This is a genomic window from Streptomyces sp. NPDC048637, from assembly GCF_040650675.1.
Taxonomy (GTDB): Bacteria; Actinomycetota; Actinomycetes; order Streptomycetales; family Streptomycetaceae; genus Streptomyces.
In genome coordinates this window covers 111,812-168,319 of the sequence record NZ_JBEZHQ010000011.1, presented here as the reverse complement: position 1 = coordinate 168,319, position 56,508 = coordinate 111,812, and the positions used below count along the sequence as shown (strand labels likewise).

Genomic DNA, 56,508 nt, shown 5'->3' with positions numbered 1-56,508 from the left:
CCACTTTGAGGCTGATGACGATCGGGGGCTCGACAAGCCATACGTGTCATTGGTGGGGCCAGGGACGGTGGCGCGCGATCTGCGAAGAGATTGTCCGCGATGCTGTCGAAGCTGGTTTCACGCTGCCACAGCCGTACGACTGCCGTGGTTCTGATGCCTTGATCGACGACTTGGAACACCCGGACATGCAGTCCGATGCCGTGCTGGACTGGCTCATCGACATGCCCGAAGCCCCCGTTTCAGGGCCTCACGGATTGCGCCACCATCCAGCTACCCAGCCGCTCGTGCGCGAATACGATCCGTGGTGGGCAACGCCGGAGGGAGACTGACTCCGCAGCCGTCGGCAGTCCAGTGCCCCTACGAGCAGATCGAGCGTCTGCCTCCAGCAGGACCTGCTGGAGGCAGACGCTCGGGGAGTCCTTCGGTCAACTACTCGCCGAGTTCGAGCTTTACTTTCTAGATGTCGAAGTACAGGTGGGAAACTGCTCTGACCTGCAGTGACGTGCGTCTTGCGAGGAGGCCGGTGCACAAGCGGTGCACACGGCGGACTCCTCCGCATCCCGGAGGCCGGAAACCTCACCGCGCCGCTGGCTCGCTGGGCGGCAGCTCGTCCCGCGGCTGCGCTCTCCCAGCCGTGTGTAATGAGGCAGCGAGGATTCGGCAGACCTCGACTCGTTGCCCTTGGTCGCAGCCCGCTAGAAGTCGTTCCAGACGGCGAAGCACCGCCAGATCCCGTACGTAGCGTGCGACGACTCCCAGGACCATGCACGCCGGTACTACGAGCGCCATCCCGGACAGGGTCATGACTTGTAACCCTCCTTGATGGACTCCACGACATCCTCGGCGCTGCGGCCGTACAGACAAGACTCGTGGCGATTCAAGATCACAGTGCGATCGCCGAGATGAGCAGAGCGCCGTGAGATCAACTCGATCGCCTTCGCCCGGGGCACGTCGTCAGCGAAGCCCTGGGCCAAGAGGACCGCACTGAGCGCTTCGACGGTGTCGCCGCAGCACCACTCGATCACGAGATCGCCAGCGTGATGTGTGTAGCAGTTGGCGAATCCATGTGGCTCTGCAGTCCTGTTGACCACCCCGGGGAGGCGCAGAATTCGACTCAGCAGCAAATCGCGCACCCGCAGGTCGTCGATCCCTCGCGAGTCTGTCCACTCCTCAGCCTCCTGCTTTTCGTCGCGAGAGAGGCCACCGGGAACCCGTTTCCACAGAAGCACCTCGCCGTCGCGCGCGGACGGCAGACGGATGGGGCCACCATCCGCACGCGTTACGGTGACGTGAGCCGAGCTGGCCGCGTCATGAAGGTTCAACTGCCTTTCATTACCCCGAACGCGCAGGCCGACGACCCCGCGGACGCCACCGTAGAAGTGATCGAACCGCGGGAGGAGTTCACGGAGAACCTCGTCCGCCATGTCGGGCTCCAGGGTCAGCTTCACACTCTGGCTCTCCGGCTCTGCTTCTCGCACACCCAGAAGAGCACCATTGAGCTGACGATCCTTGAAGCTGCTGGCCAGTACGTGAGCCATGTGCGCTTCCAGACGGCGCTGACGTGGGTCGGGGGAATCTACGACCGAGGACCCGAGGTAGACATGGACCTGCTTCGCCAGTCTTGAAGCAGTCGCCTGTTTGAGCGACGTCTGGCGAACGATTTTCTTCGCCAGGCTGTTGGCATTGCGCGACTTGGACATACCTTGCCCCTTCCACTTGCCGCCCGGCGACGACAGGAGAGACAGGTCGGATGTCCTGATGCGTACTGACTGCCAACTGCGGGTGACTCTCAAGAGCCCACTGCTCGCTCCGGCGCCGGGACCGGATGTAGCGAGACGCACTGCCGCAGCAGCGCCGCATACAAGCTACACCAACGTCTTGCGCTTGAGTCAGCGATCGGATGGTTCGAGTGCCGGATAGAGCCGCCCCCGTGTCCTGTCACCGGCATGCGATGGCGCCTGATCTGGGTAGGCCAGCCGTAGCCCCTCACCGGGCATGACCTGTTCGCGAGGCCCCAGGAGGCAGAAGTGAACCGCGATTTAGAGATTCGGGCGTCGAAGATCTTCAAGAAGCAGCAAGGCGAGATCTTGTGGCCGTACGGACTTGCTACCCCGAATCGGCGACGCAGTGGGCTAAGCGAGGACCAGTACAAGGAGGCTGCTGCCCACGCGCGCGTGGCTCAACTGGTCATCGTCGAATGGGCCGAAGACCACGGTCTGCGTAGCAGCGAGAGTGGGTGCTGCCCACGATGGCTGTTGCGCAATGCCAGCGGGCAGTGCGAATCCGACGCGTGTGAGAACTACGGTTCTGGCCCCCGCAACGACGAGCGCTGGCTTGATCACACCATCTTCTGGCTCAAGGACGGACTGCCGGCCGCGATCACGTCCTCGCCGTATTCGGTGAGTGAGGATGACCGAAGCCGTATCGAGCAGTGGCAGGAGTCCGGCCTTGTGGCAGCGTTCGGTGGGCCAGGTTGGTACGGGTACGGCACAACGCAGATCGTCATCTGGCATCCCAAGCGCCTTGCCTCCGTGTACCTGGCAGAAGACGCCGACAGGCTCCTGAGGCACAGCAAGTAGTCAAAGCGACCGGGGTTTCCCAGCAGTAGCCCGCACGTTGCGAGACGACCTTGTGCGCTGGAGTCAGACCGCAGCCCGGTACCGCTGCCCGATTGCCTTGCGAGCCTTCTCAACGGCGCCCGAGACCCGGTGCACGTACCGGCGTAGCGTGAACGCCGGGTCCTCGTGGCCCAGGATGTCGGCGAGCGTATAGACGTCCACGCCTTCACTGATCGCCTCCGAGGCGAAGAGGTGCCGGAGGGCGTGCATCATCTTGTCGCGGCAGGCTTCCCACTTGCGGCCCTTGCCGGTCGGTTTGTCGTTCACCGCCTCGATGGCGCCGATCGCCTCAAGTCCCGCCTTCCAGAGGAAGTTGAAGTAGTTCTTGTTGAGCGCTTTGCGCTCGCGCGTGGTGAACATGAGGCGTACGGTGACCAGCTCGCCGTCCTTCTCCAGCCACGGCAGCATGACCTTGGCCGGGGGAAACTCCCGCATGTGCTCGCGCAGCAGTGCAGCCAAGTCCTCGTCGAGGGGGACGTAGCGGTCTTTCGGGTTGTCCTTGGTGCCACCCTTGGGCGGGGCGAAGACGAGCGTGCCGCGGTGATGCGTGATCTGGCGGCATATGCGGACAGTCTTGTCGCCCTCCGACCAGTCCACGTCGCCGGGCTGAAGCCGAAGATCTCACCCTGGCGCATCCCGATACCACGGCCACAGTCGACCGTGGCCTGGTACCGGTCGGGCAAGTGCTTGCGCAGATCGTCCGTCTGCTCCCAGGTGAGCGGCACTTCCTTGGCCGACTTCTTCGATCGCCTGGGCTTCACGCGCTTGACCGACCCGGTCTCGCACGGGTTCCTCGGGATCAGGTCGTCGTCCACCGCCATGGCGAGGATCGACGACAGGTGGGTGAAGATCAGGCCGACGGTGGTCTCGTCGAGCACCTGTAGCCGGCGCTTGATCCAGGTCTGGATCGTCGATGCCTTGACCTGTCGCAGCCTGAGACCCCCCAAAGGCTCGATGATGTGGTTGCGGACGCGAGATTCGTATTGGTGGTATGTCCGGGGGTTGTCGAACGTCTGGTTCGCCAGCCACTGCGCGGCGATGCTCTTGAGCAGCGTGTCGCCCTTCTTCGGGGCGATGTACGTACCGTCGTCGACGGCCCCCAGCATCCGCGCGTCTATGGAGGACCCTACGTCCTCACGCGCTTCGAGCGCATCCGCCAAGGAGGAAGCCCGCCCCAAGGTTGTCTGGCCGCCCGTGGCAGTCCCCGGACAGGGGACGGTCCCGGGCAACGGGGACCGAGCCGAGTCGCGGTCCCCTCGCCAGGGGATCGGCGATGGTCTCCACAGCGGGGACGGTCCCCTCGGTCCGGATGCCGGGGACCGGTCCCGTCGTGCAGGGACCGGGGACCAGCCGCACCAGCGTGTTGCTCCGCTGCCATCGAAGGGCGGGCCCTCGCCCCACGACCAAGCACGGGCCACGGAGCGGACATCCGGTGACGAGGAAGAGATGAACGCCAGCGGCACGCGGACCGGACCAACGGATGTGGGCCATTCCGGTCCGGGCGAACCAGTGCCGCCCCCGAAGGCGGACGATGAGCCTGGTCCCGGTCCCCTGGTCCCCGCTGTGGGGACCGGTCCCCAGGGCGTGGGGACGGAACCAGGGGACCGTGCGGCAGGGGCCCTTGGTCCCCAACGAGCTGCGGCGACCGACGGTCCCGTGGGGACCGAGCAGGTACGGAGCGGGACTGTGGTCCCGGATGACGGTTCGGGGACCGGGGACCGCGGGGGCTCCGGCACCGAGGCGACCAATGACGGAACCGTGCTGCTGGATGAGCTGCAGGCGGCGATCGGCCGGTACGTAGTGCTGCCGAGTGAGGAGGCCCTGACGGCGGTCACCTTGTGGGTAGCGGCCTCTCATATCCAGCCCGCCCTTCAGCACGCGCCGCGTCTGGCGGTGGTGGGGCCGACCAAGGGGTGTGGCAAGTCCCGTGTCCTGGATGTGCTCCACGAGACCGTGTCCCAGCCGATGATGACGGTGAACACCTCACCGGCGGTGGTCTTCCGCGTCATAGGCAAGAACCCGCCGACGCTGCTGGTGGACGAGGCCGACACCATCTTCGGTCCCAAGGCGGGCGAGAAGGAGGATCTGCGCGGCCTGTTGAACGCCGGGCATCAGCGCAATCGGCCGGCCTGGCGCATCTCCGGACCGGAGCACAAGCCGACGGCGTTTCCCACCTTCGCCATGGCCGCGTTGGCCGGGATCGGCGATCTGCCTGACACGATCATGGACAGGGCGGTTGTGCTTCGCATGCAGAAGCGCAAGCCGGGTGAGCGGATCACTCCGTTCCGCTCGCGGTACTCCGTGCCTGAACTGCACGCGGTGCGTGACCGGTTGGCCGCGTGGCTGGCGCCGCTGCGTGGCACGGCTGCCGGTCTGGTGCCGAAGATGCCGGTTGAGGACCGGGCTGCGGACACCTGGGAGCCGCTGGTCATCGTCGCCGACCTGGCCGGCGGCCACTGGCCCACCAGCGCCCGCGCCGCCTGCTTGGCGATGACTCGGCACGAGGCGGTCCAGGACGAGCAGACGACCCTGAAGACGCGACTGCTGCGTGATATCCGCCGCATCTTCGAACGGGAGGGCAACAAGGAAGCCCTGCGCTCGCAGGATCTGCTGGCCGTACTCCTGGCAGACGCTGAGTCTCCGTGGCCGGACTACGGCACCAAGGGGCTGACCGCCTTCCACCTGTCGGCGCTGCTGCGGGACTTCGGCATCCGCCCGGCGAACTATCGCTTCGAGCAGGGCCGTCAGGCCAAGGCGTACGTCCGCAATCAGTTTCTCGACGCCTGGGCCCGCTATTGCCCCGACCCCGCCCAGCCGGCCCCCACAGCCGGGCACGAGTTCACGCCCGTACGTCCAGCACAAGGCAAGCCGCCCGTCCCTCCGACCGGCTCGCTGCCCGTCGGCCCGCCCGGCGGCACTGTAGGCCCCAAGCCCGCTCGCTGATCCACCCAACCCCTGGGTCCGTTTCAGTCCGTCCCGTCCGTCCCCGCGCAGGTCAGCGCGGGGACGGACTTCCCCTCCGGGACGGAGTTCTCCGTACCTGCGGCCGAGTCCGTACCCGCCCTGACCAGCCACGGGACGGATGCGACGGACGTGACGAGGCCCTGCCCATATGCCACCGGAGCACCACCATGCACGACAACAACGCGGACGACGCCCTCTCCCGCCCTCGCAGGAGACTGTTCAGGCTGGCCCGCCGAACAGCAGCAAGCTGGAGCGAACGAGCCTCTAACGAGGCTTCGTCCGCGCTTGCCCCCGCCCCAGGGGTGGCGGAGGAAGAGGCCGGGCGCCAGCGGGCGCCCGAGCCTGAGGAGGGGACGACCGAGCCCAGCACCGCACCCGTCGCCGACTGCGTCGCCCCGTGCCCCGAGCAGCCTGCCGATACGACGCATTCCGATGAGCAGCCTTCATGGCGCGAGCCCACCGCCCCGGCGCTGCCCGCGCTGATGAACCGCAAGCGCACCACCGAGAAGCGCGACCAGGAAAAGACCATCCGCTTCACCCTGACCGCGGTTCGCATCATCGCCGAGGAGGCCGAGCGGCGCGGCCAGAAGTTCGCCGGGTTCGTGGGCGACGCCGCACTCGCTGTCGCCCTTGGCAAGGCAGGCATCGTCGGCAGTCCGGAGGACGACCCCATGCGCCCGCTGATCGAGGCCGTCGAGGCTCACACCGTCGCGCTGAACCGCATCGGCAGCAACCTCAATCAGATAACCGGAGCCATCCACCGAGGAACCGTTCCCGAGCAGGCGGAGGCCGTGCTCGCTCGCGTCGAGCAGACGGCTGAGAGTAGTTACCGGCTGATCGACCAGCTCCTGGCGGAGGGGACCGGCCATGGTGCCTGATGTCTCCACCGGTTCTAGCACCCTCGGCCTGATCAACTACCTCTTCGGCCCAGGGCGGCGGGACGAGCACACTGACCCGCACATCGTTGCTGCCTGGGACATGGCCGGCGCCCCGGACCCCGGCCGCGAGCACGAGGCCACCTACAGCCAGCTCGCCAGGCGCCTGGACCACCACGTCGATTTGCGCAGCCGCGAGTTGGGCGGCCACAAACCGCCGCAGCACGTGTGGCACTGCCCGGTACGCACCGCCCCCGGCGACCGCTACCTCAGCGACCACGAGTGGGCAGAAGTCGCTCGCCGCATAGTGTCGGCCACCGGTATCGCGCCCGAGGGCGACGAGAAGGCGTGCCGCTGGATCGCCGTACGGCACGCGGACGACCACATCCACATCCTTGCCACTACCGTCCGCGCCGACGGTCGGCGCCCCCGCACCCACCGCGACGGCCAGCGGGCACAGAAGGAGTGCCGCAAGATCGAGGTCGAATTCGGCCTGCGCCGCCTGAAGTCCGGCGACCTCACCGCACCGCCCACACCGACTGGCGCCGAGCGCGCCAAGGCCGAGCGCCAAGGCGAAGACGTCACCGCGCGGGAGTGGCTGCGCGAGCAGGCGTATGCCGTCGCTGCCGCCGTACGCAGCGTTGACGACTACTTCACCGTTCTCACGACACTTGGCATCCAGGTCAAGCAGCGTATTGGCCCCGAGTCAGGCGAAGTGACCGGCTACAGCCTGGCCGCTCCCGGCGACACTGCCCAAGGCAAGCCGGTCTGGTACGGCGGCTCCAAACTCGCCCCCGACCTGTCCTTCAATCGCCTGCGTGAACGCCTCCCCACCCAGGACGCAACCGACCGCCCGCAGTACATCGAGGACCCCCACTTGCCATGGCGCCGTGCCGAGGGCGCCGTGCGCACAGCCCACATCGTCCTCGACTTGGGCGACGACGATGTGGCCCAAGGCCACCTGGATGCCTTCGGCGACGTCCTCCACAACTTGGCCCGCGCTACACATGGTCCGCACCGGGCCGAACTACAGGCAGCAGCAATGGCGTTCAACCGCGCCCGCCGCTCTGCGATCCGGGCCGACCACCAGGCCGCCGCCTCTCTGAGGGGCGCTGCAAAGGAACTCGCCTACGCCACACATCAACCGGGCGGGCTCGGCATCGCCCTCATCTTCGCGGCCCTCCACCTGGCCCGTGCCGCCACCAACTGGCACGCACAGCGCGGCCACCAGCAGCAGGCCGCCGCAGCTGAACAGGCACTCCTCCACCTGCGGACCGGCTACCAGCAGGCCAGCGAGCCGGTCCTGGCAGACCTCTCCCGCCGAGCCCCAGGCCAGCAGACCGTCGGCCGATTCGAGTCCACCGTGCGCAAGGCAATCCCCGACCACGCCGACCAGATCCTGGCTGATCCTGTCTGGCCCGCCCTCGCCACGACGCTTGCGCGTGCCGAGACCGCCGGCCACAATCCTCGCCAACTCCTGAGCGAGGTTGCCGCCGAGCGTGAACTCGACACCGCGGATTCACCGGCACAGGTCCTGGTGTGGCGCATCACCGCACAGCCGAACAAGCGCCTGCAAGCAACACGCAGGCGAAGCACCATGGCCACGCCCATCGTGTCCGCGCCTCAGCCTGCATCCACGGCAGTGCGCGAGCAGAGCGCCGATCGCAGCCAACGCCAAGCGCGTGGCGGACCACGCCATGGTCGGTGATACGGGAGCAGTGACCGGGCCTACTTCAGACCTGCCCGTGCCTGACCGCAGACAGCGCCGCCACGAGTGCGTCCAGGTCTCCGGTGCAGACGATGACTTCTTCATCGTCGGCCGGGAGGTCGAAGCGGGCGAAGAAGTCATCGAGGGCTTCGGGGGTGACGGTGAGGGCGTTGGCGTCCTCGCGCTGGTTGCGCTCGGCGAGACGTCTCAGCAGCTCTTCCCGGTCGGCAGGGAGGTAGACCACGACCGGGTGGCCGCCCGCTTCGCGGGCGGCCTGACGCCAGGCGTCGCGTTCTGGGAGCCGCCATAGCCCGTGGTCCAGGACGACGTCGTGCCCCGCCTCCAGCTCCTTGATGAACTGTGCCCGGGTCGCCTCGACCACGGGCCGTTCGCGCTCGAAGTAGGTGTGCTCGGGGTAGTCCACGCCGTATCGGCCGTGGAGGCGGTGCACCTCCTCGTCCACGGACAGCCGCGTGTAGCCGTGGTCGGCCAGGGCCTGGGCGACGGTGGTCTTCCCGGAGCCGGTGATGCCGGCCAGGAGAACGGCGAGGGGCACGCGGTCATCCCTTCCGCGAGGAGCTTTCCGTGGGCGCCCTCATTGTCTCCGATCCTGGCCGGTGCGCGATGTGCGGTCGCCAGGCCGTGACGATGCCGCGGGCCTCGCTGGGCCAGTTGAACGGCATGCGATCCAGGCTCACCCGGCGGAAGGCGAACCGCGGATCGCTGGTGTTGATCACGCCGCCGTGCCGGCCGACGTGCGACAGGAGGCGGCCGGCCTCGTCGCGCACGGCCGGGGTCTGTTCCTGCCAAGTGCCGGTCGCGAAGTGCTTGACCCGGCGGCGGAGGTCGTCCAGGACGCCCGAGCGCCACTTGAAGTGGTGAACCGCGCAGATGCGGTCGGCATCCGGACGCTGTCCGGGAGCCCTGTGGTTGCCGCCCGCCACGGTGACATCGTGGCGGGCGAGCACGATCTTGCGCGGGTCTCCGTGCAGGAGCCGGTGCGTGAGGTGCCCGCCGAGGGGATAGGCGAGGTCCAGTCCGCCTTCGGGCTTCCAGCCGGTCAGGCGTCCGCTCGCAGCGACCCGGTCGAGCATCAGGCCGCCCACCACTCGGTGCCCAGAGCTCTCGGCCTGGGCAATCACCTCACTCAGCGGGGCGGGGTACTGCTGGAACTCGTCAGCGTCGGCGAGCAGGTGCCATCCCGGGCCCGCCCGGTGCCGCAGGGCTTCTCTGAGCTGGGTGTTGGTGTGCTCGTGCCACGGGCCGGTGCTGGTGCCGGTGGGGACGATGCCCAGTTCGCGGCTGGCGGCCTGGAGCTCGTGCCGCTGCTGGACGGGCACGTGCTCGGGGAAGTGGAAGGCGATCAGGAACCGCTCGACGCCCAGCCACCGGTAGTGGCGTACCCAGGCCGCCAGCAGCGGGGGTTCCACGGGGCCGACGACGGCGATCAGCGCGGGAGGGGTGCTCAGCATCAGGACTCCTTCGTACGTAGTGAGGCGAAGGTGAGGGTGAGGAAGTCGGCTTGCCGGGCGGCCGAGCGCATGCCCAGCAGGGCGGGAGCGACGGGGGCGGGCAGCGGAGGCGGTTGCCGGATGACGGTATGCAGGGCGTTGGCGAGGGAGGCCGGGTCGCCGGCCGGGAACGTCAGGGCCCAGGGCTGGCTGCGAAGGCGGGCGGTGAGGGCGGGGTCGTGGTCGGAGACGATGAGGGGAACCCCGAGGCGGGCGGCATCCATGACGAGCCCGGACTCCTTGCCGGTCCCGGGGCGGCGGGTGACGAGGGCGGCGTCGGCGGCGGCGTACACGAGCCGCAGTACGGCTTCGCTGACCGGTCCGGGCACGGTGTGCACACGCAGGGCGGGCTTGGCCCGCCACCGCTGGACGAGAGCTTCGTCGAGCGGGAAACCGGTGACCACCAGGTGCAGGGGCTCCTTGAGCCGGGACAGGGCGGCGTCGATGACGGCGATGTCCTTGTAGGGCCACCAGCCGCCCACCAGGCACACCGCGGCCTCGGCGGAGGGGATTCCGAACGCGGCACGGCCGCCCTCGCGTTCGCCTGCGGTCAGGCGATGGCCGTCGTCGACCGCGTAGCCGCCGACCACGGCGGGCAGGCGGGGGAAGGCTGCGGCGAACTGGTCGGCGACGGCCTGTGTCGGATACACCGCGATCACCCGCCCTTCGCTCCGGCGGGCGAGCCGACCGAGCAGCCGCACGACGGCGTCCTCGTCGGTGACCGCCTCGTGGACGAACCGCAGGTGCGGCTGGTCGCCCAGGAGGGCGGCGGCTCCGTGCAGAGCCTCGCTCGCGGTCAGGATCACCACCGCGTCGGCGCGGGACTCCAGCCGGCGCGCGATCCGCAACGCCGCCCCTTCAGTGAGGCAGCGGGCGATGAGGGTGACCTGGTGCGGCAACCGCCGCATCCGGTGGGGCCAGCGGCGCGACCGGAACAATCGCTGTCCGGCCGCGGAGATACTGGCTGCCAGCCGGGAGGCGGCCAGCAGGACGCGCGCCTGGTGCCCGGACGGTCCGGTAACCAACCGGGCCCCCGCCTCACGCAGGGCGCCGACCGTCTCGGGGGCAATCCCGTGCGGGGCGATGACCAGGCTGCCGGGTCGGACCTTGGCGAGGGCCACCAGCGTGCGCTGGTGATGCCCGCCCAGGCGGTTCGCGTACGGCTCGATGAGCACGAGTGGGGCGGTCATCCAGCCACCGCCTGGTCTCCGTGGGTGGCGGTGAACCTTGCCTGCAGCCAAGCAGGGTCGTTGAGATGGCCGAACCGCTGCGGGGCGCGGGCGGCTGCGCGGGCAAAAGCGACGCCTTCCCGGGCCCCGGCGGCCGCGTAGGCGGCGAACTCGCCGCTGTGACTGGTCGTCCACGCCTCTAGCCGCCGGCGGGCGTCGTCGTCAGCCATCCCGTACTCGCTTCCGCGAGCGAGCATCGCGCACTCGCGGAAGCCTGCCTTCCACGCGTGGAAGGGGCTCTGGTTGAACCTCGTGATCCCCGCAGTCTGCTGGGCGAACTCGATGCGGCCGGGCAGGGCGGCGAGCACGTCCACGGCCTCGCCCATCGCGCGCAGGGCACTGCGGCGAATCAGCTTCAATCCGCCGTAGCCGTAGGTCAGACCGTTGACCGGGTTGACCGCGCGCCACACCCGCATCGACGCGCCCTCGTCCAGCGGCTCCACCGACGCGGGGTCGAAGCCGGCGTCGATGGCGAAGTCCCCGTCGGCGAGGAAGAACTGCTCGTGGTCGACGATCTCGGCACACAGACGGTAGGCCCGACGCATCCCGTGTACGCCGTGAAGGCGCTTGACCGCGCCGCCGAGCGTGCGCTGAAGCCGGGAGTGCAGAGAGGCGGCCATCGGTTCGTCGTACGAGAGGAGAACCGTGTCGAAGCTGTTCACGAGACGGCCTCCAGGTAGCGGGCCGCGATCAGGGCGGGGGTGAAGTCGGCGGTGGAGGCGTGAGCCCGCTTGGCGTGCACGGCATGGAATTCGGCGTCCGTGGCGAGCCGTTTGGCCAAGGCGACGGCCTCGGCCGGAGTGGTGAAGCACAGCTCGGGGTCGATGTGCTCGGCGAGCCAGCCAAGGCGAGGCGAGATGACCGGAAGGCCCATGCCCTGGCAGTCGATCACGCTCATCGACCAGGGGCAGCCCGGACGGAACGGGGCGATGCCGAAGTGCGCGCCGGCCAGCAGGTCCTTGTATCGGACGCGGTCGCCCCGGTCGGAGACGACCTGCACGTGCGGTAGGGCGGCGAGTTGGGCACGCATCTTCTCGGGGCTGTCGTCCAGGCCCTTGCGCTCCGCCCGGCGCTGGCCGAACAGGTCCATGACCCGCAGCCTGACCGTGCCGGACGCGGCCAGGTCGCGGGCCAGGTCCACGAACTGTCCGGTGCCGTAGTGCGCGTACAGCCGGTGGTTGTAGACACCGATCGCCCCGGTGCCGGAGGCGGGCCGCGGGGTGGCGGGATCGCGTACCAGACGCTCGTCACGCGGGGCGGGCACCACTCGCAGCTTCTCGCCGAGGTCCAGCGTGGTCCGGGCAGCTGCCGCCGACACCCAGGACGCAGCCGTGGGGGAGTGGACCAGCACCCGGTCACAGGCGGCCAGCCCGGCGGCGAAGGCCAGCAGCACCGATCGCCCAAGCGCCGCGTCGTTCAGGGACGGGTCGAGCTGGAGCCGGCCGCCGCCCGTGAAGGAGAACGGCAGGTAGTGGCAGTAGCCGGCCAGCAGGGCGTTGGATCCGGCCTCCAGTAAGGCCGTGCGGATTGCCGGGGCCTCCTCGATCTGATTGGCCACGACCACGTCGGGCTCCTCCGCCCGGATCAGTGCCACCAACTCGTCGATGTCCGCGGAGAAGCGGGCCCGGTACTTCGTTCCCGGCACCTTCGTCCGGTGGAATCCGCAGCGTGCATCCCCGGCCGGAGCCGGGGCCGCGACGGTCACCTCGGCGCCGGCATCCGCCAGAGCCGGAGCAAGCAGATCCGCGAAGATCCATCCCGAGTCGGCCGAAAGCCGGTCGGGGTTGGAGATGTTCAGCAGGTACAGCAAGCGCATGGTGCTTCGCCTCCCTCATCTGCCCGGAGGGTCGATCCGGGCCAGTAAGGGAAGGAAAGCGGCGACGCAGACCGTGACGGGATGATGAACTTGGATCACTCACGGTTCATTCATGCTCACCAACGATGACGCGGGGCTTCGATGGAAGCGCAAGGCGAGGAGATCACCGCCGAGCAGGCGGCCGAGGACTACGCGGCCGAGGTGGCGCGCTGGCGGGAAGTACGCGGCATGTCCAAGAGGGCGTTGGCGCTGGCCATGGGCTTCGACCCGTCCTACGTCAGCCACGTGGAGTCGGGCCGCCACAAGCCCAGCGAGGAGTTCTCGCGTCTCGCCGACGAGGCCCTGAACGCCGGGAAGGCGATCTGGAGACGCTGGTGCGACTACGAGCAGGCAAAGGCCCGTTCCCGTCGGCCGGCGGCGGCTCCGCCCGCCCAGCGAGGGCCCGACCAGCCGTATGCGACCGGATCGGCCCTCGTCGTCGAACACGACGCGGCACGGCTGCAGTACGACGGCACCTCGTACCGGCTGACCATGCGCCGGCGGCTGCGGAACACAGGCGAGGAGCCGGTGACCCGCTACCTGATCCGTATCTCCGTGGACCGCTACCCCGGCGACCCCGAGCAGTCGAACGCGCACTACCGAGTCCATCCGCTGACCTGGGACGAACTCGACCTCACCGCCACCTGCCGCGGCGAGGCGATGCGGTGGCAGGCCAAACACGACCGTGACGCCTTCAAGGAGGTGTGGCTGTTGTTCGACAACGAACACGGTCGCTTCCCCCTCTACCCCGGCGAGTCCGTGTGGATCGAGTACGCCTACACCGTCGGCGACGACAAATGGGGCAACTGGTTCCAGCGAGCCGTGCGCCTGCCCACCGAACAACTCGAAGTCCAGCTCGCCTTCCCTGCCGCCCTCGACCCCGTCGTGTGGGGCACAGAGACCTCCATGACCGCCGAAGCCTCCCCGCTGCGAACCCCTCCCGTCCGCAGCGACGACGGTGAACTACGGCAATTCACGTGGATCACGACTACACCGGCCCTGCACGCTCGGTACCGTCTGGAGTGGCGGTTTCGGGCACGGACCGAACGCAACTCAGATCAAGGGGAGTTCAGGTGATTGACGTGCGGCCCAGCCAGCAGATGCGAGACCTCGGCGTCGTCCAACACGGTGCCGGCATCCTCACCGAACCGGCCCGAGCCTTCGACCTGCCCGCCGAACGCGACGAGGCAGAACGCATCACAGACGAGCTCTTCGCCGCCATGGAACGGATCGGCCAGGTCCACCCCTTCGCCAAGGGCATGGGCATCGCGGCCCCGCAGATCGGTATCGCACGCGCAGCTGCGATCGTCCAACCGCCCGGTGGCGGTCCCGCCACCATCCTGCTCAACCCGCGTGTCACCGCCCGCTCCGGTCAGACGGATGAGCAATACGAGGGTTGCCTGAGCTTCTTCGACGTCCGAGGCCTCGTCCCCCGCCCACTGGAGATCACGGTGGAGGCCACCGCCCTGACCGGCGAGACCACGACCACCCTCTACGAACGCGGCCTCGCCCGTCTCATCCATCACGAGATCGACCACCTCGACGGGTTGCTGTACACCGCTCGCATGCGGACTGAGGTCGAGCCGATCCCTGTGGAGGAGTACCGGCAGACCGGCAGAGCCTGGGCTTATGACAGTAACTCTCGACCGGAAGCGTAATGGCAGGTAGGGAAGTTACTCGTATGCCTGACCCCTGCCTCGCCACTCAGTGAAGGGACACCTGCCCGTGAATTCTTCGGGATCGACAGGTAATGCACGGACCACAGGGCCGGTGCCGACCAGCGTCATTCGAGCGGCTATTGCCGTGTGTCGTGACGCATTGCATTGGCGTGACGATCTACGCACAATCTTCCACGCCGCAGGTGTTTCTCGCCAGCTATACAGTCGATACGACCAACCCGGCATCAGCAAGGCCAGGATCTCTCGCGCCATTTTCGATGAACTCCACGAGCAAGGCGCCGCCGGGCACACCATTCAGCGCAAAATCATCGAAGAGCTTTGCGGCATGCGAAAGCCGCAGGCGGACGCCCCTGATCAGAAAGCTGGCGCCGAAGCTCTCGCTGAACTGAAGCAGGTGGCACAGGAGCAAAGGGTTCTTGTCGACCCGGATCGGGCGGCAGCTACTGCCCGCCAAGCCGCTGAGAAGAGGCGCCTCCAGTCGCTCCAAGAACGCCAGGCAACAATTGGTGAGTTGCGGCTCGAATTTTTGAAACTCGTCCAGCAAGACGCTAGTCAATCTGCACAGCGACGCGGCTACGACCTGGAGAAACAGTTTGCTCGACTCTTCCGGGCCTATGACTTGGATTATCGCCCATCCTATCGCATAGCTCATGAGTAAATCGATGGGTCGTTCCACTTTCGGGGATTTACGTACCTCGTCGAAGCGCGATGGCGGACTGCTCAGCCAGACCTAGGAGATTTGCTTGATTTCAAGGGGAAAGTCGACGGCAAGCTCGACAGTACTCGGGGTGCATTTGTATCCATGGCTGGCTACGACCCCGACGTCCTGGACCACTTCGTGCGCAACGCCCGGGGGAGCCGAAACAACATCATCATGTTCACTGGGCAGGATGTGTCGCAATTGTTCGAGGGTCGCATCGGGCTACTCGATGCGCTAACCAAGAAGGTCGACGCAGCCGAGCAAGAAGGTCGTGCCCTGTGTGAACTCTGACGGAGCGACGCCCTTGCTGCCCGTCAACGGCACGCTTAGGGGACGATGGATAGGCTGCGCTTCGCGAGAGGCGTCGTGTGCCGACCATCGCCATCGAAGGTGGTAAGGGTGAGCCCGAACAGAAGCCGATTCATCTCCTCATTGGTGAGCCCGACCTCGGCCGCGACGGACGCAGGACGGACACCCTTCGAACGCAGCGCAGTGAAGACCTTCGTCAACACCTGGGACGTTTCGCGCTGTCCCATGCCCTGCGGCTCATCCGACCGGTACCCCAAGCGGCTCAGCTCGGCGCATGTAGACCGGTACTGCCAGTCGGAGAGCAGGCCCAGGTCGTGCATGCGATAGGTCAGGGCCATGGCCGAGACGTTCCAGATCTGCTTGCCGTGAAGGATCTGGTCGACGTGTGCACCCGACGGCATGTGTCCGAGAACGCTCGCACGCGGCATCAGGAACGCGGAGGCGAAGTCGTTTGCTTGCCGTTCCGCCTCGGGCCCAGAGCAGGCATGCTCGCTGCCATGCATGACGAGATGGCCCAGTTCGTGTGCTGCGTCGAAGCGTCCCCGCTCGGCTGACTTGAGCGTGTTGAGGAACACGAACGGAACACCGTCACGCCATACCGCGAATGCGTCGACCTCGGCGTGGTCGGGATCCAGCGAGAACACGCGAACCCCGTGTGCCTCCAGAAGGTGCACCATGTTAGGAGCTGGCGCCTCTCCCAGCCCCCAGCGGGTGCGGACCATGCCAGCGGCTGTCTCTGGATCGGGCTTGCCTAGCGAGGGCACATTTGCTGCTGGAAGGCGGAACCTCTCGTCGATCCAGTCGTACAGCATCGCGCCCAGAGTGCCGGCGGCGCGAGCCGCTTCGAGGGCTCTCGCCGACGTCTTGCTGCGTGCCCGCCAGGAGATGCCTTCGGCGGGAAGCTCGTCAAGTGCAGGGCCCTCGAAGAAGGTGGCGGGGAAAGCCAGTGCAGAGGCGATCTTGTCGAGGCTGTCGGGGCGTGGTGCGGTGCGTCCTGTCTCGTAGTTCGACAGGCTCTGCAGTGACACCCCGACCCGGTCCGACAGTTCAGCGAGGGTAAGACCCCTGCGCTTGCGGGCCAATGTGATACGGGAGGGGGTCACCATGTGGGGCTGCCTCAGTTATTGGTGGTGCACGGTGGGGCGACAGGGTTCGCCGCCCCACCAATGGGCGTCAGCGGAAGTCGACGGGAATGTCGATCTCTCCAGGCCCATCATCGTTCACAGGTTCGATTCCGTCCATTACCAGGGCTGGGAGCATGATTCGTTTGCCCCATTCGGTCACGAAGCCGCTCTCGAACCTCTTCGGCTGCGACAGCTCGCAGTCGATCCGCACTGCGTCGCGGATCTTTGTGCGGTACGACAGCAGGAACCATGTCTTCAAGGCGCAGGCTTCTTCTTCGCTTAATGCGACCCCGTCAGGACCGGCACCGGCTACGAACAGAGCCGTCTGTACGTTCGGGGTCCCGTCGCCGGCATTGGCCCGAGTGATCATGTCGGTAGCGGGCCCGCGCCGGCGTGCGTTCCTTGGAAGCAAGCTTGCATGTCCCGCGGCGGCGTCGCCGACCATCACACCCATCGCGATCGACCTGTCTGCATTGCAGACAAGTTCGAGGTGACCATGAACGAGCCGAGCCCATCCCTCCTGCTCGATGTGCAGCTCGCGGATAGTCCGCACGTGCGCCTCGTAGGCCCGTCGGCCCGCTGTTCCGGTTGGGTCGTTGGGGACGGCGGTGCGCCTTGCCGCCTCGCCTGCGCGCAGAACGTCGTGCAGGAACTCCAACCTGGTCCCCATGCCGCCCAACTGGGCCCGCACGTCATCGTGTTCGGGGGACGGCATTACGAGGGGCAGGGCCAAGGGGGCCTCCGAGAGTCGACAGTAGACTTATAAAGACTCTACCTCAAATGAGGTTCGAGATTTATAAGGATCGCCGAGGCCCGAAGGCGGCATGCGGCCGCAATGTGCGCGCTCTCCGCAGCGCAGCCAGGCTACGAGCAGTCCGCAAGGCGCCCGATCAAGGCCGTCGCCCTCCGTGGCCAGCCGTCACCAAAAGGCCGAGTCGGCGACTTGCGGCACTCATCGCCGCAGGTCGCCGAGCAGCCCGTTACTAGGAGACGAAGAAGGCTGCGGTCGTGCACAGAGTCTGGAGAAGTCAGTGAGGGCCGCTACCCCGGCTCTGGGGTAGCGGCCCTCACTATCGATTCTGACGCCAAGTCAGAGAATCGGCCGGGCGGCGCACACGCGGTGCACAAGGGGGTGGAAAGCAAGTAGTGACGGTGAGAACTACTGAGCAGAGTTCTCGCAGGTCACGGCATGTTTCCAGGGCTTCCGCCCAGGTCGGCCGGTCATGCTCTTTAGATGTCGAAGTAAAGCTCGAACTCGTGCGGGTGCGGGCGCAGCTGGATCGGGGCGATTTCGTTGGTGCGCTTGTAGTCGATCCAGGTCTCGATCAGGTCGGAGGTGAAGACGCCGCCCTGCTGGAGGTACTCGTTGTCGGCCTCGAGGGCGTCGAGGACGGCCGGGAGGGAGGTCGGGACCTGGGGGACGCCCGCGTGCTCCTCGGGGGCGAGCTCGTAGAGGTCCTTGTCGATCGGCTCGGCCGGCTCGATCTTGTTCTTGACGCCGTCCAGGCCTGCGAGGAGGAGGGCGGAGAAGGCGAGGTACGGGTTCGACGACGGGTCCGGGGCGCGGAACTCGACGCGCTTGGCCTTCGGGTTCGAGCCCGTGATCGGGATACGCATGGCCGCGGAGCGGTTGCGCTGCGAGTAGACCAGGTTGACCGGGGCCTCGAAGCCGGGGACCAGGCGGTGGTAGGAGTTCACCGTCGGGTTGGTGAAGGCCAGCAGCGACGGGGCGTGCTTGAGGATGCCGCCGATGTAGTAGCGGGCGGTGTCCGAGAGGCCCGCGTAGCCCTGCTCGTCGTAGAAGAGGGGGCTGCCGCCCTGCCACAGCGACTGGTGGACGTGCATGCCGGAGCCGTTGTCGCCGAAGATCGGCTTGGGCATGAAGGTCGCGGTCTTGCCGTTGCGCCAGGCGACGTTCTTCACGATGTACTTGAAGAGCATCAGGTCGTCGGCGGCGGCGAGCAGCGTGTTGAACTTGTAGTTGATCTCCGCCTGGCCGGCCGTGCCGACCTCGTGGTGCTGGCGCTCGACCTGGAGGCCGGCCGCGTCCAGCTCCAGGGAGATCTCGGCGCGCAGGTCGGCGAAGTGGTCGACCGGCGGGGCCGGGAAGTAGCCGCCCTTGTACCGGACCTTGTAGCCGCGGTTGTTCTCCTCCGAGCCGGTGTTCCAGGCGCCGGCCTCGGAGTCGATGTGGTAGAAGGACTGGTTCGCGCCGGTCTCGAAGCGCACGCTGTCGAAGACGTAGAACTCGGCCTCGGGACCGAAGAACGCGGTGTCCGCGATGCCGGTGGAGGCGAGGTAGGCCTCGGCCTTCTTGGCGATGTTGCGCGGGTCACGGCTGTACTGCTCGCCCGTGATCGGGTCGTGGATGAAGAAGTTGATGTTGACGGTCTTGTCGCGGCGGAACGGGTCCACGCGAGCCGTCGACAGGTCCGCGCGCAGCGCCATGTCGGACTCGTGGATGGCCTGGAAGCCGCGGATCGAGGAGCCGTCGAAGGCGAGTTCCTCGGCCGGGTCGAACGCCTTTGCCGGGATGGTGAAGTGCTGCATCACACCGGGCAGGTCGCAGAACCTGACGTCGACGAACTTCACGTCCTCGTCCGCGATGAACTTCTTGGCCTCGTCGGCGTTCTGGAACATCCAACTCCTCCTAGCCCGGTCACCGGTCGGCGGACGCGGGATTGCTACTCGGAACGCGACCATGTGCGGTGGCGCGTTGCCCGACCATAGGCAGGCGGGATTTCCCAAGCATGACCCATTTGTTTCGCCGAGGTTAACCGGCGCCGGCCGCCTTTACCTCCCAGTGTGCGCCAAAGAGGGGCGTTCCGGGCGGCGGCTGCCGCCGTCCCGGCCGGTGGCCCGCCGAGCCGTCCTGCCCCCTCCCGGACCGCGCCTCCCGGGCCGCCCCTCGTGCCCGGTCCGTGCGGCCCGCCGCCCCGCCCCGACCGGCCCTCCGCGAAGGGAACGTATGCGGTCGCAGTACCGTGGTCGGGTGGACAACAGGCGAGCAATCGGATCGTGGATCTCCGGGCCCCGCGCGGCAGCCGAGGACATGGGTGTCGAGTTCGGATACCGCGGGCAGCAGCTCGGGCTGCCGGAGGAGGGGCCGGGCTCGATCGCCCGCCCCGGGCGGCGCTTCGCCGCGCTCTTCATCGACTGGGCGCTGTGCCTGCTCATCGCGTACGGCCTGCTCAGCGGCGGTAAGGCGCAGGCGGCGAGCAACTGGGCGCTGGTGGTCTTCGCGGTGCTCAGCGTGCTGACGGTCGGCACGGTCGGCTTCACACCGGGCAAGCGGCTGCTGGGCCTGCGGGTGATCTCCGAGGACGGTGGCCGGATCTCGCTGCCGCGGGTCGTGCTGCGCACGGTGCTGCTCGTGGTGGTCATTCCGGCGGTGGTGTGGGACCGGGACGGGCGCGGGCTGCACGATCGCCTCACCCGCGCCGTACAGGTCCGTCTGTGAGCGGTAGGACGCCGTAGCCCTCGGGGAAGAGCGCTGTAGCCGTCCGGGAAGAGCTGAGGGCGGGCCGGCGGGTCGGCGGGCCGACGACCCCGTGCCGTGCCCGTGGCCGTACACCCGTACAGCCGTACTCCCGTAGCCCTGGGTACCCCCGTAGAGCCCTATGGGCGCCCCGCCTGAGCGGCCCCCGGTCGCGCAGCCCTCGCGTCAGCGGTCGCGCACCCTCGTCGCCTTCCCCCCCCGCGAGCCGCCCGCCGACCGCATACGAAACGCCCCGGAGCCCAAGGGCCCGGGGCGTCGTCGTGCGGTCAGGTCGGTCCGGCGGCCGGTGGGGGCGCGGCCGGCCGGCGGTCAGCGCATCTTGCCGCCGCCCTTGGGCATCCGCATGCCCTTCGGCATCGGGCCCTTCGGGACCGGCATGTTGCTCATCAGGTCGCCCAGCGCCTTGAGCCGGTCGTTGACGGCCGTCACCTGCGCGCCGGGCAGCACCCGCGGCAGCTTCAGCAGCGTCGTACGGAGCTTCTTCAGCGGCACCTGGTCCTCGCCGTCGCCCACCACGATGTCGTGGACGGGGGCGTCGGCGACGGTGCGCGCCATCCGCTTCTTCTCGGCGGCCAGCAGACCGCGGAGACGGTTCGGGTTGCCCTCGCCCACCAGCACGATGCCGGCCTTGCCGACGGCACGGTGGACCACGTCCTGGCTGCGGTTCATGGCCACCGCGGGGGTGACCGTCCAGCCGCGGCCGACGTTCTCCAGCACGGCGGCCGCCGCACCGGGCTGGCCTTCCATCTGCCCGAAGGCAGCTCGCTCGGCGCGCCGTCCGAAGACGATCGCCATCGCGAGGAAGGCCAGGACGAAGCCCAGGATCCCTGCGTAGATGGGGTGGCCGATCGCGAAGCCGATGGCAAGGAGAACGCCGAATACGACGATGCCTACACCAGCGACGACTAGACCGACCTTGGAGTCGACCCGACGGGTCATCTTGTAGGTCAGGGCGATCTGCTTCAGCCGCCCGGTGTTCTCAGCGCCGGCAGCGCCGTCTGAGTTTGCCTTCCTCGCCATACAGCGAAGTTTACGTGGCGTGCGGGCGCCGGGTCGCCGCGGCCTCCAGTACGTACTCGGCCTCGTGGCGGTCCTTGGCGCGGCGGCGGTCCTCCAGGACGGACGTCCAGGCGTTACGGCGGGCGGTGCGCTGCCCGCCACGCATCAGGACGGCCTCGACGGCACGCAGGGCGCCGGTGACCGAGGGGAGCGGGAGGGCGGGGGCGGCGGGTGTGGCGCGGAGCGGCGCGGCCTGCATGGTGGTGACTCCCTCTGATCTGTTCGGAGAAGCAGGGGTAGGTGCGGGAGCGGTGCGTGCATCCATCGTCACGGACAGGTGTTACCAACGGATGACCTGCCGGTCAAACACCGATGAAACGTTGACGCGGCCCCACGCCCCCCGTCCTGGGGGAGTGCGGGCCGCGTCCTCAGCATGTGCCACGTTTCACAAGAAGGCGCGCCGGGAGCGTCAAACCGCCTGACTGGCCGTCTCGGCCTCGCGCCGCTCCATGGCCTGCTGGTAAAGGCGGCCGGCGCGGTAGGAGGAGCGGACCAGCGGGCCGGACATGACACCCGCATAGCCGATCTCCTCGGCCTCTTCCTTGAGCTCCACGAACTCGGCGGGCTTGACCCAGCGGTCGATGGGGTGGTGGCGCACGGTCGGGCGCAGGTATTGGGTGATCGTGATCAGCTCGCAGCCCGCGTCGTGGAGGTCCTGCAGCGCCTGGCTGATCTCCTCGCGCTCCTCGCCCATGCCCAGGATGAGGTTCGACTTGGTGACCAGACCGGCCTCGCGGGACTTGGAGATGACCTCCAGCGAGCGCTCGTAGCGGAAGCCGGGGCGGATCCGCTTGAAGATCCGCGGCACCGTCTCGACGTTGTGGGCCAGCACCTCCGGGCGGGAGGAGAAGACCTCGGCGAGCTGCTCGGGGACCGCATTGAAGTCGGGGATCAGCAGCTCGACGCCGGTGTCGGGCATCGCCGCGTGGATCTGCCGGACCGTCTCGGCGTAGAGCCAGGCGCCGCCGTCCTCCAGGTCGTCGCGCGCGACGCCGGTGATCGTGGCGTACTTCAGGCCCATGGTCTGCACGGACTCGGCGACCCGGCGCGGCTCGTCGCGGTCCAGCTCCTGCGGCTTGCCGGTGTCGATCTGACAGAAGTCGCAGCGGCGGGTGCACTGGTCACCGCCGATGAGGAACGTGGCCTCGCGGTCCTCCCAGCATTCAAAGATGTTGGGACAGCCCGCCTCCTGGCAGACCGTGTGCAGACCCTCGCTCTTGACCAGGCCCTGGAGGTGGTTGTACTCGGGACCCATTTTGGCCCGGGTCTTGATCCACTCGGGCTTGCGCTCGATGGGGGTCTGGCTGTTCCGGACCTCCAGGCGCAACATCTTGCGTCCGTCGGGTGCGACTGCGGACACGACCGGCTCCCTACGACTTCGTTTCTTCGGCGTACACCAGGGTACGCCCGTTGATTCGCACGTCTTTACGTGCGGTGCAACCCCGTATGGAGGGGGCGCATTCCCGGAGGTCTCCGGGGAGCATGGTCGGCGGCCGTCCGGTCAGACCGCGCGGGGGAGCAGCTCGGCGCCCTCCAGGACGTCCCGCAGATGCTTCTCGGCGACGGGCAGCACCTCGGCGATGGTGACCTCGCGGCCCAGCTCGTTGGCCAGCGAGGCGACGCCGGCGTCCCGGATGCCGCACGGCACGATCTTGTCGAACGAGGTGTTGTCGGGGTTCACGTTGAGCGCGAAGCCGTGCATCGTGACGCCCTTGGCGACGCGGATGCCGATCGCGGCGAGCTTGCGGTCCTCACGGCGCTGGCCGGCGTTGGACGGCGCGTACTCCGGACCGTTCAGCCGCGGATCGAACAGCTCGTCCGTGACCCGCGGGTCGAAGTCGAGGTTCAGCCCGCCCAGGGCCGCCCGCTCCTCGACCGGGTCGCCCAGCACCCACACCCCGCTGCGGCCCTCCACCCGGGTGCCCGTGACGCCGAACTCGGCGCAGACCCGGATCAGTGCCTCTTCGAGGCGGCGGACATGGGCCACGACGTCAACCGGGCGCGGCAGCTTCTGGATGGGGTAGCCCACCAGCTGGCCGGGCCCGTGCCAGGTGATCTTCCCGCCGCGGTCCACGTCGACGACCGGGGTCCCGTCCAGGGGCCGCTCGTCGTCGGACGTACGCCGCCCCGCGGTGTAGACGGGCAGGTGCTCCAGCAGCAGACAGGTGTCGGGTACCTCGTCGACGAACCGGGCGGCGTGCACCCGGCGCTGCTCCTGCCAGGCCGATTCGTATTCCACGGCCTCGGCGCCGAAGCCCAGATGCACAAAGCGCAGCCCCTCGGGTGCGGGGGTCTCCCCCCGAGAGATCGCAGTCACGGCAGCTCCTCTTCGAACCTTTGTTGCACTTTGCTGCAACGTTGATGCCACTTCGCGCCCATGCCACTGTACGGCCGCCGCCCCCGGTCCCCGCAGGCGGCCGGTGTCGCGGTCGGTACATCCCTGCTCACACGATCGGATGAACGCGGGTCACAGGCCGCAATTGGGCCGCCGAAGGCCGTTACATTCACGCCGTTCCACAAGGGCGCTGAGCATGCCGGACAGGGTCCGCCGAACCCGGCAGTGCGGCCCGGAAGGCAGGAGACCGGTAAAGCTGATGACGGAACGACCCCCGCACCACACGCCCAACCGCCAGCTCGCCGCGCTCATCGCCGAGGCCGGATTCTCCAATGCCGGGCTGGCCAGACGCGTCGATCAGCTGGGTATCGAGCACGGCCTCGACCTCCGTTACGACAAGACGTCGGTGACCCGCTGGCTGCGCGGCCAGCAGCCCAGAGGCACCACCCCCGCGCTCATCGCGGAGGTGTTCACCCGCCGGCTGGGACGCCGGCTGTCCGCCCAGGACCTCGGTCTGGACGCCTGCGCGCCGGTGTACGCAGGGCTGGAATTCGCCGCGACCCCCAGTGAGGCCGTGGACATCGTCAGCGGCCTGTGGCGCAAGGACTCCGGCAGCCACGCCGAGCTCCGCAAGATCGCTTTCACCCCGGCCGGGCTCGTGGTGCCCAGCCGGGACTGGCTGATCGGCCGCGCCGACGAACGCGTCGCCCGTGGTGAGGCCCACCCCGAGGGGGCGGGCCGGGTGCCCGTGCAGGGCCGGGTCACGGTGCCGCGACAGCGCCGCAACGACCGGGTCGACCGCACCCAGGGCTCCCGGGTCACCTCCGGCGACATCGCGGCGCTGCGCTCGGTCGGCGAGCTGTTCCGGGCACTGGACCACGCCTACGGCGGCGGCCATGCCCGGCAGGCCCTGGTGCGCTATCTGGAGCACGAGGCCGAGCCGATGCTGCGCGGCACCTACGGCGAGGCCACCGGCCGCCGGCTGTTCGCCGCCGCCGCCGATCTGACCCGGCTGGCGGGCTGGACCTCGTACGACATCGCGGCCCACGGCCTGGCGCAGCGGTACTTCGTCCAGGCCCTGCGGCTGGCCCAGGCCGCCGGCGACCGCGCGTACGGGTCCTACGTCCTGGTGACGATGAGCCGGCAGGCCGTCTATCTGGGGCACGGCAGGGAGGCCGTCCAGCTGGCGCGCGTCGCCCAGCAGGGCATCGGCAGCAGCGCGCCGCCCACGGTGCAGGCACTGCTGCACTCCGCTGAGGCCCGCGGCCATGGCGTCCTGGGAGAGGTCCGGGCCTGTACGGCGGCGCTGGCCCGCGCCGAGCGGGCGCTGGAGAGCGTCCGCCCCGGCGACGACACCCCGTACTGGGCGCGCTTCTTCGACGAGGCGCAACTGGCCGACGAACTGGCGCACTGCCACCGCGATCTCCAGCAGTACCGCGCGGCCTCCCAGCACGCCGAACGCTCCCTCCAGCTGCGCGCGGCCGGCTTCGCCCGCAGCCGGCTCTTCTGCCGGGTGGTGCTGGCGACGGCGCGGCTGGGCCTGGGGGAGCTGGAGCAGGCCTGCACGCTGGGTGCCGAGGCGGCGCTCCAGGCCTCCGAGATGCGGTCCGTACGGGCCCATGAGTACGTCCGGGAGTTCGAGCGCCGCCTGGAGCCGTACCGGGACGCGGCGGCGGTCCGGGGGTACCGGGAACGGGTGGCGGCGCTGGGGTGACCCCCGGGCCCGGCCCCGGCGGTCAGGCCGCCGTGGGCAAGGTGTCCGGTTCCGTCGTGAGGCCGGGCAGACCGAAGTCCTGGAGGACGGCGCGGGCCGCGCGCCGTCCCGAGTTCAGGGCGCCCTGGAGCGTGCTGGTGTCGCGGTGGTCGCCGCACACATAGAGACCGGCGAGCACCCGCACCGTGCGCTCCGGGTCGTACGGGGCGGGCATCGCCGGGACCGCGTACGGGGTGTGATGGGCGGTCAGCAGCTGCCGGTCCTCGGTGTGCGCGCCGTAGATCCGGTCGAGCTGGGGCCGGACCGTCCGGTCGAGCACGGACAGCGGCAGCGCCGCCGCGGCGCCGAGCACGGCCGTGGTGATCAGGGTCCGGCCCGGCGGTGTACGGGACGGGTCGATCGCGCCGGCGACGTAGGTGTAGGCGACCGGGCCGTCCGTCGGCAGGATCAGCGTCGTGTCGCGGAGCGCCGCGCCGCGGCCTCCGGGGGCCACCGCCGCGGTGTGGTGCAGGACGGTCACCGGGTGGAAGGCGGGCACCCGCAGCCCCGGCAGCAGCTCGGCCGCCTCGCGTGCGCCGGTCGCCACCAGGACCGCCCGGCACGGGACATGGCCGTGCTCCGCGGTGCTGACGCCGGTGGTGGAAACGGCGGTGACCTGCACGGACGTACGGACCGTGCCGGGTGGCAGGGCGGCGGCGAGCAGTTCGGGGACGGCCGCGGCGCCGCCGGCCGGCAGCCACAACCGGCCCTCCGCGTAGGCGCGCAGCGCCGCCGCGGCACCCCGGCTGGAGCCGCGGAGCTGCGGATCGCACAGCAGCGCGCCCAGCAGGGGCCGCAGCACCGGGTCATGGGGGCGCGGCGGGAAGGCGGGGCGGCCCGCCAGGGCGTCGCGGATCGGGCGGTCGGCGGCCGGGGCGTGGGTGGTGGAGGCGGGCGGAGCGACGGAGGTGACGCCGGCGCGGCGGTCTGTACTGCGATCGGCGCGGCGGTTCGTCACGCGATCGGCACGGCGGTTCGTACTGCGATCGGCGCGGCGGTCCGTGTCCTGTTCGGTCCGCCGGTCGGTGAGACGGCCCGCCTGACGGTCCGTCCGGCGCTCCGTACGACGGTCTGCGCGCGAGAGCGTGCGTGCCGCGGCGAGTGCGCCCCTGGTGCTCCGGGGTGCGCTGATGCGCTGCGCCCGTTGGCCGTTGTGGAGGCTCAGACCGGGGGCGAACGGACGCAGCGTCAGATCGCCGAGCCCCGGCGTACGGCGCAGCTCGGCCGCGGAGACGGCCAGCGGCCGCCCGCAGCGGTCCAGCCGGAAGCCGTCGAGATGGTCGGTGGCGGACCGGCCGCCGATCCGTGGCGCGGCCTCCAGGACGGTGACCGACACCCCTACGCCGGTCAGATGGCGGGCGGCGGCGAGTCCGGCCGGGCCGGCTCCCACGATGACGACGTCCACGGCCGATGCGGTGCGCAGCACTTGCCCCTCCCGAGGTCGGTCCCAAATGGCGGCACCGAGTGTCATGCCCGGTACAGCTGCGAGAGATGCCGAGTGGTGTGTGTGAGGTGAGGCGACGATAGGGAAGGGGCGGCCCGTGCGACAGGGGCGGCCGGGGGCGCGCCGGAGCGCCCTTGGCCAAACTGCCGTGGCAGCCGGGACGGCCTCGCCGCCCGGAAGGCTAGGCGGCGGCCCGGACCGCTTCCATGATGCGGGGATGGCGGAAGGAGAACCCGGAATCCAGCAGCCGCTGCGGGACGACCCGCTGGCTGCCCAGCACATCACCGGCGAACTCGCCGAGGGCGATCCGCAGCACCGGCGCCGGAACGGAGAACAGCGTGGGGCGGTTCAGCACCCGGCCCATCACGGCGGTGACCTCGCGGTTGGTGACCGGTTCCGGGGCCGTGAGGTTGACCGGCCCGGTCAGGTCCTCGGTGTCGAGGAGATGGCGGAGCGCCGCGATGTGGTCGTCCAGGGAGATGAAGCTCCAGTACTGGCTGCCGTCGCCGAGCCGCCCGCCCAGGCCGAGCCGGAAGACCGGGAAGAGCCGGCCCCAGGCGCCGCCCGAGCGCGCCACGACCAGACCGGTGCGGGCGAAGACGGTACGGATCCCCGCGTCCAGGGCCGGCTTCGCGGCGTCCTCCCAGGCCGCACAGACCTCCGGCAGGAACCCGTGGCCGGCCGGCGCGCTCTCGTCCGTACGCCGGTCGCCGGTGTCGCCGTAGTAGCCGATCGCGCTGCCGCACACGAAGACCCGCGGCGGGGTGTCCATGGCGGCGAGGGCCGAGGCGAGGGCCCGGGTGCCCAGCACCCGGCTGTCGCGGATCTCCTGCTTGTAGGCGGCCGTCCAGCGGTGGTCGCCGACCCCGGCGCCGGCCAGATGGACCACCGCGTCGCAGCCGGCCAGCCCGGCCGTGTCGACCTCCTGGCGCCTGGGGTCCCAGCGCACTTCGCCGGCGGCCGTGGGCGCACGCCGTACGAGCCGGACGACGTCATGGCCTCCCTCCGGGCCGTCGGCCCGGGAGGTGCCGCCCGTGCGCAGGGACCGGACGAGCGCCGTGCCGATGAGTCCGGTCGAGCCGGTGATCGCGATCCGCATGGAGCCATACTGCCCGCAGCGGCGGGCCGGTGGCGGCATCCGGGGCCCGCATGCCGCGCCCCTTGGCTGTCAGACGCCCTATGGCTTGAAGCGGTCCCAGAGGCTCGGGAAGCGCTCCGTCATGGTCTGGTCGTCGTCGAAGTCGAGGTAGGTGCCGAGCGGTTCGCGGGGCGGCGGAGGCAGTTCCAGGTCCGGCATCACCCCGCCGGTCAGCTGCTCGTACGCCTCGTCGGCCGCGTAGCCCAGTTCCTCGGCGTCGCCGTCCACCGCTTCGTCGAAGTCGTCCACCAGCTCGGCGAGCTGGTCCGGGTCGTGCAGCGCGCCCTCGAAGACCTCCCGGCCCTGGCCGATCAGCCAGCAGCGGAAGTAGTCGAAGGCGTCATCGCTGGCGCCGCCCAGCATCACGGAGGCGGCGGCCCACAGATCCCAGGAGTACGCCCGGTTGTAGCGGGCCTCGAAGTGGCGGGCGAAGTCCACAACGGCGTCCGGGTCGAGCCCGAGCAGCCGCTCGACCAGTGCGTCGGCCTGCTCCTCGGGGTCGCCCTCAGCGGCCTCGCGGGAACCGTCGATCAGCTCCCAGAACTCCGTCTCGTCCATCACCGCTCCAGCATCTGCCCTGCCGGCGCCCGCCGCATGCGGACTCCCCCGGATGCGAGGGGGTCGTTATCCGGAATGGTGACGGGCTGTCCGGGAGGGTGACGGGGTGTTCGGATTGCGGCTCGCGCACCCCGGTCGGTGATCCGTCTTGTGACCGTCCCAAGAATCACTCGTTGGACGGCGTGCAACGGCAAACGACCGCATATCCCCCATTTCGCGAAGGGCTGTTCCAGGCCATGCCCATGGACGAACGCACCCGGGCCGACGTCGAACGGGCCGAGGCGGCCATCGTCGAGCACTATCCACGGCTCGTCCGCCTCACCTACCTCGTACTGCCCCCGTCGATGGGCCGCCACCGCCGGGTCCTGACCGCACACGGTCTGGTCCAGCGCGCGCTGCCCCGGACCCGGCTGCGCCGCCCCGACGGCGGGCTGCCGGCCCAGCGCGGCCCGGCCCCCGAGTCCGGCTACGACCTGGTGCGGCAGCGGGCCCTGCGGCTGGCGCTGGCGCACGAGGGGCAGCCGGGCCGGGGACTGCCGGTCCTGCCCCTGGTCTGGGGGCTGCGGCTCTTCCCGCGGGCCGGCGGCGCCGATGAACTGGCCCTGGACCAGGCGCTGTCCGCCGTCCCGGCACCGGTGCGGGCCGTCCTCGGGCTGTGGCATCTGGAAGGCCTGGACGAGGACGCCGCGCGCGCCGTGCTGGCGCGGGCCGGAGCGGCGGACCCGGACGCGGCGCAGCGGGCGGCCGCGCAGCTGGAACGCGAAACCGGGACCGGTGCGGCGCCCCTGCTGAGCTCGGGGGAGTTCGACCCGTGCATGGTGCAGACCCGGCCGACGGATCTGCTGCGCCGCCGGCAGCGGATGCGGGTGGTGGCCGTGGTGGCGGCCGTGTTCGCGGCGGGCGCGGCGGTGGCCGGGGCCTGGCCCGGCACCGCGGACCGGGCGGGGCGCGCCGAGACCGTCGCACAGCAGGCGCTGGACCCGGGCCGGCTGCTGCGTACCCCCAACGAGCAGTGGGCGGACACCTCCCGGATCGACTTCACCGCCTGGCCCACCCGTGGCCGGCAGGCCGGTGACCGCAAGCTGCTGGCGCGGGCGCTGCAGGTCTGGGCGGCGCCGCCCCCGGACGCCCGGATCAGGGCGGCCGGGGGCACCTCCACCCGGCCGCCCGACCATCCGCCGCAGCTGCTGTACGCGGGCCTGATCGACGCCGTCATGGTGGTGGTTTTCCACGACGGGGAGCGCCTGGTCCGCTACGCCGAGCCCGAAGACGCGACGCCCACACTGCACTTCGCCCGGGTCGACGACGCGGATCTGACGACCGGCGCCGCCCTGGTGATCGGGCGCGGCAACGGCTGGATGCGCTATCTGCTCGCGCCGTGGATCTCCGAGGTCATGACCCGCGATCTGCTGATGCCGGCCGCCCCGCCGCACGGGCTGCATGTCGCCCCCGACGGTGTCACCGACCGGATCCCGGCACCGCCCGCGGCGGGCCCCGGCTGCGGGCGCTGGCCGGTGGCCCAGTTCCGGCCCTCGACACGGATCGTGGCGCCCGGCCGGAACACCGCCTTCCTGGTGGCCGACCTCAATGAACTCGCCCCCGTCCACCTCACCGCCGGACCCCCGCCGTCCGGCGGCGCACCGGGCGAGGCGGCCGGTGCGCCGGCGCTGCGGAGCTGGGCCCGTACGGCCTGCTCGCTCGGGTCGCTGCGGGACGCCGGCGTACGGTCCGTCAACACCTGGGAGTTCGCCCGGCAGCGGCTCCCCGAGGACGGCGGCAGCGCCACCTGGGTGTGCACCCGCGCCGACACCTGGCGCGGGCCCGGCAGCGTGACCCTGCAGTTCGTGCCGCCCGCCGCGGGCCCGGCCGACCCCGGGCGGACCGCCGGACGGGCCAGGAACACCGCCGCCTGCGGCCGCTTCGGGCCCGATGTGGTGGGGGACGTCCACTGGCAGGCGAAGTCCGGCACGTGGTACCTGCTCGCGGCCGGCAGCCAGGAGGTCGGCGGACTCGACGCCACGGGCGGCGTCCGCGCCACCGCCGAGGAGAGCACACTCGCCGCACCGGCAAGGCCGGACGCCCCGGCGGAGGTCGTCGGGCGGCTGCGGAGCGGGGGGAGCGTTCGGGCGCTGCAGCCGTAGCCGGTGGACGGATTGCCGTGCGGCGCGCGCTGAATCCGGACAGAAGGTGTCGGGTATCGCTGTCAGGGTCGCCGTACAGAAGCAAGGCACCTGACAGCGAGGAGTGGCGTACGTGACCGGACAGAAAGAACTGGCGGGACGGGTGGCGCTGGTCGCCGGGGCGACCCGGGGCGCCGGCCGGGCGATGGCGGTGGAGCTGGGCCGGGCCGGTGCCCTGGTCTATGTGACGGGGCGGACGACCCGGGAGCGGACCAGCGAGGTCGGCCGCCCCACGGAGACGATCGAACAGACCGCTGAGCTGGTGTCCGCGGCGGGCGGCACCGGTATCGCCGTACCGACCGACCATCTCGATCCCGCGCAGGTCAAGGCGCTGACCGAGCGCATCGACCGGGAGCAGGGACGGCTGGACGTGCTGGTCAACAGCGTCTGGGGCGGTGACCGGCTGATCGAGTTCAACACCAAGCTGTGGGACCTCGATCTGGAGAACGGGCTGCGGATGTTCCGCCTCGGCATCGACACCCACATCATCACCAGCCATTACGCACTGCCGCTGGTGATCCGGCGGCCCGGCGGCCTGGTCGTCGAAGTCACCGACGGCACCGACGCCTTCAACCGCACCTACCGCGAGAACCTCTGCTTCGACCTCACCAAGAACGCCCCGCACCGCATCGCCTTCGGCCTCGCCGCCGAGCTGAAGGACCACGGCGGCACGGCGGTCTCGCTCACCCCCGGCTTCCTGCGGTCCGAGGAGATGCTGGACCACTTCGGGGTGACGGAGGAGACCTGGCGCGACGCGGTGGCCCAGGAACCGCACTTCGCCATCGCCGAGTCGCCGGCCCTGATTGCCCGCGGCGTCCGCGCGCTGGCCGCCGACCCGGACAAGGCGCGCTGGAGCGGCCGGTCGCTTTCCAGCGGCGGGCTGGCGAAGGAGTACGACTTCACCGATACCGATGGTTCCCGGCCCGATGCCTTCGGCTACTTCGAGGACGTGGTCTTCGGCGGGAAGGAGGGGAGCGCGGCGGACTACCGCTAGGCGAGTCCCTGCGGGGCGTGCCGGCGTCTTGGGCCCTTGGGGCCCTGCGTGTTCCGCGACGCGGGATGTGCCGAGAGGCGCCGTCCGTCGTCCGCGGCCGCGTCGTGGCTGGTCGCGCAGTTCCCCGCGCCCCTTTGGGGCGCAGCCGCACCGGACTTCAGCGAGGCCGCTCAGCCGTCCCCCGGGTCATGTGTACAGCGTGGCCGTCCGGCGGGCGGCCGCGGCGAAGCGTGCACGCAACCCGGGGGGCGCGAGTATCTCGCCCTCCGGGCCGAGCCCCAGCAGCTGGGCGTAGGCGACGTCGCCGGACTCCACGGCGAGGGTGACCGTCAGCCGGCCCTGCTCGTCGGGGCCGCCCGTGGTCTGCGCTTGTGCGATCGCCTCACGGGCCGCCGTGCGTTCGGTGACGTACGGCAGCTGGTGGACGCCGCGCGCGGAGAGCCGCAGCACCACCTCCTCACGCAGGATCGACCGGGCGAACTGGGCCGCCCGCTCCGCCCAGAACGCCGGGAGGTCGAAGGACGCATCGCGGATGAACCGCTCCCCGGCGCCCTCGGCTCCGGCGGCCCGGTCGCATTCCGCGAGCGCCACGGCCGTGAACCGGTCGACCCGGTAGACGCGGTAGTCCCCCTCCGTCCGCGCCGCCAGATACCAGACCCCCGCCTTCAGCACGAGGCCGTACGGCTCCAACTCCCGCTCCACCTCGGTGTCCTTGCGGAGGTAGCGGGCGGTGATCCGGTGGTCGTCCCAGACCGCGTCGGCGATCGCGGGCAACAGGGTGGGGGTCTCGGGCTCCTGGTACCAGGCGGGGGCGTCGAGGTGGAAGCGCTGGGCGACGCCCGTCGCGGCGTCCCGCAGCTCGGGCAGCAGGGCGGCGGAGACCTTCAGCCGAGCGGCGGACGCGGCATCCGCGAGCCCCATCTCGCGCAGGGCGGAGGGCACCCCGGACAGGAAGAGCGCCTCCGCCTCGCTGCGGCCGAGGCCGGTGAGGCGGGTGCGGTAGCCGCCTATGAGGCGGTAGCCGCCCGCCCGGCCACGGTCCGCGTAAACGGGCACCCCCGCCTCGGAGAGGGAGAGGACGTCCCGGGCGACCGTACGCTCGGAAACCTCCAACTCCCGCGCCAGCTCGGCCCCCGTCATCGACGGCCGCGCCTGGAGCAGCAACACCATCTTGATCAGCCGCGCAGCACGCATGTCCCCATCATGCCGGGGGCCACTGACAATGGCCGGGGTGGTGAGGGGGGGCTGGGTTTTTGCGGGTTTCGTGCACTTCGTGGGGGCCGGTGGGGGCTGGGGCCTTGTGGGTCTCGTGCGTTTCGCTGGGGGTGGGGGGTGGGGTTTTGCGGGTTTCGTACGTTTCGCGGGGGTTGGGGTTTTGCGGGGTTGGTGGTTGCCGCGGGGGTTGGAGGGGACGCACCGGTACCCTCCCCCAGCCTTCGGCCGGGAGGTGCCCCCACGGCGCGGGCGACGCGGCTCCGTGCGATTGATTGCCCCGGCGTTCGCTCCAGTCCTGCGGGCGGGCACCGGTACATCCCCTCCAACCGTCCAGCGTTGCCGACTGCCGCCCGGTGACACTGCCCGTCACGGCTCACACCTCGCCCGCGCCGAAGGTGCGGGTGGCCCGGCCAGGTCCCTGCCAAGGGGTGCCGAACGGGGGTCGTGGCGGTGATCGGTACGGCGGGATAGTCGCCCACGTACGGAGGTCGGAGGGGATGCCCGGTGAGCCGCCCGCAGGACCCGGAGCGAACAACGGGGTGATGAACCTCTGGGACCCGCGTCGCCCGCGCCGAGGACGGGTTACCGGGTGTCCCCTCCGACCCGCCACCCACCACGCGTACGCGCACCGGCGCCAGCCCACGGCAAACCCGCACTCCACAGGAAAACGAGGAGCCGCTCGTGTCCCACCAGGAAAGTGCACCCACCGGATCACTCACCGCACCCACTCCTACCTCCGCCCCCACCTCCGCCCCCACCCTCACCGAGCCGCAGAAAGCCCTGGTCAACGGCACGGTCCGTGAGGTCTACGTCCCCCCGCTGGCCCCGCCCATACGCAGTGGCTCGCTCGGGGACCTCCCCTTCCTCAACGCCCACGAGGCCCCCGGCGATCTCGTGCTCGCCCGTAAGCAACCCACCGGCATCTGGCGCGACATCACCGCCGCGGAGTTCGCCGCCGAGGTACGCGCCGTCGCCAAGGGCCTGATCGCGTACGGCCTCCGCCCCGGCGACCGGCTCGCGATCATGGCCCGTACGACCTACGAGTGGACCCTTGTCGACTTCGCCGCCTGGGCGGCCGGCCTGGTCACCGTCCCCCTCTACCCCACGTCCTCCGCCCACCAGGCGCAGTGGATCCTGCACGACTCCGGCGCCCGTGCCTGCGTCGTGGAGGGCGTCGACGAGACCCGCCTGATCAGCGGCATCCGCACCGGCCTCCCCGCCCTCGACCACCTCTGGCAGTTCAACACCGGCGCCGTCTCCCAACTCATCTCGGCGGGGCGCGATGTGCCGGACGAGGCGGTCGACCAGCGCCGTGCCGCCACTGGCCCGTACGCCCTCGCCACCCTCATCTACACCTCCGGCACCACCGGCCGTCCCAAGGGCTGCGCCCTCACCCACGCCAACTTCTTCGCCGAGGTCGACAACTCCGTCGAGCTGCTGCACCCGGTCTTCAAGTCGGTCAGTGAGGAGCCCGCCGCCACCCTCCTCTTCCTCCCGCTCTCCCATGTCTTCGGCCGGATGGTCGCCGTCGGCTGTCTGCGCGCCCGCGTCCGCCTCGGCCACGCCCCCAGCATCCGGACCGACGATCTGCTCGCCGACCTGGCCGGCTTCCGGCCGACGTTCCTGCTGGCCATCCCGTATGTCCTGGAGAAGGTCTTCAACACCGGACGGGCCACCGCGGAGAAGATGGGCCGTGCCGCCTCCTTCGACCGCGCGGTCCGCATCGCCCGTTCCTACGGCGAGGCCGTCGAGGCCAAGGAGCACGGGACGGGCCCGGGCCCCGGCGTTGCACTCAAGGGCGCCCGCAAGCTCTACGACCCCCTCGTCTACCGCCGTATCCGCGCCGCCCTCGGCGGCAAGGTCCGCCACGTACTCTGCGGCGGTTCACCTCTCGGCCGCCGCCTCGCCGCCTTCTACGCCGGCGCCGGCATCGAGATCTTCGAGGGCTACGGCCTGACGGAGACGACCGCCGCCACCACCGTCACCCCGCCCCTCAAGCCCCGTATTGGCACGGTCGGCTGGCCACTCCCCGGCACCGCCGTACGCATCGCCGACGACGGCGAGATCCTGATCCACGGCGACCACGTCTTCTCCGGCTACTGGGACGCGGCCCTCGGTGCGGCCCGCCCCGTCACCGACCAGGGCTGGTTCGCGACCGGTGACCTCGGAGCTCTCGACCCGGACGGCTACCTCACCATCACCGGCCGCAAGAAGGAGATCATCGTGACGACGGGCGGCAAGAACGTCGCCCCGGCCCCGCTGGAGGACCGTCTCCGCTCGCATCCCCTCGTCGGCCAGTGCATGGTCATCGGCGACAGCCGCCCTTACCTCACTGCGCTGATCACCCTGGAGCCGGACGGTCTCGCACACTGGCGCCAGATGCACAAGAAGCAGGACCTGCCGCCCGGGCAACTCGTCCGCGACGAGCGCCTGCTGGCCGACCTCCAGCGCGCCGTCGACGACGCCAACGAACTGGTTTCCCGTGCCGAATCCATCCGCCGCTTCGCCGTCCTCCCGGTGGACTTCACCGCGGAAACCGGGCATCTCACCCCGTCCCTGAAACTCCGCCGTGCCGCGGTCGCCCGCGATTTCGCCAAAGACATAGCGGCCCTCTACGAAAGCAGATGACCCCCGGTCTGGAGCAAAAGCCTTCGACGCGTCAAACTGGAACCCCGTGTCACCTCTGTGGGGGAGGTGGCACGGGGTCTGACCTGCAATGCCGTGGCGCTGCATCTGGCTGACTTCACACCGGACGTTCTTGGGGTTCGCCCGCGCCACCGCACCCTGCCAAGAGGCCGTCAAGGACAGCCGCTACGGGGCGAGTTGTCCGGGCATGACTGAGCTTGACCGAGCAGGACCGGGCACGACTGAGTGCAACCGAGCGCGGCCGAGTGGGATAGACCGGGGGAGCGGGGCCGACGGCCCGTGGTGTCGGAGGCGCCCGCCTACCAGGTGGATGCGGCACTCAGGACCGACGGCCTTCGTGTCCGCCCGACCCCCGACCGCCCGACCGCCCGCCCCGCCATGCGGGGCCTCTCACCGCGGTGGCAGCGCCACAGCCGTCTGCATGTCGCAGGTGTTGCACCAGAACGCCCAGCCGTTGGCGTCGACGGACCGCGACCCGCAGGCAAGACACGGATCGCCCACAAAACTCGCGGCGACCCAGGAGCCCGCCGTCGCCGCGCGCCGTCCGGCGGCCGCGCACTCGTCGGCGTAGCAGGGAATGCATAACCCGCCCTGTTGGCCGGGCAGTTTCATCGACCGTATCCCGCAGGTGGAACAGGGCAGTTTGCCGACGTCCTGCGCGTCCAGGCCGACCGGCTTACCGCTCCCACCGAAGGCCACCATGCCTGCCTTTGCCTCCTCTACGCCAGGACGGTTCCGGTGCCACCGCAACCGGAACACTGCGTGGTGACCGCATCGCCCATCGGCGTCTCCCACTCCACGGTGCCGCTGCCGCCACAGTCGGGGCAGGGCTTCTGTGGGGGCATGTCCTCGCTCATCTTGCCCAAGATAGGCCGCTCCATGTTGTCATGTGAGCACTTTCCGTGATCGCTTCGGTACGCAGTTGCCCGGGGCGCCAGCCGCACCTGCCTCTTGCGAGCCCGGCCGCTTCCCGAGCCGGGCGAGGGTGAGGCGCTTCCGGGGGTTCCTGGAGCGGGCTGCTCGCTCGCCGTGGGGAGGGCCGACCGCCTGCCGTTTCTGATGGCGGCTGTGGAGGGGGACGGATGCCTTGGCCGTGCCGGGTGTGGCCTTTCGGCCGAACGGGGTCGTAAGCCTGCCCGGATTTCCTCCCCCGGCAGGATCGCCTCGGTCCGCGTCAGGTCACCCGTGGGCCGGGGCGGTCATTCGCGGGTGGGGGGAATTCCGGATTGCGTGTGGCATTCGGGTGTGTCATGTGCCGGACGGCGGGAATTCATGCGGCCGCCATTCGTGGCGGTGCCGGTGTCGGCGGACAAAAGGCAGGAGCCCCGCTCGCCACCGAAGTGGCGGAGCGAGGCTCCTTGGGTACTGCTTAGGGGCGACCTGGAAAGAATTCCGGGCCGGGCAACTTAGACCGGCGTAACGTTCTCCGCCTGCGGACCCTTCGGGCCCTGCGTGACGTCGAAGTTCACCTGCTGGTTCTCCTCCAGGGAGCGGAAGCCAGAGGCGTTGATCGCCGAGTAGTGGACGAAGACATCCGGGCCGCCGCCGTCCTGGGCGATGAAGCCGAAGCCCTTTTCAGCGTTGAACCACTTGACGGTTCCGGTAGCCATAAGCCCTCCTTGGGCCAAAGGGTTGCCCTGCTCCAGAACCTGCAAAGAAGTCTGAAACTACAAGAGCCTGCGGGGTCACATGCTCCGCAGGCTCTGTACTGCAAGGGAAACCAAACTGCAACTTGCGCTGAGCGTAGCATGTGCTGCTCCTGAGGCGGAAGAGCCAAAGATCACGTTTAACCAACCGCACTAACGTCCATAAGGTGACCCGCCGCTCTGCCCCAAGGGGGACAGGTCTAGCCTCCGCATGTGGACAATTCAACCTTCGGAGACGCACCCGCGGGAGCCGACGCCGGCCGCCGTCGCAGCCGGCCGCGAGTGGGCCACATCCAGTTCCTGAACTGCCTGCCCCTTTACTGGGGCCTTGCCCGTACGGGCACCCTGCTCGATCTGGACCTCAGCAAGGACACGCCGGAGAAGCTCAGTGAGCAGCTGATCCGCGGGGATCTCGACATCGCGCCGGTCACGCTCGTGGAATTCCTGCGCGCCGCCGACGACCTCGTCGCCTTCCCCGACCTCGCCGTCGGCTGTGACGGCCCGGTCATGTCCTGCGTGATCGTCTCGCAGAAGCCGCTGGACCAGCTGGACGGTGGCCGGGTCGCGCTCGGTTCGACCTCGCGGACGTCCGTACGGCTGGCCCAGCTGCTGCTGGCCGAGAAGATCGGGGTGCGGCCCGAGTACTACACCTGCCCGCCGGACCTCGGTCTGATGATGCAGGAGGCGGACGCGGCGGTGCTGATCGGCGATGCCGCGCTGCGCGCCAATCTGCACGACGGGCCCCGGCTGGGCCTGGAGGTGCACGACCTCGGCCAGATGTGGAAGGAGTGGACGGGCCTGCCGTTCGTCTTCGCCGTCTGGGCGACCCGGCGCGAGTACCTGGAGCGCGAGCCGGCCGTGGTGCAGAAGGTGCACGAGGCGTTTCTCGCCTCGCGTGATCTGTCGCTGGAGGAGGTCGCCAAGGTCGCCGAGCAGGCGGCCCGTTGGGAGACCTTCGACGAGCCGGTCCTGGAGCGTTACTTCACCACGCTCGACTTCCGCTTCGGGCCCGCGCAGCTGGGCGGTGTCATGGAGTTCGCCCGGCGGGTCGGGCCGACGACCGGGTTCCCCGCGGATGTGAAGGTGGAGCTGCTGGAGTCGGCGGCCGCCCGCTAGCTGCCAATCGGCGGCGGCCAGGGCACGGGGGGCGGCGCGGTTCGGGCAGGATGGGCGCGATCCTGCGACCGCGCAATGATCTTGGAAAAGGGCAAACAGGGGGACCCATGAGAACACGTACCCGTGCCATTGCCGCCCTGGCAGGCGCCGTGGCGGTGCTCGCCTCGGTGTCGGCCGGACCGGCCGGTGCGGCCGGCGTCAACACCGTCGACTGCGGCACGCCGGGCGGCGGTGCGGGAGGCACGCTGAACTGGGGGTACACCGGCAAGACCAAGCTGGGCCTGGTGGGGCTCAGCGCGCACGATCGGGCGGCGGACGGCGCCTGGGTGCGGGTGCGCCTCGATGTCGTCACCGGCTCCGGGAAGAGGGCCACCTACTCCTGGCGTGCGAACCACAACGGAGCCGGCACGACCAAGCGGTGGAAGTCGTACGCGTCGGAGAGCTCGGGCATCGTCAGTGCCCGGATCGAGCTCCAGAAGGTCAAGGGCAGCAGTCCGGTCTCCTCCTGTTACAGCAGGAAGGCGTACAACCCGTACTACTGATGAGGGCGGTGGAGGGGTACGTCCCGTCACTCTGCCGCCGTTCGGGCCCCGGTCCGGCCGCGAGCGAGGCTGTCGTACCCCTGACGTACGCTGGTTCAGTTCGTGATGCCCGCCTGCGAAAGGGACGCCCCGGTGACCGAGAACGCCGACCTCCAGTCCGTACTCGACCGCGCCGCGCAGGGCGGCCGCATCACGCCGGAGGAAGCGCTCGACCTGTACCGCTCCGCTCCGCTGCATGCGCTGGGCCAGGCCGCCGACGCCGTACGCCGCCGCCGCTACGCGGGCACCGAGCACATCGCGACGTACATCATCGAACGCAACATCAACTACACCAATGTGTGCGTGACGGCCTGCAGGTTCTGCGCCTTCTACGCCGCGCCGAAGGACACCGCCAAGGGCTGGACCCGCGACCTCGACGACATCCTGCGCCGCTGCGCGGAGACCGTCGAACTGGGCGGCACCCAGATCATGTTCCAGGGCGGCCACCACCCGGACTACGGCGTGGAGTACTACGAAGAGCACTTCTCCGCCATCAAGAAGGCCTTCCCGCAGCTGGTCATCCACTCCCTCGGTGCCTCCGAGGTCGAGCACATGGCCCGGATCTCCAAGGTGTCCGTCGAGGAGGCGATCCAGCGCATCCACGCCGCCGGCCTCGACTCCTTCGCGGGTGCCGGTGCCGAGCTGCTGCCGGCCCGCCCCCGCAAGGCCATCGCTCCGCTGAAGGAGTCCGGTGAGCGCTGGCTGGAGATCATGGAGGCGGCCCACGAGCTGGGCGTGGAGTCGACGTCCACGATGCTGATGGGCACCGGCGAGACCAACGCCGAGCGGATCGAGCACCTGCGGATGATCCGCGACGTCCAGGACCGTACAGGCGGCTTCCGCGCCTTCATCCCGTACACCTACCAGCCGGAGAACAACCACCTGAAGGGCCAGACGCAGGCCACCCTCTTCGAGTACCTGCGCATGATCGCCATCGGCCGGATCTTCCTGGACAACATCGCGCACATCCAGGGCTCGTGGCTGACCACCGGCAAGGAGATCGGCCAGCTGTCGCTGCACTACGGCGCGGACGACCTCGGCTCGATCATGCTGGAGGAGAACGTGGTCTCCTCGGCGGGTGCCAAGCACCGCTCCAACCGCATGGAGATCATCGACCTGATCCGCAAGGCGGACCGGGTCCCGGCACAGCGCGCAACCACCTACGAGCACCTGCTCGTGCACGACGACCCGGCCAACGACCCGGTCGACGACAAGGTCGTCTCGCATCTGTCGTCGACCGCGATCGAGGGCGGTACGGCGCATCCCGAGCTGAAGCTGGTCGAGGCCAACTGAGCCTCCTGCGGGCGGCGTTGGAAAGTGAGCTGAGCGGTCGTGCTGACGATTCACGCCGCCGACGCGGTGTTCGGGGCCGGTCCCCGGTGTGACGCGGTGGCCGTCGACGGCGGTGTGATCGCGGGCGTCGGGACGCTGGAGCGGATGACGGCCGAGTGGCCGCAGGCCAGGGTGCGGCGTTGGCCCGGGCTGATGACGCCCGGCCTGGTCAATCACCAGGCGGTGGCGCTGCTCGAAGCGGCCTACCATCCGGATCCGCGGGAGGCCGACGCGCTCGGCACCGCACCGCTCACCGGCGACGCGCTCGCGGCGCTTGCGATGGACGAGGCGCGCTGGGGCGCGAGCGCCCGGCGCGGCTTGCAGCGCATGCTCCAGCACGGGACGACGGCGGTGGCCGGGCCCTTCCACCGGCCGCCGGTGCGCACGGCCGTGGCGCGCTCAGGCCTGCGGGTGCGCGACCCACGGCAGGGGCGCGAGACCGCAGCCGCGCTCGACGTCTTTGCCGTGCAGCCGCTGAGCGCCGTGCTGGGCGGCGACCTCGCCGAGGGCCGCCCGGCGGACCTCGCGGTCTTCGACGTACCGGTCGACGAGCCGCCGGCCCGCGCGCTACGGCTGCACGGGGCCGGAACGTGCCTGGCCACCGTCCTCGCCGGCCGTCTGGTCTACCGCCGCCGCTGACGGCGGGCGTGCCGGGCCGTGCCCGGTGCGTCCCCCGGCGCCGGCACGGTGGAGAATGGCCGGGTGACCCGAGCATCCCTGGACAAGCAGCCGCACGAAGTCGCCGCGATGTTCGACGACGTGGCGGCGCGGTACGACCTCACCAACGACGTGCTCTCCCTGGGGCAGGCGCGGCTGTGGCGCAAGGAGGTGGAGCGTGCGGTGGCCGCACGGCCCGCCGAGCGGGTGCTCGATCTCGCGGCCGGTACCGGCACCTCCTCGCTGCCGTTCGCGCGCACCGGTGCGTACGTCGTGCCGTGCGACTTCTCCGTCGGCATGCTGGGGGAGGGCAAGAAGCGGCACCCGTGGCTGCCGTTCACGGCCGGTGACGGCACCCGGCTGCCGTTCGCGGACGAGGTGTTCGACGCCGTCACCATCTCCTTCGGGCTGCGCAACATCCAGGACACCGATGCCGCGCTGGCGGAGCTGTACCGGGTCACCAAGCCCGGTGGCCGGGTGGTGATCTGTGAGTTCAGCGAGCCGACCTGGGCGCCGTTCCGGACCGTCTACACCGAGTACCTGATGCGCGCGCTGCCGCCGGTCGCCCGCGCGGTCAGCAGCAACCCGGACGCCTATGTCTATCTCGCCGAGTCCATCCGCACCTGGCCCAACCAGCCCGAACTCGCCGCCCGGCTGCAGGGCGTGGGCTGGACCGAGGTGGCCTGGCGCAATCTGACCGGCGGCGTCGTGGCGCTGCACCGGGGGCGCAGGCCGGCCGAGGGCTGACGCCGGCCGCGGGCGGACGCCGCCGGCGGACGCCGGGCGCCGCGGGCGGGACCGTCCTCGGACGCGCTGGGACGACGGCCCTTCACGGGGCGTGCACTGCCGGGAACCATGCGTGCGACCGCGATGTCTGTCGGTTCGCCCGCGGCAGCCGTTCGTGCTGCCCCCTGAGGTTCCCGGAGCCCCCTGGAGTCGCCCGGCCCGCCCGGCCCGCCCGGCCCGCCCGGCACTCGGCCTGAAGGATGGCTGGAAACGGGCCCAGAAGGGCACCCAGACCGACGGCAAGGCGCCGGTCGGGACGTCGTACCTGCGCATCGGGGGCATCGCGAACGCCCCGCAGTCCTCCTCGTACGAGAACTTCCTGAGCCTGGAGAAGGGCGCTGCGGAAAGAATCCGCAGCGCCCTTTCCGGTTGCGGTGTGCCTCACAGATCCAGCCGGTGGCAGTACGCCTTCCGCTGTCCCTTCGGCGTGATCACCGTCTCCGCCTGCCGCATCCCCAGCCGCCGGGTCACCGCGATCGACCGCTCGTTCTCGGCGGCCACCATCGCCACCACATGCCGGACCCCGGCCGCCCGTACGGACTCCAGGGCTGCCTGCGCCGCAGCGGTGGCGTAGCCCTTGCCCCAGTACGCGCGGCCGAGCCGCCAGCCGATCTCGATCTCACCCGCCGGTCCCCACTCGTGCGGCCAGGGCTGGGCGCCGGTGAAGCCGATGACCGCGCCGTCCGCCGGGTCCACCAGTGTGTACAGGCAGAAGCCCAGCTCCGCGTGGTGCCGGCGCTGACGCGCGGTGAGTTCGTCGTACTCCGAGAGTTCGGCAGGGGCGCCCCCATGGAATTGCATGACGTCCGGGTGGTTGAAGACCCGGTGCCAGTGCACCGCGTCCTCCTCGGTGGGCACGCGCAGTTGGAGTGCGGGGAGCGGTGTGTGCGCAGACTTCATGGGACAACCCTTCAGGATCTGATCACCAAGGCCCCCATAGACTGCACATGCCCAGTGCCGGTCGGCACCCAGATATCCAGATATCGACTTCCGGGAGACAGCGCCGTGACCGAGTCCGCGTCCGTGACCGATTCCGTGACCCCCGCCCGATCGGAGCACAGCGCGGATGTGATCGTCGTCGGTGCCGGGCCCGCCGGCTCGGCCACCGCCTATCACCTCGCCAAGTCCGGTCTGGATGTGCTCCTTCTGGAGAAGACCGCGTTCCCGCGCGAGAAGGTCTGCGGCGACGGGCTGACCCCGCGCGCCACCAAGCAGCTGGTCGCGATGGGCATCGACATCTCCGAGGAAGCGGGCTGGCTGCGCAACAAGGGCCTGCGGATCATCGGCGGCGGCTCCCGGCTCCAGCTCGACTGGCCGGAGCTGGCCTCGTACCCGGACTACGGCCTGGTCCGTAAGCGCGATGACTTCGACGAGCAGCTGGCGCGGCAGGCGCAGAAGGCCGGTGCCCGGCTCCACGAGCGCTGCAATGTGGGCGCGCCGATCGTCAACGAGCTGACCGGCCACATCACGGGCGTGCACGCCAAGCTCGGCGAGGAGAAGACCCCGGTCACCTTCCACGCCCCGCTGGTCGTCGCCGCCGACGGCAACTCCACCCGGCTCTCGCTGGCCATGGGCCTGCACCGGCGCGAGGACCGCCCCATGGGCGTGGCCGTCCGTACGTACTTCACCTCGCCCCGCCACGACGACGACTACCTGGAGTCCTGGCTGGAGCTGTGGGACCGCCGCGGCGCCCAGGACCGGCTGCTGCCCGGTTATGGCTGGATCTTCGGCATGGGCGACGGGACGAGCAATGTCGGCCTCGGCATCCTCAACTCCAGCTCCGCCTTCAAGGAGCTGGACTGGCGCGAGATCCTCAAGGCGTGGTGTGCCTCGATGCCCGCCGACTGGGGCTACACACCGGAGAACATGACCGGCCCGATCCGCGGCGCCGCCCTCCCCATGGCCTTCAACCGCCAGCCGCACTACACCAAGGGCCTGCTGCTGGTCGGTGACGCGGGCGGGCTGGTGAACCCGTTCAACGGCGAGGGCATCGCCTACGCCATGGAGTCCGGTGCGATCGCCGCCGAGGTCATCGTGCAGGCACACGCCCGCGCCACGTACGCGCAGCGCGAACTGGCGCTGCAGCGCTACCCGAAGATCCTCAAGGACACCTACGGCGGCTACTACTCCCTGGGCCGCGCCTTTGTGAAGCTCATCGGCAACCCCAAGGTCATGAAGATCGCCACCCAGCGCGGTCTGACCCACCCGCTGCTGATGCGCTTCACCCTCAAGATGCTCGCCAACCTCACCGACCCCACGGGCGGCGACGCGATGGACCGCATCATCAACGGGCTGAGCAAGGTCGCCCCGAAGGCCTGACACAGGGGGCCGGCCCCGGACGGAGGTCCGGTGCCGGCCTCGTGCGTGCCTCCGGCGCCGAAGCGCCCGTCGGACGACGGGGCGGTGGGGACGCCGGACGCGACGGCCCGGAGACACGATCGGCCCGGAGACACTGCACACGAAAAAGGACCGTCCCTCCCGAGCGGCGAGAGGGGCGGTCCTTTTGCGGTACCGAGTGTGTGGGGGTCCTAGAGGACGCGCACCGCGCCGGTGGGCATGTCGTAGTCGAGCGGGCGCTCGACGATGCCGGTGCTCGAGTTCTGGGCGCCGATGAACTTGCCGTCGCCGATGTAGATGGCGACGTGGTAGGCGCTGCCCGCGCTGCCCCAGTAGAGGATGTCGCCGGGCTGGAGGTTGTCCAGGCCGACCTGGGTGCCCTGGGTGGACTGGCCCTGCGACACCCGCGGCAGGTCGATGCCGACCCGCTTGTACGCAGCCTGGACCAGGCCGGAGCAGTCGTACGACGAGGGGCCGCTGGAGCCCAGCACGTAGGACTTGCCGATCTGCGCCTCGGCGAAGGCGATAATCGCGGCGGCGCTGCCGGTGGCGCTGGACGACGAGGGCGCGGACAGAGTCGAACGCTCGGTGGAGCGCGAGGCGCGGGCCTGCGCGGCCTCCTCGGCCTTACGGGCCTTCTCGGCCTTCTTCTTCGCCGCGGCCTTGGCCTTCTTCACGGCCTCGGCCTTGTCCTTCTCCGCGGCCTTGTCGGCCTGGGAGACGGCACTGTCCTGGCGCGCCTGAAGCTCGTAGTTGAACGCGACCTGCTTGGCCGTGTCGGCGCTCCTGGCGGCGCTGGTCGCCAGCGCCGTCGTGATCGTCGGCATCTCCTGGGTTTCGGAGACTGGCTTTTCCGCGGCGTTGGCCGGCACGGTCGCGCCGGTCACCGCGAGGGTGAGGAAGCCACCAGTCACGCCCGCGCGCAGCGCCCGCGAGGAGGCGGAAGGACGGCGGGGCTTCCGGTGGCTGGGTATGAGTGCGTTCGGGGACATGGCAATAACGGCTATCAGGAGCCGCAGGTTGCTGCCAAGAAAGGTGCAGTGCGCCACACTTGACGTGTACGCGACGAACAAACCGGACTTTTGCCCGCCCGCCGGCCCGGCGGCGGGATGTCCGAATTTCGCGATCATGTTCCTACGCATGGCATTTGCTGCTCCATGCGGGCCCGGCGGGCGCCTACCACTTCCTCATCCGCCACGCCAAGGCTTCCCGGGCGTCAAGCACTTAGTGCTGGAAATAGCGTGGGATAGGTCACTCTTGAGTGTCCGTTATGTTCCCGTGACCTCGCCTCGGCCGGTCGCTCGTGAACGGAAGCACGTACCGGCGATCACGACCGGGTCACGACCGGGCCGCGGCTACGGGTCTGCCGCATATAGCAGTTGGCCGCGTCCAGCACCAATTTGCCCGTGGCGGCAACCACTTGATAGTGGCAACCCCGCACTGAGCAGCGGTAACACGGGTGAATGTCACCTCTCGTGATCACTCGCGTGCTTCGCGTACGAAGATCACCGCTCATCCGACTTCATGATCCTTCGCCGGGTGGTGGAGATCACAAAGGCGTTGTTCACCCTCGTGTCGCAGATCACAGACCAGCGGGCATAAGATGCAGGCGGCTCGGGCTTGTGAACTGCCTCACATAGGCATGATCTCCATGGGGCAGCCGGAGGGCCCGAGCGGACCGCCATCCAGTCATCGTCGACTGAAGGGAGCGAGGACGGTGAACGCTTACGCGCCCATCCTCGTACTGGGAGCCCTCGGGGCAGGCTTTGCGATCTTCTCCGTCGTGATGGCCACCCTCGTCGGGCCCAGGCGCTACAACCGGGCCAAGCTCGAGGCGTACGAGTGCGGAATCGAGCCGACGCCACAACCGTCCGGTGGCGGTCGCTTCCCGATCAAGTACTACCTGACGGCGATGCTCTTCATCGTCTTCGACATCGAGATCGTCTTCCTCTATCCCTGGGCCGTCACCTTCGACGCCCTGGGGCTTTTCGGGCTCGTCGAGATGCTCCTCTTCGCGCTCACCGTCTTCGTCGCCTACGCCTATGTCTGGCGTCGTGGCGGCCTGGAATGGGACTAGGGGTCACACATGGGACTTGAAGAGAAGCTGCCGAGCGGCTTTTTGCTGACCACTGTCGAGCAGGCCGCGGGCTGGGTGCGCAAATCCTCGGTCTTCCCTGCGACCTTCGGGCTGGCCTGCTGCGCCATCGAGATGATGACCACCGGCGCCGGGCGCTACGACCTCGCCCGCTTCGGCATGGAGGTCTTCCGCGGCTCACCGCGACAGGCGGATCTGATGATCGTGGCCGGCCGGGTGAGCCAGAAGATGGCGCCCGTGCTGCGGCAGGTCTACGACCAGATGCCGGACCCGAAGTGGGTGATTTCCATGGGGGTTTGCGCCTCGTCAGGCGGAATGTTCAATAACTACGCGATTGTGCAGGGCGTTGACCACATTGTTCCCGTTGACATCTATTTGCCGGGTTGCCCGCCGCGTCCCGAGATGCTGATGGACGCCATTCTCAAGCTCCACCAGAAGATCCAGAACACCAAGCTCGGGGTCAATCAGGAGCAGGCCGCCCGCGAGGCGGAGGAAGCGGCGCTCAAGGCCCTGCCGCTGATCGAGATGAAGGGGCTGCTGCGGTGAGTGAGCAGAAGAACCCCGAGCGTCCCGAGCCGGACGGCCAGAACGGCCAGAACGGCCAGAACGGCCAGGATGAGGCCGTTCCTGCGCAGCGCGACGACACCGGTGAGGTGATCGGCACCCGCCGCGGGATGTTCGGCGCCAGCAACGGCGGCGACACCAGCGGCTACGGCGGCCTGGTCCGCACCGTCCGGCTGCCCGGCGAGAGCCGGCGGCCGTACGGCGGACCGCGCGGCAAGGAGGACGGCTACGGCGAGTTCGACGAGATCGCCGATGAGCTGGAGGGCGCCCTCGACGAACAGGGGCTGGTCCCCGAGAACGTCATCGAGAAGACCGTCGTGGACCGCGATGAGCTGACCTTCCACATCGAGCGCAGCTACCTGCCGGCCGTCGCCGGGATCCTGCGCGACGACCCGGCGCTGCGCTTCGAGCTGTGCACGGGGGTGAGCGGGGTGCACTTCCCCGGCGACAAGGGCCGCGAGCTGCACGCCGTCTACCACCTGCGCTCGATCACCCACAACCGGCTGATCCGGCTGGAGGTCTCCGCCCCGGACGCCGACCCGCATGTGCCCTCGCTCGTGGAGGTCTATCCGACCAACGACTGGCACGAGCGGGAGACCTACGACTTCTTCGGAATCGTTTTCGACGGCCACCCGGCGCTGACCCGGATCATGATGCCGGACGACTGGCAGGGCTTCCCGCAGCGCAAGGACTACCCGCTCGGCGGCATCCCCGTCGAGTACAAGGGCGCCCAGATTCCGGCTCCCGACCAGCGGAGGTCGTACAGCTGATGACTACTGCACCGCACTCCCACTCCTCGTCCGGCCACCGCACCTCCAGCGACTTCGACACCCGGGAGTCCCTGGCCCGCGAGACCACCGAGGGCACCGTCTACAACGTGTCCGGTGGCGACTGGGACGAGATCGCCGCGGCCGCCGTGAAGGCCGACGACGAGCGGATCATCGTCAACATGGGGCCGCAGCACCCGTCCACGCACGGGGTGCTCCGGCTGATCCTGGAGATCGACGGTGAGACCGTCACCGAGGCCCGCTGCGGGATCGGCTATCTGCACACCGGCATCGAGAAGAACCTCGAATACCGGACCTGGACGCAGGGCACCACCTTCGTGACGCGGATGGACTACCTGACGCCGTTCTTCAACGAGACGGCGTACTGCCTGGCCGTGGAGAAGCTGCTCGGTATCACCGACCAGATCCCCGACCGGGCCTCGGTCATCCGCGTGCTGCTGATGGAGCTCAACCGGATGTCCTCCCACCTCGTGGCGATCGCCACCGGCGGGATGGAGCTGGGCGCCACCACGATCATGATCTACGGCTTCCGCGACCGTGAGCTCATCCTCGACCTCTACGAGCTGATCACCGGCCTGCGGATGAACCACGCCTACATCCGGCCCGGCGGCCTCGCCCAGGACCTGCCTCCGGGCGCGGTCGACCAGGTGCGTGAGTTCGTCAAGAAGATGCGGAAGAACATCGGCGAGTACGACAAGCTCGCCACCGGCAACCCGGTTTTCAAGGGCCGGATGGAAGGCATCGGCTATCTCGACCTGGCCGGCTGTATGGCCACCGGTGCCACCGGGCCCATCGTGCGCTCCGCCGGACTGCCGCACGACCTGCGCAAGACACAGCCGTACTGCGGTTACGAGACCTACGACTTCGAGGTGCCGACCGCCGACACCTGCGACTCCTACGGCCGGTTCCTGATCCGGCTGGAGGAGATGCGCCAGTCGCTGCGGATCGTCGAGCAGTGCCTGGACCGGCTGGCGCCCGGCCCGGTGATGGTCGCGGACAAGAAGATCGCCTGGCCCGCCCAACTGGCTCTCGGCCCGGACGGTCTGGGCAACTCCCTCGACCACATCAAGAAGATCATGGGCACCTCGATGGAGGCCCTGATCCACCACTTCAAGCTGGTGACCGAGGGCTTCCGGGTCCCGCCGGGACAGACCTACGCGGCCGTCGAGTCACCCAAGGGCGAGCTGGGCGTGCATGCGGTCAGCGACGGCGGCACCCGCCCCTACCGGGTGCACTTCCGCGACCCGTCCTTCACCAATCTGCAGGCCATGGCGGCGATGTGCGAAGGCGGCCAGGTCGCCGACGTCATCGTCGCCGTCGCGTCCATCGACCCCGTGATGGGAGGCGTCGACCGGTGAACGCCACTCCGGCAAACCAGGACGTGCAGCTGGGCATGCCCGCACTCCCCGCCCCCGATTACCCGGCGGACGTACGGGCCCGGCTCGAAGCGGACGCCAAGGAGGTGATCGCCCGCTACCCCGGCGCGCGCTCGGCGCTGCTGCCGCTGCTGCACCTCGTACAGGCCGAGGAAGGGCATGTCACCCGCACCGGCATCCGCTTCTGCGCCGAGATGCTCGACCTCACCACCGCCGAGGTCACCGCCGTCTCGACCTTCTACTCCATGTACCGCCGCAAGCGCAGCGGGGACTACCAGGTCGGGGTCTGCACCAACACGCTCTGCGCGGTGATGGGCGGCGATGCCATCTTCGAGGACCTCAAGGAGCACCTCGGCGTCGGCAACGGCGAGACCACCGAGGACGGCGCGGTCACCCTCGAACACATCGAGTGCAACGCGGCCTGCGACTTCGCCCCGGTCGTGATGGTCAACTGGGAGTTCTTCGACAACCAGACGCCGGAGTCCGCCCGGCAGCTGGTCGACGACCTGCGGGCCGGCCGGACCGTCGAACCCACCCGCGGCGCACCGCTGTGCACGTTCAAGGAGACGGCCCGGATGCTCGCCGGTTTCCCGGACGAGCGGCCGGGCGCCGTCGAGGCCACCGGCAGCGCGGGCCCCGCCTCACTGATCGGACTGCGGCTGGCCAAGGGCGAGGCCGTCCCCGGCCGCGGCGCCGACCACGTCGTCTCCCCGCGGACCACGGCCGACGGCCCGCCCGCCGACGAGCCCCCGTCCGGGCACCCCGCGGACGAGGCGCCCGCGGGCCACCCCAGCTCCCACGACGCACCGCAGCAGACGTCGGCCTCGGATGACCAGCACCCGGCCGGCCCCACAGCAGAGGAGGGGGAGTGATGACGGTGGCAGCCGAACACGGGGGTGCCTCCCGGCACGAGGCCGGCGGGGACATCCACCCCGAGAAGCTTCTGACGCCTGTCCTGTCCGCCTTCTGGGACCAGTCCGCGTCCTGGACGCTGGAGACCTACCGCCGGCACGAGGGCTACGAGGGACTGCGCAAGGCCCTGGCCATGCCCCCGGACGAGGTCATCGCCTACGTCAAGGACTCCGGGCTGCGCGGCCGCGGCGGCGCGGGCTTCCCGACCGGGATGAAGTGGCAGTTCATCCCGCAGGGCGACGGCAAACCGCACTATCTCGTGGTCAACGCCGATGAGTCGGAGCCCGGGACCTGCAAGGACATCCCGCTGCTCTTCGCGAACCCGCACTCCCTCATCGAGGGCATCGTGATCGCCTGCCATGCGATCCGGTCGAACCACGCCTTCATCTATCTGCGCGGTGAGGTCGTGCCCGTGCTGCGGCGGCTGCATGAGGCCGTGCGCGAGGCCTATGCGGCGGGCTTCCTCGGGAAGAACATCCTGGGCTCGGGGCTCGACCTGGACGTGATCGTGCACGCGGGCGCGGGCGCCTACATCTGCGGTGAGGAGACCGCGCTGCTCGACTCCCTGGAGGGCCGTCGCGGACAGCCCCGGCTGCGTCCCCCCTTCCCGGCGGTGGCGGGCCTGTACGCCTGCCCCACTGTCGTGAACAACGTCGAATCCATCGCGTCGGTTCCCGCGATCATGAACAGGGGCAAGGACTGGTTCCGGTCGATGGGCAGCGAGAAGTCCCCGGGCTTCACGCTCTACTCGCTCAGCGGCCATGTCGCCAACCCGGGCCAGTACGAGGCCCCGTTGGGCATCACCCTGCGCCAGCTGCTGGACATGAGCGGCGGTATCCGCCGCGGCCACCGGCTGAAGTTCTGGACGCCGGGCGGCTCCTCGACGCCGATGTTCACCGATGAGCACCTCGATGTCCCCCTCGACTACGAGGGCGTCGGCGCGGCCGGTTCGATGCTCGGCACCAAGGCGCTTCAGTGCTTCGACGAGACCACCTGTGTGGTCCGGGCGGTCACCCGCTGGACCGAGTTCTATGCGCACGAGTCCTGCGGCAAGTGCACACCCTGCCGCGAAGGGACCTACTGGCTGGTGCAGTTGCTGCGCGACGTCGAGGCGGGCAAGGGGCAGCTGGGCGACCTCGACAAGATCGACGACATCGCCGACAACATCAACGGCAAGTCCTTCTGCGCCCTCGGCGACGGCGCCGCCTCGCCGATCTTCTCCTCGCTCAAGTACTTCCGCGAGGAGTACGAGCAGCACATCACCGGCAAGGGCTGCCCCTTCGACCCGGCCAAGTCGACCCTGTGGGGCGACAACGACGCTCACCTGGGGGTGAAAGCATGACCGTCACCACCAACGCTCCCACCGGGGGCGGCGAGGCCGCGGTCCCGCCGGAGGACCTCGTCACCCTGACGATCGACGGCATCGAGATCTCCGTTCCCAAGGGGACGCTGGTCATCCGTGCCGCGGAGCTCCTCGGCATCGAGATCCCGCGCTTCTGCGACCACCCGCTGCTGGACCCGGCGGGCGCCTGCCGGCAGTGCATCGTGGAGGTCGAGGGCCAGCGCAAGCCGATGGCCTCCTGCACCATCACCTGCACCGACGGCATGGTCGTCAAGTCGCAGCTGACCTCCCCGGTGGCCGAGAAGGCCCAGCGCGGGGTGATGGAGCTGCTGCTGATCAACCATCCGCTGGACTGCCCGGTCTGCGACAAGGGCGGCGAGTGCCCGCTGCAGAACCAGGCGATGCAGGTCGGCGACCCGGAGTCGCGCTTCGAGGGCAAGAAGCGCACCTTCCAAAAGCCGGTGCCGATCTCCACCCAGGTGCTGCTGGACCGTGAGCGGTGTGTGCTGTGCGCGCGCTGCACCCGCTTCAGCAACCAGATCGCCGGCGACCCGATGATCGAGCTCGTCGAACGCGGCGCCCTCCAGCAGGTCGGCACCGGAGAGGGCGACCCCTTCCAGTCGTACTTCTCCGGCAACACCATCCAGATCTGCCCGGTCGGCGCGCTCACCTCCGCCGCGTACCGCTTCCGCTCCCGCCCCTTCGACCTGGTCTCCTCGCCGTCGGTGTGCGAGCACTGCGCGGGCGGCTGCGCGACCCGTACGGACCACCGGCGCGGCAAGGTGATGCGGCGGCTGGCGGCCGACGACCCCGAGGTCAACGAGGAGTGGATCTGCGACAAGGGGCGGTTCGCCTTCCGGTACGCGCAGCAGCGCGACCGGCTGGACCACCCTCTCGTACGCAACCCGGAGTCCGGCGAACTGGAGCCGGCGAGCTGGCCCGCTGCTCTGGAGGCGGCGGCCCGCGGGCTGGCCGCGGCCAAGGGGCGGACCGGCGTGCTGACCGGCGGCCGGCTGACCGTCGAGGACGCCTACGCCTACGCCAAGTTCGCCAGGATCGCGCTCGGCACCAACGACATCGATTTCCGGGCGCGGGCGCACAGCGCCGAGGAGGCCGACTTCCTGGCGTCCCGGGTCGCCGGCCGCGGCCGTGACCTGGACGGCGGGGGTGTCACGTACACCGCGCTGGAGAAGGCACCGGCCGTCCTGCTGGCCGGAATCGAGGCCGAGGAGGAGGCCCCGGGCGTCTTCCTGCGGCTGCGCAAGGCGCACCGCAGGAGCGGTCAGCGCACCTACGGGCTGGCCGGTTACGCCTCGCGCGGACTGATCAAAGCCGGCGGGACGCTGCTGCCGTCCGCGCCCGGTACGGAGACCGAATGGCTGGACGCGCTCGCGGGCGGTGTCGGCCTGGAGGGCGAGGGCCGTACCGCGGCCGAGGCGCTGCGGGCCGACGGCTCGGTGATCATCGTCGGTGAGCGGCTGGCGGCGGTGCCCGGTGCGCTGACCGCCGCGATCCGGATGGCGTCGGCCACCGGGGCCCGCCTGGTGTGGATCCCCCGGCGGGCGGGCGAGCGCGGGGCCGTCGAGGCGGGCGCACTGCCCGGTCTGCTGCCGGGCGGCCGGCCGGCCACCGATCCGCGGGCCCGCGACGAGGTCGCCGCCGCCTGGGGCGTGGCCGCACTGCCGCACCGGCACGGCCGGGACACCGGCCAGATCATCGAGGCCGCGGCGACCGGCGAGCTCAGTGCGCTTCTCGTGGCGGGCGTCGAGGTCGCGGACCTGCCGGACCCGGCCCGCGCGCTGGCCGCGCTGGACCAGATCGGCTTCCTGGTCAGCCTGGAGCTGCGGCCCTCGCAGGTCACCGAACGGGCGGATGTGGTCTTCCCGGTGGCGGCCGTGGTGGAGAAGGCGGGCACCTTCCTCAACTGGGAGGGCCGGGCGCGGCTGTTCGAGGCCGCGCTCAAACCGGACCAGATGACCCGCCGGCATCTGCTGTCGGACTCGCGGGTGCTGCACATGCTCGCCGACGCCCTTGACGTTCATCTGGCACTGCCGGACATCCGCGCCGTACGCCGCGAACTGGACCGGCTCGGCGGCTGGGACGGCCCCTACGCGGGCGAGCCCGTGGAGAGGGGGCGTCCGCTGCCCCGCCCCGACAGCGGTGAGGCCGTCCTCGCCGGCCACCGGCTCCTGCTGGACCAGGGGCTGCTCCAGGAAGGCGATGAGGCGCTGGCCGGTACCCGGCACGCCGCGGTCGCCCGGCTGTCGGAGATCACCGCGCAGGAGACCGGCGTCAAGGACGGGGATCTGCTGGCGGTCACCGGGCCGGCCGGCTCGGTCCGGCTGCCGCTCCAGGTCACGCCGATGCCCGACCGGGTGGTGTGGCTGCCGCTCAACTCCACGGGCGGCGGCGTCGCCGCCGATACCGGGGCCCGGCCCGGTGACCTGGTGAAGATCTCCGCCGCCCCGGGCACGCCGGAGCCGGCCGAGGAGGTGGACGCATGATGCAGCAGCTCGATCAACTCGCCGCGGCCGGCAGCGCGCTGGCCCAGGAAGACCTGTCGATGTTCGGCCGCGACCCGTGGTGGCTCGTCCTCATCAAGGCGGTCTTCTGCTTCGCGTTCCTGATGCTGACGGTGCTGTTCTCGATCGTCTGGGAACGCAAGGTCGTCGCCTGGATGCAGCTGCGCATCGGCCCCAACCGGCACGGACCCTGGGGGATGCTGCAGTCCCTCGCCGACGGCATCAAGCTGATGCTGAAGGAGGACCTGGTCGTCAAGCGGGCCGACAAGCTGGTCTACGTCCTCGCGCCGGTCGTGGCGGCCATCCCGGCCTTCATGGCGATCGCGGTGATCCCCTTCGGCCCGGCCGGCAACGAGATCTCGATCTTCGGGGTCCGCACCCCGATGCAGCTGACGGACCTGCCGATCGGCATCCTCTACATCCTGGCCACGGCCTCGGTCGGCATCTACGGCATCGTGCTGGCGGGCTGGTCCTCCGGCTCGACCTATCCGCTGCTCGGCGGGCTGCGCTCGTGCGCGCAGATGATCTCGTACGAGATCGCGATGGGGATGTCGTTCGCGGCGGTGTTCCTCTACTCCGGGTCGATGTCGACGTCGACCATCGTGGAGTCGCAGCAGAACCGGTGGTACATCCTGCTGCTGCCGGTGTCCTTCATCATCTACATCGTCGCGATGGTGGGCGAGACCAACCGCGCGCCGTTCGACATGCCGGAGTCCGAGGGCGACCTCGTCGGCGGCTTCAACACCGAGTACTCGTCCATCAAGTTCGCGATGTTCATGCTCGCCGAGTACATCAACATGGTGACCGTCTCGGCCGTCGCGATCACCCTCTTCCTGGGCGGCTGGAAGGCACCCTGGCCGATCTCCACCTTCTGGGAAGGTGCGAACCACGGCTGGTGGCCGCTGCTCTGGTTCACGATCAAGGTGCAGCTGCTGCTGTTCTTCTTCATCTGGCTGCGCGGCACCCTTCCCCGGGTGCGCTACGACCAGTTCATGAAGCTGGGCTGGAAGGTCCTCATCCCGGTCTCGCTGGTCTGGCTGATGCTGGTCGCCTCCGTACGGGCGCTGAAGAACGAGGGCTACAACTTCTCCCAGATCGTGCTGTACGTCGCCGGCAGTGCCGTCGTGCTGCTGCTGATCTCCCTCCTCGTGGACTTCTTCCGGCGCGCCGAGAAGGAGGAGGAGACGGACGGCGACGGGGCCTTCGACCCGATGGCGGGCGGCTTCCCCGTACCGCCGCTGCCCGGACAGAGCCTGCCGCCCGTGCCGCGCCGCAGACCGCGCCGGGAGCGGGAGCTGATTGTCAGTGGCGGGTCGGACACTGTCAGTGACGGAATCGGAAACGATGGAAAGGGGGGCGACGGTGCCTGAGTTCCAGAACCCCGTGGCCGGCTTCGGCGTGACCTTCAAGGCCATGTTCAAGAAGCGGCTGACCGAGCAGTACCCGGAGGAGAAGAAGCCGACGGCGCCGCGTTTCCACGGCCGGCATCAGCTCAACCGCCATCCGGACGGGCTGGAGAAGTGCATCGGCTGCGAGCTGTGCGCCTGGGCCTGCCCGGCGGACGCGATCTATGTCGAGGGCGCGGACAACACCGACGAGGAGCGCTACTCCCCGGGTGAGCGCTACGGCCGCGTCTACCAGATCAATTATCTGCGCTGCATCCTGTGCGGTCTGTGCGTGGAGGCCTGCCCGACCCGCGCGCTGACCATGACCAATGAGTACGAACTCGCCGACCGGTCCCGCGAATCGCTCATCTACACCAAGGAGGAGCTGCTCGCGGGCCTGGAGGAGACCATGGTCGACAGCCCGCATGCGATCTACCCCGGCATGACGGAGAAGGACTACTACAAGGGCCTGGTGACCGAGGCCGCGCCGGGGACCGTCCGTCAGGTCGCGGCCTCCAAGGGCGAGAAGGACGACGGGACGTCGCAGGCGAAGGAGGCGAAAGCATGACCGGCCTCGCCGCCGCGGCCTCCATGACCTCCACGGGGGAGGCCGTGCAGTTCTGGATCCTGGGCATCGTCGCCGTCGGCGGCGCGCTGTGCACGATCCTGATGAAGCGCGCCGTGCACAGCGCCCTCTCGCTCGCCGGGACCATGATCGTGCTGGCGGTCTTCTACCTCGCCAACGGCGCGTACTTCCTCGGCGTCGTCCAGATCGTCGTCTACACCGGCGCGATCATGATGCTGTTCCTGTTCGTCGTCATGCTGGTCGGTGTCACCGCGGCGGACTCCCTCAAGGAGACGCTCAAGGGCCAGCGCTGGCTCGCCGCCGGACTGGGCCTCGGCTTCGGCATCCTGCTGATCGCCGGTATCGGCAACGCCTCGCTCAAGGAGTTCAACGGCCTGGGCGAGGCCAACGCCGGCGGCAATGTGCAGGGCCTGGCGGCGCTCATCTTCACCAAGTACGTCTTTGCCTTCGAAGTCACCGGCGCCCTGCTGATCACGGCGGCCGTCGGTGCGATGGTGCTCACCCACCGGGAGCGCACGGAGCGGGCCAAGACGCAGCGTGAGCAGTCCGAGGCCCGGATCCGCGAGGGCAAGCAGGTACCGCCGCTGCCCGCCCCCGGTGTCTACGCCCGGCACAACGCCGTCGACATTCCGGGCCTGCTGCCCGACGGCACCGTGTCCGAGCTCAGCGTCAATCCGACGCTGCGGGAGCGCGGCCAGATGCGCGATGTCTCCGGTGCGTCGCTCGCCGAGCTGAAGGCGCTGGAGCGGCGCTCCGAGGACTGGCTGGGCCGGGGCTCCGAGGACGAGCCCGGCCCGCCGTCGTCCGGTGGCGCGACGCCGAAGGAGCACAAGGAGGGGGCCAAGAAATGAACCCGGTCTACTACCTCTATCTCGCCGCCCTGTTGTTCACGATCGGCGCGGCCGGAGTGCTGATCAGGCGGAACGCCATCGTGGTGTTCATGTGCATCGAGCTGATGCTCAACGCCTGCAATCTCGCCTTCGTCACCTTCTCGCGGATGCACGGGAATCTGGACGGCCAGATCATCGCCTTCTTCACGATGGTCGTCGCCGCGGCCGAGGTCGTGGTCGGCCTGGCGATCATCGTGTCG

At 69.7% G+C, this 56,508-nt stretch carries 54 protein-coding genes and 1 pseudogene (2 of these 55 only partly in view); 31 read left to right on the top strand and 24 right to left on the bottom strand.

Going from position 1 to position 56,508, the window contains the following annotated elements:
* Positions 1-329, top strand: the 3' portion of a protein-coding gene (locus tag AB0C46_RS17255) for a hypothetical protein (RefSeq protein ID WP_362828614.1). 1,450 nt of this gene lie to the left of the window's left edge; the window shows 329 of its 1,779 coding nt (coding positions 1,451-1,779); the start codon falls outside the window, past its left edge; the stop codon is at positions 327-329.
* 471 nt (positions 330-800) lie between these two features.
* Here the strand turns inward: AB0C46_RS17255 and AB0C46_RS17250 are convergent, their stop codons facing one another.
* Positions 801-1,700, bottom strand: coding sequence for a hypothetical protein (locus AB0C46_RS17250; RefSeq protein WP_362828613.1), 900 nt, complete (start codon positions 1,698-1,700; stop codon positions 801-803).
* 327 nt (positions 1,701-2,027) lie between these two features.
* On the opposite strand from AB0C46_RS17250, the gene AB0C46_RS17245 reads away from it, so the two are divergent.
* Entirely contained in the window at positions 2,028-2,579 is a 552-nt protein-coding gene (locus AB0C46_RS17245) for a hypothetical protein (protein ID WP_362828612.1), read from the top strand.
* A 63-nt stretch (positions 2,580-2,642) separates the two neighbouring features.
* On the opposite strand, the gene AB0C46_RS17240 is transcribed toward AB0C46_RS17245, so the two are convergent.
* Together AB0C46_RS17240 and AB0C46_RS17235 are read right to left on the bottom strand one after the other, a co-directional pair.
* Complete coding sequence (locus AB0C46_RS17240; protein ID WP_362828611.1) at positions 2,643-3,215, bottom strand: tyrosine-type recombinase/integrase; 573 nt, start codon at positions 3,213-3,215, stop codon at positions 2,643-2,645.
* Between the two features lie 353 nt (positions 3,216-3,568).
* Positions 3,569-3,724, bottom strand: a pseudogene (locus AB0C46_RS17235) (integrase); the annotation flags it as partial.
* A 580-nt stretch (positions 3,725-4,304) separates the two neighbouring features.
* Between AB0C46_RS17235 and AB0C46_RS17230 the strand changes: the two are divergent.
* The 3 genes from AB0C46_RS17230 (at position 4,305) to AB0C46_RS17220 (ending at position 8,165) form a co-directional block, all read left to right on the top strand.
* Positions 4,305-5,561: a DUF3631 domain-containing protein gene (locus AB0C46_RS17230; RefSeq protein ID WP_119204016.1), complete on the top strand. Its 1,257-nt coding sequence runs from the start codon at positions 4,305-4,307 to the stop codon at positions 5,559-5,561.
* Positions 5,562-5,884: 323 nt separating this feature from the next.
* Positions 5,885-6,460, top strand: coding sequence for a hypothetical protein (locus AB0C46_RS17225; RefSeq protein ID WP_362828661.1), 576 nt, complete (start codon positions 5,885-5,887; stop codon positions 6,458-6,460).
* Positions 6,450-8,165 (top strand): mobilization protein, encoded by a 1,716-nt coding sequence (locus AB0C46_RS17220; protein ID WP_362828610.1) that lies wholly within the window; start codon positions 6,450-6,452, stop codon positions 8,163-8,165. Before AB0C46_RS17225 ends, AB0C46_RS17220 begins: the two co-directional genes overlap by 11 nt.
* A gap of 25 nt (positions 8,166-8,190) precedes the next feature.
* On the opposite strand, the gene AB0C46_RS17215 is transcribed toward AB0C46_RS17220, so the two are convergent.
* The 5 genes from AB0C46_RS17215 to AB0C46_RS17195 are packed head-to-tail and all read right to left on the bottom strand — an operon-like array spanning position 8,191 to position 12,721.
* On the bottom strand, positions 8,191-8,721 hold the full coding sequence (locus AB0C46_RS17215) for an ATP-binding protein (protein WP_362828609.1): 531 nt from the start codon (positions 8,719-8,721) through the stop codon (positions 8,191-8,193).
* Between the two features lie 4 nt (positions 8,722-8,725).
* Positions 8,726-9,637, bottom strand: coding sequence for a glycosyltransferase family 2 protein (locus AB0C46_RS17210; protein ID WP_119204020.1), 912 nt, complete (start codon positions 9,635-9,637; stop codon positions 8,726-8,728).
* Positions 9,637-10,866: a glycosyltransferase gene (locus AB0C46_RS17205; protein WP_362828608.1), complete on the bottom strand. Its 1,230-nt coding sequence runs from the start codon at positions 10,864-10,866 to the stop codon at positions 9,637-9,639. Before AB0C46_RS17205 ends, AB0C46_RS17210 begins: the two co-directional genes overlap by 1 nt.
* Positions 10,863-11,567: a hypothetical protein gene (locus tag AB0C46_RS17200; protein WP_362828607.1), complete on the bottom strand. Its 705-nt coding sequence runs from the start codon at positions 11,565-11,567 to the stop codon at positions 10,863-10,865. The genes AB0C46_RS17205 and AB0C46_RS17200 overlap by 4 nt, the downstream gene beginning before the upstream one ends.
* Positions 11,564-12,721, bottom strand: a complete 1,158-nt coding sequence (locus tag AB0C46_RS17195; protein WP_362828606.1) for a glycosyltransferase — start codon at positions 12,719-12,721, stop codon at positions 11,564-11,566. The genes AB0C46_RS17200 and AB0C46_RS17195 overlap by 4 nt, the downstream gene beginning before the upstream one ends.
* 141 nt (positions 12,722-12,862) lie before the next feature.
* Between AB0C46_RS17195 and AB0C46_RS17190 the strand changes: the two genes are divergently transcribed.
* From AB0C46_RS17190 to AB0C46_RS17175, 4 genes are all read left to right on the top strand, one after another.
* Positions 12,863-13,837 carry a helix-turn-helix transcriptional regulator gene (locus AB0C46_RS17190; protein ID WP_119204024.1) on the top strand — a complete coding sequence of 325 codons (975 nt, stop codon included), beginning with the start codon at positions 12,863-12,865 and terminating at the stop codon, positions 13,835-13,837.
* The gene (locus tag AB0C46_RS17185) at positions 13,834-14,418 is read left to right on the top strand and encodes a peptide deformylase (RefSeq protein WP_362828605.1); all 585 of its coding nucleotides are present in this window, start codon (positions 13,834-13,836) and stop codon (positions 14,416-14,418) included. Before AB0C46_RS17190 ends, AB0C46_RS17185 begins: the two co-directional genes overlap by 4 nt.
* Positions 14,419-14,530: 112 nt before the next feature.
* The gene (locus tag AB0C46_RS17180) at positions 14,531-15,097 is read left to right on the top strand and encodes a hypothetical protein (protein WP_362828604.1); all 567 of its coding nucleotides are present in this window, start codon (positions 14,531-14,533) and stop codon (positions 15,095-15,097) included.
* Between the two features lie 81 nt (positions 15,098-15,178).
* On the top strand, positions 15,179-15,430 hold the full coding sequence (locus AB0C46_RS17175; RefSeq protein WP_362828603.1) for a hypothetical protein: 252 nt from the start codon (positions 15,179-15,181) through the stop codon (positions 15,428-15,430).
* A 35-nt stretch (positions 15,431-15,465) separates the two neighbouring features.
* Here the strand turns inward: AB0C46_RS17175 and AB0C46_RS17170 are convergent, their stop codons facing one another.
* The 3 genes from AB0C46_RS17170 to glnA form a co-directional block, all read right to left on the bottom strand.
* A complete protein-coding gene (locus AB0C46_RS17170; RefSeq protein ID WP_362828602.1) occupies positions 15,466-16,554 on the bottom strand; it encodes an XRE family transcriptional regulator in 1,089 nt (362 codons plus the stop codon).
* A 67-nt stretch (positions 16,555-16,621) separates the two neighbouring features.
* Positions 16,622-17,230 (bottom strand): hypothetical protein, encoded by a 609-nt coding sequence (locus AB0C46_RS17165; RefSeq protein WP_362828601.1) that lies wholly within the window; start codon positions 17,228-17,230, stop codon positions 16,622-16,624.
* Positions 17,231-17,802: 572 nt separating this feature from the next.
* Positions 17,803-19,212, bottom strand: a complete 1,410-nt coding sequence (glnA, locus tag AB0C46_RS17160; RefSeq protein WP_244415224.1) for a type I glutamate--ammonia ligase — start codon at positions 19,210-19,212, stop codon at positions 17,803-17,805.
* Positions 19,213-19,564: 352 nt separating this feature from the next.
* Between glnA and AB0C46_RS17155 the strand changes: the two genes are divergently transcribed.
* On the top strand, positions 19,565-20,032 hold the full coding sequence (locus tag AB0C46_RS17155; RefSeq protein ID WP_362828600.1) for an RDD family protein: 468 nt from the start codon (positions 19,565-19,567) through the stop codon (positions 20,030-20,032).
* A gap of 348 nt (positions 20,033-20,380) precedes the next feature.
* Here AB0C46_RS17155 and AB0C46_RS17150 read toward each other — a convergent pair whose 3' ends face one another.
* The 4 genes from AB0C46_RS17150 to lipB form a co-directional block, all read right to left on the bottom strand.
* Positions 20,381-21,091 carry a DUF4191 domain-containing protein gene (locus AB0C46_RS17150; protein ID WP_362828599.1) on the bottom strand — a complete coding sequence of 237 codons (711 nt, stop codon included), beginning with the start codon at positions 21,089-21,091 and terminating at the stop codon, positions 20,381-20,383.
* Between the two features lie 10 nt (positions 21,092-21,101).
* Complete coding sequence (locus tag AB0C46_RS17145; protein ID WP_362828598.1) at positions 21,102-21,329, bottom strand: hypothetical protein; 228 nt, start codon at positions 21,327-21,329, stop codon at positions 21,102-21,104.
* A gap of 210 nt (positions 21,330-21,539) precedes the next feature.
* Positions 21,540-22,490 (bottom strand): lipoyl synthase, encoded by a 951-nt coding sequence (gene lipA / locus AB0C46_RS17140; RefSeq protein ID WP_362828597.1) that lies wholly within the window; start codon positions 22,488-22,490, stop codon positions 21,540-21,542.
* Positions 22,491-22,631: 141 nt separating this feature from the next.
* Positions 22,632-23,447 (bottom strand): lipoyl(octanoyl) transferase LipB, encoded by an 816-nt coding sequence (gene lipB / locus AB0C46_RS17135; RefSeq protein ID WP_362828596.1) that lies wholly within the window; start codon positions 23,445-23,447, stop codon positions 22,632-22,634.
* Between the two features lie 277 nt (positions 23,448-23,724).
* Here lipB and AB0C46_RS17130 point away from each other — a divergent pair, with 277 nt between their 5' ends.
* On the top strand, positions 23,725-25,179 hold the full coding sequence (locus AB0C46_RS17130) for a regulator (RefSeq protein ID WP_362828595.1): 1,455 nt from the start codon (positions 23,725-23,727) through the stop codon (positions 25,177-25,179).
* Positions 25,180-25,201: 22 nt separating this feature from the next.
* On the opposite strand, the gene AB0C46_RS17125 is transcribed toward AB0C46_RS17130, so the two are convergent.
* The 3 genes from AB0C46_RS17125 to AB0C46_RS17115 all read right to left on the bottom strand — a co-directional run bounded on the left by AB0C46_RS17125 (position 25,202) and on the right by AB0C46_RS17115 (position 28,358).
* A complete protein-coding gene (locus tag AB0C46_RS17125; RefSeq protein WP_362828594.1) occupies positions 25,202-26,644 on the bottom strand; it encodes an FAD-dependent oxidoreductase in 1,443 nt (480 codons plus the stop codon).
* A gap of 199 nt (positions 26,645-26,843) precedes the next feature.
* On the bottom strand, positions 26,844-27,761 hold the full coding sequence (locus tag AB0C46_RS17120; protein WP_362828593.1) for a TIGR01777 family oxidoreductase: 918 nt from the start codon (positions 27,759-27,761) through the stop codon (positions 26,844-26,846).
* Positions 27,762-27,839: 78 nt separating this feature from the next.
* The gene (locus AB0C46_RS17115; protein ID WP_362828592.1) at positions 27,840-28,358 is read right to left on the bottom strand and encodes a DUF4240 domain-containing protein; all 519 of its coding nucleotides are present in this window, start codon (positions 28,356-28,358) and stop codon (positions 27,840-27,842) included.
* 242 nt (positions 28,359-28,600) lie between these two features.
* Between AB0C46_RS17115 and AB0C46_RS17110 the strand changes: the two genes are divergently transcribed.
* Positions 28,601-30,499 carry a hypothetical protein gene (locus AB0C46_RS17110; protein WP_362828591.1) on the top strand — a complete coding sequence of 633 codons (1,899 nt, stop codon included), beginning with the start codon at positions 28,601-28,603 and terminating at the stop codon, positions 30,497-30,499.
* 112 nt (positions 30,500-30,611) lie between these two features.
* Complete coding sequence (locus AB0C46_RS17105) at positions 30,612-31,532, top strand: SDR family oxidoreductase (protein WP_362828590.1); 921 nt, start codon at positions 30,612-30,614, stop codon at positions 31,530-31,532.
* A gap of 186 nt (positions 31,533-31,718) precedes the next feature.
* On the opposite strand, the gene AB0C46_RS17100 is transcribed toward AB0C46_RS17105, so the two are convergent.
* Positions 31,719-32,726, bottom strand: a complete 1,008-nt coding sequence (locus AB0C46_RS17100) for a WYL domain-containing protein (protein WP_362828589.1) — start codon at positions 32,724-32,726, stop codon at positions 31,719-31,721.
* Positions 32,727-33,428: 702 nt separating this feature from the next.
* Between AB0C46_RS17100 and AB0C46_RS17095 the strand changes: the two genes are divergently transcribed.
* Positions 33,429-35,375, top strand: coding sequence for an AMP-dependent synthetase/ligase (locus tag AB0C46_RS17095; protein ID WP_362828588.1), 1,947 nt, complete (start codon positions 33,429-33,431; stop codon positions 35,373-35,375).
* Positions 35,376-35,783: 408 nt separating this feature from the next.
* Here AB0C46_RS17095 and AB0C46_RS17090 read toward each other — a convergent pair whose 3' ends face one another.
* The 3 genes from AB0C46_RS17090 to AB0C46_RS17080 form a co-directional block, all read right to left on the bottom strand.
* Positions 35,784-36,095, bottom strand: a complete 312-nt coding sequence (locus AB0C46_RS17090) for a hypothetical protein (RefSeq protein WP_362828587.1) — start codon at positions 36,093-36,095, stop codon at positions 35,784-35,786.
* 17 nt (positions 36,096-36,112) lie between these two features.
* On the bottom strand, positions 36,113-36,250 hold the full coding sequence (locus AB0C46_RS17085; protein WP_159481560.1) for a hypothetical protein: 138 nt from the start codon (positions 36,248-36,250) through the stop codon (positions 36,113-36,115).
* Positions 36,251-36,799: 549 nt separating this feature from the next.
* Positions 36,800-37,003 (bottom strand): cold-shock protein, encoded by a 204-nt coding sequence (locus AB0C46_RS17080; RefSeq protein WP_003984261.1) that lies wholly within the window; start codon positions 37,001-37,003, stop codon positions 36,800-36,802.
* Between the two features lie 249 nt (positions 37,004-37,252).
* On the opposite strand from AB0C46_RS17080, the gene AB0C46_RS17075 reads away from it, so the two are divergent.
* The 5 genes from AB0C46_RS17075 (at position 37,253) to AB0C46_RS17055 (ending at position 41,472) form a co-directional block, all read left to right on the top strand.
* The gene (locus AB0C46_RS17075) at positions 37,253-38,155 is read left to right on the top strand and encodes a menaquinone biosynthesis protein (protein ID WP_362828586.1); all 903 of its coding nucleotides are present in this window, start codon (positions 37,253-37,255) and stop codon (positions 38,153-38,155) included.
* A 107-nt stretch (positions 38,156-38,262) separates the two neighbouring features.
* Positions 38,263-38,697, top strand: a complete 435-nt coding sequence (locus AB0C46_RS17070) for a hypothetical protein (RefSeq protein ID WP_362828585.1) — start codon at positions 38,263-38,265, stop codon at positions 38,695-38,697.
* Between the two features lie 132 nt (positions 38,698-38,829).
* Positions 38,830-40,029 carry a cyclic dehypoxanthinyl futalosine synthase gene (gene mqnC, locus AB0C46_RS17065; RefSeq protein WP_362828584.1) on the top strand — a complete coding sequence of 400 codons (1,200 nt, stop codon included), beginning with the start codon at positions 38,830-38,832 and terminating at the stop codon, positions 40,027-40,029.
* Positions 40,030-40,068: 39 nt separating this feature from the next.
* Positions 40,069-40,707, top strand: a complete 639-nt coding sequence (locus AB0C46_RS17060; protein WP_362828583.1) for a hypothetical protein — start codon at positions 40,069-40,071, stop codon at positions 40,705-40,707.
* A 63-nt stretch (positions 40,708-40,770) separates the two neighbouring features.
* Positions 40,771-41,472 (top strand): demethylmenaquinone methyltransferase, encoded by a 702-nt coding sequence (locus AB0C46_RS17055; RefSeq protein WP_362828582.1) that lies wholly within the window; start codon positions 40,771-40,773, stop codon positions 41,470-41,472.
* A gap of 420 nt (positions 41,473-41,892) precedes the next feature.
* Here the strand turns inward: AB0C46_RS17055 and AB0C46_RS17050 are convergent, their stop codons facing one another.
* Positions 41,893-42,411: a GNAT family N-acetyltransferase gene (locus tag AB0C46_RS17050; RefSeq protein ID WP_362828581.1), complete on the bottom strand. Its 519-nt coding sequence runs from the start codon at positions 42,409-42,411 to the stop codon at positions 41,893-41,895.
* A gap of 135 nt (positions 42,412-42,546) precedes the next feature.
* Between AB0C46_RS17050 and AB0C46_RS17045 the strand changes: the two genes are divergently transcribed.
* Complete coding sequence (locus AB0C46_RS17045) at positions 42,547-43,830, top strand: geranylgeranyl reductase family protein (protein WP_127155236.1); 1,284 nt, start codon at positions 42,547-42,549, stop codon at positions 43,828-43,830.
* Positions 43,831-44,039: 209 nt separating this feature from the next.
* On the opposite strand, the gene AB0C46_RS17040 is transcribed toward AB0C46_RS17045, so the two are convergent.
* Positions 44,040-44,840 (bottom strand): C40 family peptidase, encoded by an 801-nt coding sequence (locus AB0C46_RS17040; RefSeq protein ID WP_362828580.1) that lies wholly within the window; start codon positions 44,838-44,840, stop codon positions 44,040-44,042.
* A 725-nt stretch (positions 44,841-45,565) separates the two neighbouring features.
* On the opposite strand from AB0C46_RS17040, the gene AB0C46_RS17035 reads away from it, so the two are divergent.
* The 11 genes in view from AB0C46_RS17035 to nuoK are tightly spaced (at most 35 nt apart) and all read left to right on the top strand, a layout consistent with a single transcriptional unit that may run on beyond the window.
* Positions 45,566-45,925: an NADH-quinone oxidoreductase subunit A gene (locus AB0C46_RS17035; RefSeq protein WP_030262580.1), complete on the top strand. Its 360-nt coding sequence runs from the start codon at positions 45,566-45,568 to the stop codon at positions 45,923-45,925.
* Positions 45,926-45,934: 9 nt separating this feature from the next.
* On the top strand, positions 45,935-46,489 hold the full coding sequence (locus AB0C46_RS17030) for an NADH-quinone oxidoreductase subunit B (protein ID WP_189102374.1): 555 nt from the start codon (positions 45,935-45,937) through the stop codon (positions 46,487-46,489).
* Positions 46,486-47,277 carry an NADH-quinone oxidoreductase subunit C gene (locus tag AB0C46_RS17025; RefSeq protein ID WP_362828579.1) on the top strand — a complete coding sequence of 264 codons (792 nt, stop codon included), beginning with the start codon at positions 46,486-46,488 and terminating at the stop codon, positions 47,275-47,277. The genes AB0C46_RS17030 and AB0C46_RS17025 overlap by 4 nt, the downstream gene beginning before the upstream one ends.
* Positions 47,277-48,653: an NADH-quinone oxidoreductase subunit D gene (locus AB0C46_RS17020; RefSeq protein WP_362828578.1), complete on the top strand. Its 1,377-nt coding sequence runs from the start codon at positions 47,277-47,279 to the stop codon at positions 48,651-48,653. The genes AB0C46_RS17025 and AB0C46_RS17020 overlap by 1 nt, the downstream gene beginning before the upstream one ends.
* A gap of 35 nt (positions 48,654-48,688) precedes the next feature.
* A complete protein-coding gene (nuoE, locus tag AB0C46_RS17015; protein WP_362828660.1) occupies positions 48,689-49,543 on the top strand; it encodes an NADH-quinone oxidoreductase subunit NuoE in 855 nt (284 codons plus the stop codon).
* The gene (gene nuoF, locus AB0C46_RS17010; protein WP_362828577.1) at positions 49,543-50,925 is read left to right on the top strand and encodes an NADH-quinone oxidoreductase subunit NuoF; all 1,383 of its coding nucleotides are present in this window, start codon (positions 49,543-49,545) and stop codon (positions 50,923-50,925) included. The genes nuoE and nuoF overlap by 1 nt, the downstream gene beginning before the upstream one ends.
* Positions 50,922-53,429 (top strand): NADH-quinone oxidoreductase subunit G, encoded by a 2,508-nt coding sequence (locus AB0C46_RS17005; protein WP_362828576.1) that lies wholly within the window; start codon positions 50,922-50,924, stop codon positions 53,427-53,429. Before nuoF ends, AB0C46_RS17005 begins: the two co-directional genes overlap by 4 nt.
* A complete protein-coding gene (gene nuoH, locus AB0C46_RS17000; protein ID WP_362828575.1) occupies positions 53,426-54,817 on the top strand; it encodes an NADH-quinone oxidoreductase subunit NuoH in 1,392 nt (463 codons plus the stop codon). The genes AB0C46_RS17005 and nuoH overlap by 4 nt, the downstream gene beginning before the upstream one ends.
* Positions 54,810-55,400, top strand: a complete 591-nt coding sequence (gene nuoI / locus AB0C46_RS16995) for an NADH-quinone oxidoreductase subunit NuoI (RefSeq protein ID WP_362828574.1) — start codon at positions 54,810-54,812, stop codon at positions 55,398-55,400. The genes nuoH and nuoI overlap by 8 nt, the downstream gene beginning before the upstream one ends.
* Positions 55,397-56,269: an NADH-quinone oxidoreductase subunit J gene (locus AB0C46_RS16990; RefSeq protein WP_362828573.1), complete on the top strand. Its 873-nt coding sequence runs from the start codon at positions 55,397-55,399 to the stop codon at positions 56,267-56,269. Before nuoI ends, AB0C46_RS16990 begins: the two co-directional genes overlap by 4 nt.
* Positions 56,266-56,508: the 5' portion of an NADH-quinone oxidoreductase subunit NuoK gene (gene nuoK / locus AB0C46_RS16985; RefSeq protein WP_018090964.1), read on the top strand. Its footprint extends 57 nt past the window's final position; the window shows 243 of its 300 coding nt (coding positions 1-243); the start codon lies at positions 56,266-56,268; its stop codon lies beyond the right edge, outside the window. Before AB0C46_RS16990 ends, nuoK begins: the two co-directional genes overlap by 4 nt.

Excerpts from the sequence above, each read along its gene's own strand:
- AB0C46_RS17250 (WP_362828613.1), bottom strand. The coding sequence starts at position 1,700 with ATGTCCAAGTCGCGCAATGCCAACAGCCTGGCGAAGAAAATCGTTCGC.
- AB0C46_RS17220 (WP_362828610.1), top strand. The coding sequence starts at position 6,450 with ATGGTGCCTGATGTCTCCACCGGTTCTAGCACCCTCGGCCTGATCAAC.
- AB0C46_RS17210 (WP_119204020.1), bottom strand. The coding sequence starts at position 9,637 with ATGCTGAGCACCCCTCCCGCGCTGATCGCCGTCGTCGGCCCCGTGGAA.
- AB0C46_RS17205 (WP_362828608.1), bottom strand. The coding sequence starts at position 10,866 with ATGACCGCCCCACTCGTGCTCATCGAGCCGTACGCGAACCGCCTGGGC.
- AB0C46_RS17195 (WP_362828606.1), bottom strand. The coding sequence starts at position 12,721 with ATGCGCTTGCTGTACCTGCTGAACATCTCCAACCCCGACCGGCTTTCG.
- AB0C46_RS17190 (WP_119204024.1), top strand. The coding sequence starts at position 12,863 with ATGGAAGCGCAAGGCGAGGAGATCACCGCCGAGCAGGCGGCCGAGGAC.
- AB0C46_RS17170 (WP_362828602.1), bottom strand. The coding sequence starts at position 16,554 with ATGGTGACCCCCTCCCGTATCACATTGGCCCGCAAGCGCAGGGGTCTT.
- glnA (WP_244415224.1), bottom strand. The coding sequence starts at position 19,212 with ATGTTCCAGAACGCCGACGAGGCCAAGAAGTTCATCGCGGACGAGGAC.
- AB0C46_RS17150 (WP_362828599.1), bottom strand. The coding sequence starts at position 21,091 with ATGGCGAGGAAGGCAAACTCAGACGGCGCTGCCGGCGCTGAGAACACC.
- AB0C46_RS17145 (WP_362828598.1), bottom strand. The coding sequence starts at position 21,329 with ATGCAGGCCGCGCCGCTCCGCGCCACACCCGCCGCCCCCGCCCTCCCG.
- AB0C46_RS17130 (WP_362828595.1), top strand. The coding sequence starts at position 23,725 with ATGACGGAACGACCCCCGCACCACACGCCCAACCGCCAGCTCGCCGCG.
- AB0C46_RS17120 (WP_362828593.1), bottom strand. The coding sequence starts at position 27,761 with ATGCGGATCGCGATCACCGGCTCGACCGGACTCATCGGCACGGCGCTC.
- AB0C46_RS17115 (WP_362828592.1), bottom strand. The coding sequence starts at position 28,358 with ATGGACGAGACGGAGTTCTGGGAGCTGATCGACGGTTCCCGCGAGGCC.
- AB0C46_RS17110 (WP_362828591.1), top strand. The coding sequence starts at position 28,601 with ATGGACGAACGCACCCGGGCCGACGTCGAACGGGCCGAGGCGGCCATC.
- AB0C46_RS17100 (WP_362828589.1), bottom strand. The coding sequence starts at position 32,726 with ATGCGTGCTGCGCGGCTGATCAAGATGGTGTTGCTGCTCCAGGCGCGG.
- AB0C46_RS17090 (WP_362828587.1), bottom strand. The coding sequence starts at position 36,095 with ATGGTGGCCTTCGGTGGGAGCGGTAAGCCGGTCGGCCTGGACGCGCAG.
- AB0C46_RS17085 (WP_159481560.1), bottom strand. The coding sequence starts at position 36,250 with ATGAGCGAGGACATGCCCCCACAGAAGCCCTGCCCCGACTGTGGCGGC.
- AB0C46_RS17080 (WP_003984261.1), bottom strand. The coding sequence starts at position 37,003 with ATGGCTACCGGAACCGTCAAGTGGTTCAACGCTGAAAAGGGCTTCGGC.
- AB0C46_RS17070 (WP_362828585.1), top strand. The coding sequence starts at position 38,263 with ATGAGAACACGTACCCGTGCCATTGCCGCCCTGGCAGGCGCCGTGGCG.
- AB0C46_RS17050 (WP_362828581.1), bottom strand. The coding sequence starts at position 42,411 with ATGAAGTCTGCGCACACACCGCTCCCCGCACTCCAACTGCGCGTGCCC.
- AB0C46_RS17040 (WP_362828580.1), bottom strand. The coding sequence starts at position 44,840 with ATGTCCCCGAACGCACTCATACCCAGCCACCGGAAGCCCCGCCGTCCT.
- AB0C46_RS17030 (WP_189102374.1), top strand. The coding sequence starts at position 45,935 with ATGGGACTTGAAGAGAAGCTGCCGAGCGGCTTTTTGCTGACCACTGTC.
- AB0C46_RS17020 (WP_362828578.1), top strand. The coding sequence starts at position 47,277 with ATGACTACTGCACCGCACTCCCACTCCTCGTCCGGCCACCGCACCTCC.
- nuoE (WP_362828660.1), top strand. The coding sequence starts at position 48,689 with ATGCCCGCACTCCCCGCCCCCGATTACCCGGCGGACGTACGGGCCCGG.
- nuoF (WP_362828577.1), top strand. The coding sequence starts at position 49,543 with ATGACGGTGGCAGCCGAACACGGGGGTGCCTCCCGGCACGAGGCCGGC.
- AB0C46_RS17005 (WP_362828576.1), top strand. The coding sequence starts at position 50,922 with ATGACCGTCACCACCAACGCTCCCACCGGGGGCGGCGAGGCCGCGGTC.
- nuoH (WP_362828575.1), top strand. The coding sequence starts at position 53,426 with ATGATGCAGCAGCTCGATCAACTCGCCGCGGCCGGCAGCGCGCTGGCC.
- AB0C46_RS16990 (WP_362828573.1), top strand. The coding sequence starts at position 55,397 with ATGACCGGCCTCGCCGCCGCGGCCTCCATGACCTCCACGGGGGAGGCC.